General features: G+C 65.6%; 54 protein-coding genes, 1 tRNA gene and 1 riboswitch (1 of these 56 only partly in view). Of the genes, 37 read left to right on the forward strand and 18 right to left on the reverse strand.

Features of this window, described 5'->3' with window-relative positions; genetic code table 11:
- Positions 1-1,355 (forward strand): aldehyde dehydrogenase (NADP(+)) (locus tag AO057_RS08675; protein WP_205630010.1); only part of this gene is annotated, 1,355 nt, incomplete at its 5' end.
- Between the two features lie 363 nt (positions 1,356-1,718).
- Here the strand turns inward: AO057_RS08675 and AO057_RS08680 are convergent.
- Entirely contained in the window at positions 1,719-2,480 is a 762-nt protein-coding gene (locus tag AO057_RS08680) for an IclR family transcriptional regulator (RefSeq protein ID WP_057675251.1), read from the reverse strand.
- A gap of 131 nt (positions 2,481-2,611) precedes the next feature.
- Here AO057_RS08680 and AO057_RS08685 point away from each other — a divergent pair, with 131 nt between their 5' ends.
- The 7 genes from AO057_RS08685 (at position 2,612) to AO057_RS08715 (ending at position 9,467) form a co-directional block, all read left to right on the forward strand.
- The gene (locus AO057_RS08685; protein WP_057675252.1) at positions 2,612-3,439 is read left to right on the forward strand and encodes an SDR family oxidoreductase; all 828 of its coding nucleotides are present in this window, start codon (positions 2,612-2,614) and stop codon (positions 3,437-3,439) included.
- 52 nt (positions 3,440-3,491) lie between these two features.
- A complete protein-coding gene (locus tag AO057_RS08690) occupies positions 3,492-4,823 on the forward strand; it encodes a flavin-containing monooxygenase (RefSeq protein ID WP_057675253.1) in 1,332 nt (443 codons plus the stop codon).
- Between the two features lie 16 nt (positions 4,824-4,839).
- Positions 4,840-5,763 (forward strand): bile acid:sodium symporter family protein, encoded by a 924-nt coding sequence (locus tag AO057_RS08695; protein WP_082605483.1) that lies wholly within the window; start codon positions 4,840-4,842, stop codon positions 5,761-5,763.
- On the forward strand, positions 5,760-6,767 hold the full coding sequence (locus AO057_RS08700) for an SDR family oxidoreductase (RefSeq protein WP_057675254.1): 1,008 nt from the start codon (positions 5,760-5,762) through the stop codon (positions 6,765-6,767). Before AO057_RS08695 ends, AO057_RS08700 begins: the two co-directional genes overlap by 4 nt.
- Positions 6,764-7,666: an EamA family transporter gene (locus AO057_RS08705; protein WP_057675255.1), complete on the forward strand. Its 903-nt coding sequence runs from the start codon at positions 6,764-6,766 to the stop codon at positions 7,664-7,666. Before AO057_RS08700 ends, AO057_RS08705 begins: the two co-directional genes overlap by 4 nt.
- Before the next feature lie 622 nt (positions 7,667-8,288).
- Positions 8,289-8,591, forward strand: coding sequence for a hypothetical protein (locus AO057_RS08710; protein ID WP_156404520.1), 303 nt, complete (start codon positions 8,289-8,291; stop codon positions 8,589-8,591).
- 72 nt (positions 8,592-8,663) lie between these two features.
- A complete protein-coding gene (locus AO057_RS08715) occupies positions 8,664-9,467 on the forward strand; it encodes a GNAT family N-acetyltransferase (protein WP_057675257.1) in 804 nt (267 codons plus the stop codon).
- 4 nt (positions 9,468-9,471) lie between these two features.
- Here the strand turns inward: AO057_RS08715 and AO057_RS08720 are convergent, their stop codons facing one another.
- The 10 genes from AO057_RS08720 to nirB all read right to left on the reverse strand — a co-directional run bounded on the left by AO057_RS08720 (position 9,472) and on the right by nirB (position 20,942).
- Complete coding sequence (locus AO057_RS08720) at positions 9,472-9,918, reverse strand: GatB/YqeY domain-containing protein (protein WP_057675258.1); 447 nt, start codon at positions 9,916-9,918, stop codon at positions 9,472-9,474.
- Between the two features lie 86 nt (positions 9,919-10,004).
- Positions 10,005-10,217 (reverse strand): 30S ribosomal protein S21, encoded by a 213-nt coding sequence (gene rpsU / locus AO057_RS08725; RefSeq protein WP_057675259.1) that lies wholly within the window; start codon positions 10,215-10,217, stop codon positions 10,005-10,007.
- A gap of 265 nt (positions 10,218-10,482) precedes the next feature.
- A complete protein-coding gene (locus AO057_RS08730) occupies positions 10,483-11,706 on the reverse strand; it encodes a BaiN/RdsA family NAD(P)/FAD-dependent oxidoreductase (RefSeq protein ID WP_057675260.1) in 1,224 nt (407 codons plus the stop codon).
- Complete coding sequence (locus AO057_RS08735; protein ID WP_057675261.1) at positions 11,706-12,830, reverse strand: sterol desaturase family protein; 1,125 nt, start codon at positions 12,828-12,830, stop codon at positions 11,706-11,708. Before AO057_RS08735 ends, AO057_RS08730 begins: the two co-directional genes overlap by 1 nt.
- A 99-nt stretch (positions 12,831-12,929) precedes the next feature.
- Positions 12,930-13,637, reverse strand: coding sequence for a methyl-accepting chemotaxis domain-containing protein (locus tag AO057_RS08740; RefSeq protein WP_057675262.1), 708 nt, complete (start codon positions 13,635-13,637; stop codon positions 12,930-12,932).
- Between the two features lie 36 nt (positions 13,638-13,673).
- Positions 13,674-14,462 (reverse strand): uroporphyrinogen-III C-methyltransferase, encoded by a 789-nt coding sequence (gene cobA, locus AO057_RS08745; protein WP_057675263.1) that lies wholly within the window; start codon positions 14,460-14,462, stop codon positions 13,674-13,676.
- Between the two features lie 18 nt (positions 14,463-14,480).
- Positions 14,481-17,285, reverse strand: coding sequence for a nitrate reductase (locus AO057_RS08750; RefSeq protein ID WP_057675264.1), 2,805 nt, complete (start codon positions 17,283-17,285; stop codon positions 14,481-14,483).
- Between the two features lie 19 nt (positions 17,286-17,304).
- The gene (nirD, locus tag AO057_RS08755) at positions 17,305-17,694 is read right to left on the reverse strand and encodes a nitrite reductase small subunit NirD (RefSeq protein WP_057675265.1); all 390 of its coding nucleotides are present in this window, start codon (positions 17,692-17,694) and stop codon (positions 17,305-17,307) included.
- A gap of 12 nt (positions 17,695-17,706) precedes the next feature.
- Positions 17,707-18,486: a type IV pili methyl-accepting chemotaxis transducer N-terminal domain-containing protein gene (locus AO057_RS08760; RefSeq protein ID WP_057675266.1), complete on the reverse strand. Its 780-nt coding sequence runs from the start codon at positions 18,484-18,486 to the stop codon at positions 17,707-17,709.
- A complete protein-coding gene (gene nirB / locus AO057_RS08765; protein ID WP_057675267.1) occupies positions 18,483-20,942 on the reverse strand; it encodes a nitrite reductase large subunit NirB in 2,460 nt (819 codons plus the stop codon). Before nirB ends, AO057_RS08760 begins: the two co-directional genes overlap by 4 nt.
- A gap of 276 nt (positions 20,943-21,218) precedes the next feature.
- On the opposite strand from nirB, the gene AO057_RS08770 reads away from it, so the two are divergent.
- Both AO057_RS08770 and AO057_RS18080 read left to right on the forward strand, forming a co-directional pair.
- A complete protein-coding gene (locus AO057_RS08770) occupies positions 21,219-22,973 on the forward strand; it encodes a bifunctional protein-serine/threonine kinase/phosphatase (protein ID WP_057675268.1) in 1,755 nt (584 codons plus the stop codon).
- 852 nt (positions 22,974-23,825) lie between these two features.
- Positions 23,826-24,236 (forward strand): hypothetical protein, encoded by a 411-nt coding sequence (locus tag AO057_RS18080; protein WP_205630011.1) that lies wholly within the window; start codon positions 23,826-23,828, stop codon positions 24,234-24,236.
- 50 nt (positions 24,237-24,286) lie between these two features.
- Here AO057_RS18080 and AO057_RS08780 read toward each other — a convergent pair whose 3' ends face one another.
- Positions 24,287-24,934, reverse strand: coding sequence for an FMN-dependent NADH-azoreductase (locus tag AO057_RS08780; RefSeq protein ID WP_057675270.1), 648 nt, complete (start codon positions 24,932-24,934; stop codon positions 24,287-24,289).
- A gap of 115 nt (positions 24,935-25,049) precedes the next feature.
- Between AO057_RS08780 and AO057_RS08785 the strand changes: the two genes are divergently transcribed.
- Positions 25,050-25,997 (forward strand): LysR family transcriptional regulator, encoded by a 948-nt coding sequence (locus AO057_RS08785; RefSeq protein ID WP_057675271.1) that lies wholly within the window; start codon positions 25,050-25,052, stop codon positions 25,995-25,997.
- A gap of 14 nt (positions 25,998-26,011) precedes the next feature.
- Here the strand turns inward: AO057_RS08785 and AO057_RS08790 are convergent, their stop codons facing one another.
- The 5 genes from AO057_RS08790 to AO057_RS08810 form a co-directional block, all read right to left on the reverse strand.
- Positions 26,012-27,226, reverse strand: a complete 1,215-nt coding sequence (locus AO057_RS08790) for an MFS transporter (RefSeq protein ID WP_057675272.1) — start codon at positions 27,224-27,226, stop codon at positions 26,012-26,014.
- A gap of 308 nt (positions 27,227-27,534) precedes the next feature.
- A complete protein-coding gene (locus AO057_RS08795; protein WP_057675273.1) occupies positions 27,535-28,371 on the reverse strand; it encodes an ABC transporter ATP-binding protein in 837 nt (278 codons plus the stop codon).
- Between the two features lie 10 nt (positions 28,372-28,381).
- Positions 28,382-29,290, reverse strand: a complete 909-nt coding sequence (ntrB, locus tag AO057_RS08800; protein ID WP_082605484.1) for a nitrate ABC transporter permease — start codon at positions 29,288-29,290, stop codon at positions 28,382-28,384.
- Between the two features lie 68 nt (positions 29,291-29,358).
- Positions 29,359-30,603 carry a CmpA/NrtA family ABC transporter substrate-binding protein gene (locus tag AO057_RS08805; RefSeq protein ID WP_057675274.1) on the reverse strand — a complete coding sequence of 415 codons (1,245 nt, stop codon included), beginning with the start codon at positions 30,601-30,603 and terminating at the stop codon, positions 29,359-29,361.
- 318 nt (positions 30,604-30,921) lie between these two features.
- The gene (locus AO057_RS08810) at positions 30,922-31,566 is read right to left on the reverse strand and encodes an ANTAR domain-containing response regulator (protein WP_057675275.1); all 645 of its coding nucleotides are present in this window, start codon (positions 31,564-31,566) and stop codon (positions 30,922-30,924) included.
- A 65-nt stretch (positions 31,567-31,631) separates the two neighbouring features.
- Positions 31,632-31,740: riboswitch (TPP riboswitch) on the forward strand.
- A gap of 56 nt (positions 31,741-31,796) precedes the next feature.
- Between AO057_RS08810 and AO057_RS08815 the strand changes: the two genes are divergently transcribed.
- The 11 genes from AO057_RS08815 to AO057_RS08860 all read left to right on the forward strand — a co-directional run bounded on the left by AO057_RS08815 (position 31,797) and on the right by AO057_RS08860 (position 41,608).
- Positions 31,797-32,903 (forward strand): LuxE/PaaK family acyltransferase, encoded by a 1,107-nt coding sequence (locus tag AO057_RS08815; protein ID WP_057675276.1) that lies wholly within the window; start codon positions 31,797-31,799, stop codon positions 32,901-32,903.
- A complete protein-coding gene (locus tag AO057_RS08820) occupies positions 32,900-34,351 on the forward strand; it encodes an acyl-CoA reductase (RefSeq protein WP_057675277.1) in 1,452 nt (483 codons plus the stop codon). Before AO057_RS08815 ends, AO057_RS08820 begins: the two co-directional genes overlap by 4 nt.
- A gap of 1 nt (position 34,352) precedes the next feature.
- On the forward strand, positions 34,353-35,111 hold the full coding sequence (locus AO057_RS08825; protein WP_082605485.1) for an ABC transporter ATP-binding protein: 759 nt from the start codon (positions 34,353-34,355) through the stop codon (positions 35,109-35,111).
- Positions 35,108-35,866 carry an ABC transporter permease gene (locus AO057_RS08830; protein WP_057675279.1) on the forward strand — a complete coding sequence of 253 codons (759 nt, stop codon included), beginning with the start codon at positions 35,108-35,110 and terminating at the stop codon, positions 35,864-35,866. Before AO057_RS08825 ends, AO057_RS08830 begins: the two co-directional genes overlap by 4 nt.
- A gap of 10 nt (positions 35,867-35,876) precedes the next feature.
- The gene (locus tag AO057_RS08835; RefSeq protein ID WP_057675280.1) at positions 35,877-36,863 is read left to right on the forward strand and encodes an ABC transporter substrate-binding protein; all 987 of its coding nucleotides are present in this window, start codon (positions 35,877-35,879) and stop codon (positions 36,861-36,863) included.
- Between the two features lie 2 nt (positions 36,864-36,865).
- A complete protein-coding gene (locus tag AO057_RS08840; protein WP_057675281.1) occupies positions 36,866-37,645 on the forward strand; it encodes a 3-oxoacyl-ACP reductase in 780 nt (259 codons plus the stop codon).
- A 62-nt stretch (positions 37,646-37,707) separates the two neighbouring features.
- Positions 37,708-38,757 carry an amidohydrolase family protein gene (locus tag AO057_RS08845; RefSeq protein ID WP_082605486.1) on the forward strand — a complete coding sequence of 350 codons (1,050 nt, stop codon included), beginning with the start codon at positions 37,708-37,710 and terminating at the stop codon, positions 38,755-38,757.
- A 21-nt stretch (positions 38,758-38,778) separates the two neighbouring features.
- Entirely contained in the window at positions 38,779-39,819 is a 1,041-nt protein-coding gene (gene tsaD / locus AO057_RS08850) for a tRNA (adenosine(37)-N6)-threonylcarbamoyltransferase complex transferase subunit TsaD (protein WP_057677232.1), read from the forward strand.
- Positions 39,820-39,884: 65 nt separating this feature from the next.
- Positions 39,885-40,487 (forward strand): hypothetical protein, encoded by a 603-nt coding sequence (locus AO057_RS17785; RefSeq protein ID WP_156404521.1) that lies wholly within the window; start codon positions 39,885-39,887, stop codon positions 40,485-40,487.
- A 151-nt stretch (positions 40,488-40,638) separates the two neighbouring features.
- Complete coding sequence (locus AO057_RS08855) at positions 40,639-40,968, forward strand: DHCW motif cupin fold protein (protein WP_057675283.1); 330 nt, start codon at positions 40,639-40,641, stop codon at positions 40,966-40,968.
- Between the two features lie 217 nt (positions 40,969-41,185).
- Positions 41,186-41,608: a PH domain-containing protein gene (locus tag AO057_RS08860; RefSeq protein WP_057675284.1), complete on the forward strand. Its 423-nt coding sequence runs from the start codon at positions 41,186-41,188 to the stop codon at positions 41,606-41,608.
- Between the two features lie 104 nt (positions 41,609-41,712).
- Here the strand turns inward: AO057_RS08860 and AO057_RS08865 are convergent, their stop codons facing one another.
- Positions 41,713-42,072, reverse strand: coding sequence for an Hsp20/alpha crystallin family protein (locus AO057_RS08865; RefSeq protein WP_057675285.1), 360 nt, complete (start codon positions 42,070-42,072; stop codon positions 41,713-41,715).
- A gap of 215 nt (positions 42,073-42,287) precedes the next feature.
- Here AO057_RS08865 and AO057_RS08870 point away from each other — a divergent pair, with 215 nt between their 5' ends.
- The 15 genes from AO057_RS08870 to nuoH all read left to right on the forward strand — a co-directional run.
- Positions 42,288-43,448 carry a pyridoxal phosphate-dependent aminotransferase gene (locus AO057_RS08870; RefSeq protein ID WP_057675286.1) on the forward strand — a complete coding sequence of 387 codons (1,161 nt, stop codon included), beginning with the start codon at positions 42,288-42,290 and terminating at the stop codon, positions 43,446-43,448.
- A gap of 163 nt (positions 43,449-43,611) precedes the next feature.
- On the forward strand, positions 43,612-43,878 hold the full coding sequence (rpsO, locus tag AO057_RS08875) for a 30S ribosomal protein S15 (RefSeq protein WP_057675287.1): 267 nt from the start codon (positions 43,612-43,614) through the stop codon (positions 43,876-43,878).
- Between the two features lie 217 nt (positions 43,879-44,095).
- Complete coding sequence (pnp, locus tag AO057_RS08880; protein ID WP_057675288.1) at positions 44,096-46,219, forward strand: polyribonucleotide nucleotidyltransferase; 2,124 nt, start codon at positions 44,096-44,098, stop codon at positions 46,217-46,219.
- Between the two features lie 67 nt (positions 46,220-46,286).
- Entirely contained in the window at positions 46,287-47,306 is a 1,020-nt protein-coding gene (locus AO057_RS08885) for an NAD(P)H-quinone oxidoreductase (protein ID WP_057675289.1), read from the forward strand.
- Positions 47,303-48,046, forward strand: a complete 744-nt coding sequence (gene tpiA / locus AO057_RS08890) for a triose-phosphate isomerase (protein ID WP_057675290.1) — start codon at positions 47,303-47,305, stop codon at positions 48,044-48,046. The genes AO057_RS08885 and tpiA overlap by 4 nt, the downstream gene beginning before the upstream one ends.
- A 36-nt stretch (positions 48,047-48,082) precedes the next feature.
- Positions 48,083-48,484 (forward strand): preprotein translocase subunit SecG, encoded by a 402-nt coding sequence (secG, locus tag AO057_RS08895; protein WP_057675291.1) that lies wholly within the window; start codon positions 48,083-48,085, stop codon positions 48,482-48,484.
- A gap of 114 nt (positions 48,485-48,598) precedes the next feature.
- A tRNA-Leu gene (locus AO057_RS08900) sits at positions 48,599-48,683 on the forward strand.
- A 56-nt stretch (positions 48,684-48,739) separates the two neighbouring features.
- Complete coding sequence (locus AO057_RS08905; RefSeq protein WP_057675292.1) at positions 48,740-49,099, forward strand: NADH-quinone oxidoreductase subunit A; 360 nt, start codon at positions 48,740-48,742, stop codon at positions 49,097-49,099.
- Between the two features lie 122 nt (positions 49,100-49,221).
- Positions 49,222-49,701 (forward strand): NuoB/complex I 20 kDa subunit family protein, encoded by a 480-nt coding sequence (locus AO057_RS08910; protein WP_057675293.1) that lies wholly within the window; start codon positions 49,222-49,224, stop codon positions 49,699-49,701.
- A 10-nt stretch (positions 49,702-49,711) separates the two neighbouring features.
- Positions 49,712-50,320, forward strand: coding sequence for an NADH-quinone oxidoreductase subunit C (locus AO057_RS08915; RefSeq protein WP_057675294.1), 609 nt, complete (start codon positions 49,712-49,714; stop codon positions 50,318-50,320).
- Positions 50,321-50,322: 2 nt separating this feature from the next.
- A complete protein-coding gene (locus AO057_RS08920) occupies positions 50,323-51,576 on the forward strand; it encodes an NADH-quinone oxidoreductase subunit D (protein ID WP_057675295.1) in 1,254 nt (417 codons plus the stop codon).
- Positions 51,573-52,061: an NADH-quinone oxidoreductase subunit NuoE gene (gene nuoE, locus AO057_RS08925; protein ID WP_057675296.1), complete on the forward strand. Its 489-nt coding sequence runs from the start codon at positions 51,573-51,575 to the stop codon at positions 52,059-52,061. The genes AO057_RS08920 and nuoE overlap by 4 nt, the downstream gene beginning before the upstream one ends.
- Positions 52,061-53,413 carry an NADH-quinone oxidoreductase subunit NuoF gene (nuoF, locus tag AO057_RS08930; protein ID WP_057675297.1) on the forward strand — a complete coding sequence of 451 codons (1,353 nt, stop codon included), beginning with the start codon at positions 52,061-52,063 and terminating at the stop codon, positions 53,411-53,413. Before nuoE ends, nuoF begins: the two co-directional genes overlap by 1 nt.
- A 101-nt stretch (positions 53,414-53,514) precedes the next feature.
- On the forward strand, positions 53,515-55,629 hold the full coding sequence (nuoG, locus tag AO057_RS08935; RefSeq protein ID WP_057675298.1) for an NADH-quinone oxidoreductase subunit NuoG: 2,115 nt from the start codon (positions 53,515-53,517) through the stop codon (positions 55,627-55,629).
- Positions 55,626-55,795, forward strand: the 5' end (the start) of a protein-coding gene (nuoH, locus tag AO057_RS08940; RefSeq protein WP_057675299.1) for an NADH-quinone oxidoreductase subunit NuoH. It continues 913 nt past the right edge of the window; only the first 170 of its 1,083 coding nucleotides appear in the window; the start codon lies at positions 55,626-55,628; the stop codon falls past the right edge of the window. The genes nuoG and nuoH overlap by 4 nt, the downstream gene beginning before the upstream one ends.

Consider the following 55,795-nt stretch of genomic DNA (forward strand, 5'->3'; position numbering starts at 1 on the left):
CGCAGCGCGCCAGTCTGTTGCGCGCCCTGGCCGCAGATCTGGAAGCCGGTCGTGAAGCCCTCGTGGCCGTGGCCGACCAGGAAACCGCGCTGGGTCCGGTGCGCCTCAATGGCGAGCTTGACCGCACGGCCTTCCAGCTGCGCCGTTTTGCCGATATCGCCGAGCGCGATGTGCCTTTCGATTACCTCGACGATCCCGCCGTGGCCGGTGGACCGCCCGCGGGCCATCCCGCCATGCAGCGCTGGTCCGTGCCCCTGGGCCCTGTGGCCATGTACGCGGCCAGCAACTTTCCCTTCGCCTTCTCGGTGCTCGGCGGCGATACGGCCTCGGCCCTGGCCGCCGGTTGTCCGGTGGTGATCAAGGCCCATCCGGGCCACCCGCAACTCTCGTTGCAGACCCACGCCATGATCCGCCAGGTGCTGACCGCGCAGAACCTGCCGGCCGGCCTCGTGGGTTTGGTGCAGGGCGCGAGCAATGACGTGGGCGTGCAGCTGGTGCGCCACCCGGCCATCGCGGCCGCGGCCTTCACGGGCTCCACGCGCGGCGGCGCTGCATTGGCGGCCGAAGCGGCGGCGCGCCCGCGCCCCATTCCTTTCTTTGGCGAGCTGGGTTCCATCAACCCCGTGCTCGCTCTGCCGGCTGAACTCCAGGCCAACGGTGCAACCTTGGCCACCACGCTGGCCGGCTCCATCGCGCTGGGCTGCGGCCAGTTCTGCACCAACCCGGGTGTGATCGTGCTGCTTGACGCTCTGCAGGCCGATGCCAAAGCGGTCAACGACACTTTTGTGCAGCAGCTGGCCCAGGCCCTGGCCGGCCAGAACCCGCACGCCATGCTCACGCAGGGCATGCGCAAGAACTTCGATGCGGGTGTGGCCCATTGGGGGGAGGTCGGTGCTGCGTTTCCGCTGCGCGAGGTCGCCGCTGCGGGCCAGCCGCCGCGCCCGGTGCTGGCGCAGGTGAGCGCAGAGGCTTTCATGACCAAGCTGGCCCTGCGTGAAGAAGTCTTCGGGCCCAGCAGCCTCGTCGTGCGTGCGGCCAGCGTGGCCCAGGCCCTGCAGGTGCTGCAGGCCGTGGGCGGCTCGCTGACCGTCACGGTCTGGGGCGCGCAGGCCGAGAACGCGGATGTGCAGGCGCTGGTGCGCGGTGCCATGGCCATCGCCGGTCGGGTGCTCTTCGCCGGTGTGCCCACGGGCGTGGCCGTCACGGCGGCCCAGCAGCACGGCGGCCCCTGGCCCAGCAGCACGCGGCCCGAGAGCACCTCGGTCGGTGATGCGGCCTTGCTGCGTTTCCTGCGCCCGGTCAGCCTGCAGGACGCGCCCGCCTGGCTGCTCGCGCGCCAGGGCCGGCCGCTCTAGGGCCTGTTCGCACTATTGATCTGTTCATAAATCGCGACAAATCTTTCCCGGCCAATCACATGGCCGAACCATGCGTGCGCATGCGTCCAGGCCTGGAGGGCCGGGCCAGCGACTCCGTTCGTGTCCCCCGCCCTGCGGGCTCCTCCTTTACCTCACTGCGTCACTCACCCAGCCCTCCAGGCGCGAGCGGTATGGGTGTTACCGCGCACAGCCCGGGCCGACCGGAGGAGGGGATGCTTTGCGTAGCGAAATCAAGGGGGAGCCCGAAGGGCGGAGGACATTCGCGGAGCAGAGTAGCCTCTCCTCCTGCACACCACCTGACCTTGTCATGAATTCGGGAACTCTCAATAGTGTGAACAGGCCCTAACCCCAGGTCCGCGCCAGAGCCAGTGCGGCCTCCTGCAGACGCGGCAACTTCTCGATCGCCTGTGCCAGCGACATGCGGGCCACCGGGGCTTGCAGCGCCACCGCGCAGCGCGCGCCTTGCCCGTCCGGGCCGCGCACCGGCACGGCCACGCAGACCAGGCCCTCGACGAACTCCTCGGCATCCACCGAATAGTCATCCTTGCGGATGCGCTTGAACTCGGCCTCCAGCGCGGCGCGTGTGGTCAAGGTGGTGGCGGTGTGGCGCTCCAGCGGCAGGCCGTCGAGCAGGGCGTTGCGCTGCGCGGCCGGCAGGTGGGCCAGCAGCAGCTTGCCGCTGGCCGAGCAGTGGATGGGCACGCGTGTGCCCGGCCGCAGATTGAGCTGCAGCGGGAAGGCCGATTCGATGCGGTCCAGGTACAGCACTTCGCTGCCCGAGAGCGCCGTGAAGTTGCAGCTCTCGCCCACGTCGGCCACCAGCTGGCGCAGCACCGCGTGGCGCACACCCTGCTGGGTGCTGCCGGCCAAGGCCGCCTCGGACAGGCGCAGCAGGCGTGGTGCCAGCGCATAACGGCGCCCGTCGGGCTCGCGCACCAGCAGTTCACCGGTCTCCAGTTGCGCCAGCATGCGATGCACCGTGGGCTTGGGCCAGCCGCTGGCCGCCACGGCCTCGGCCAGGGTCAGTGCGCGGCCTTCGCGCACCAGCACTTCCAGCAGGTCGAAGAGGCGCAGGCCGGGGGAGGGGGCTGATTTTTCCGTCATGAATCTCTGATTTCGAGACGAATTAACAAAATATTCCGGAATATTCTCGCACTCTCTTACAGTTCAGCACAAGACCTGAACGGCCAGCACCTTGCTGGCCGCATAGGACAGAACACTGTTCCGGAGACCCCATGCCGTCCCTGCCGTTTCGCAATGCCGTGATCACGGGCGCCTGTGGCGGCCTGGGCCAGGCGCTGGCGCGTGAGCTGCTGGCCGTGGGCGCGCAGGTGGCCCTGGTCGGGATGAACCGCGCGGTGCTCGAAGCGCTGGCGGCTTCGGCCCCGGGCCGCTGCGCCATCTACACACCCGACATGGCCGACAGCGTGGCCATGCAGGCTCTGGCGGCCGACTGGATACAGCGCGCCGGCCTGCCGGACCTGGTGATTGCCAACGCCGGCGTGGCCGGCGGTTACGAGACCGCCGAGGCCGGCGACCTGGCCGTCATGCGTCGCATGTTGGAGATCAACCTGCTGGGCCCCGCCACCACCTTCCAGCCTTTTGTGGCGGCCGCGCGTGCGTTGCCGCAGGCGCGTTGCGCCCTGGTCGGTGTGGCCAGCATCGCGGGCTGGCGCGGGATGCCGGGCAATGGCGCCTACTGCGCGAGCAAGGGCGGCCTGATCCGTTACCTGGAAAGCCTGCGCGCCGAATGCCGCGGCAGCCCCCTGAGCGTGCACACGGTGAGCCCCGGTTACCTGCGCACGGCGCTCACGGCCGGCAACCGCTTTGCCATGCCCGGGCTGATGTCGCCCGAGGATGCCGCGCACGCACTGCTTGCGGGTGTGGCGCGCGGACGCGAGCACATCGTGCTGCCCCGGCGCATCGGCTGGCTCTCGCGCCTGTTGTCCTGTCTGCCGGCGCACCTGCACGACCATCTGCTGCGCAGCCAGCCGCGCAAGCCACGCGTTGGCGAGGCCGGTGCCACCGCCATCCCCGGCCTGAATCCGCCGCCCGGTCCCTGAGCCGGCCGCAGCGTCCAGCGATTTCCCAGAACGACCACGAGACACACAGCCCATGCTGCCTGATTCTTCCGCTACCGTTCCCACGCAAGAGATGATCGCGCTCATCGGCGCCGGCCCCTCGGGCCTGGCGGGCGCACGCAATCTGCAAAAGCTCGGTATCCCCTTCCAGGGTTTCGAGGCCTATACCGATGTGGGCGGCCTGTGGAACATCGACAACCCGCGTTCCACCGTCTATGAATCGGCGCACCTGATCTCCAGCAAGCGCACCACCGAGTTCACCGAGTTCCCCATGCCCGAGGGCACGGCCGACTACCCCGGCCACCGCGAGCTCTGCCGTTATTTCAGCGACTTCGCCGACCACTTCGACCTGCGTCGCCACTACCGTTTCGGTGTGCGTGTGTTGAAAGTCGATCCGGTCAGTGACAGTCCCGACACGCTGTGGCGCGTAACCATCGCCACCAGCGACGGCCGGCAGGAGACCGCCGAGTACAAGGGCGTGATCATCGCCAACGGCACGCTGGCCGAGCCGAACATGCCGCGTTTCGAAGGCCGCTTCGACGGCGAGCTGCTGCACACCTCGGCCTACAAACACGCCCGGCAGTTCACGGACAAGCGTGTGCTCATCGTGGGCGCCGGCAACTCGGGTTGCGACATCGCCGTCGATGCCGTGCACTACGCACAGAGTGTGGACATCTCGGTGCGGCGCGGGTATTACTTCGTGCCCAAGTACGTCTTCGGCAAGCCGGCCGACACCCTGGGCGGCAAACGCCCGCTGCCGGCCTGGCTCAAGCAGAAGGTCGACAGCACCGTCCTCAAGTGGTTCACGGGCGACCCCACGCGTTTCGGTTTCCCCAAGCCCGAGTACAAGATGTACGAGTCGCACCCCGTGGTGAACTCGCTGATCCTGCACCACCTGGGCCATGGCGACATCCACGTCAAGCCCGACATCGCGCGCTTCGAAGGCCGCACCGTGCATTTCAAGGACGGCACGCAGCAGGACTACGACATGGTGCTGGCCGCCACCGGCTACACCCTGCATTACCCCTTCATCGCGCGCGAACACCTGAACTGGCAGGGCATGGCGCCGCAGCTCTACCTCAACATATTCGCGCCGCGTTTCCAGCGCCTGGCCGTGCTGGGCATGATCGAGGCCAGCGGCATCGGCTGGCAGGGCCGGTATGAGCAGGCCGAACTGGTGGCGCGCTATTTCAAGGCGCTGGACGAACAGAAGCCGCAGGCCCGTGCCCTGCAGGCCGCCATGGCCGGGCCCGCGCCAGACATGTCGGGCGGCTACAAATATCTGAAGCTCGAACGTATGGCCTACTACGTCCACAAGGACACCTACCGCGCCGCCGTGCGCCGTGCCGCGGCCGCTTTGGTCTGATAACAGGGAGACCCACATGCTGCCGGTCGACGAAATACGCCTGAACTTCAACCCCGCCTCGCTCATGGTGCTCAACGCCGTGCTGGGTTTCCTGATGTTCGGCATTGCGCTGGACACCCGTGTAGAGGACTTCAAGCGCGTGGCCAAGATGCCCTGGGCCATGGCGGTGGGCATTGCCGCGCAGTTCATCGTGCTGCCCGCCGTCACCTATGTGCTCACCCTGCTGCTGGGCGTGGGCCCCAGCATCGCCCTGGGCATGATCCTGGTGGCCTGCTGCCCGCCGGGCAATGTGAGCAACATCCTCACGCACCGCGCGCGTGGCAACGTGGCCCTGTCGGTCTCCATGACGGCCATCTCCAACGCCATCGCCATCGTGGTCATGCCGCTGAACTTCGCCTTCTGGGGCAGCCTGCACCCGGATGCCTCGGCCCTGCTCAAGACCATCGCGCTGGACCCGCTGGAGATGGTGGGGCACATCGTGGCCATCATCGGCCTGCCCTTCGTGCTGGGCCTGCTGTGCGCGCACCAGCTGCCCAACTTCACGCAGCGCGTCAAGAAACCCGCACGCATCGTGAGCTTCCTGGCGCTGATCGCTTTCATCATCGGCGCCATTGCCGGCAACTGGCGCTTTTTCCTCGACTACGTGGGCCTGGTGCTGCTGGCCGTGGCCCTGCACGATGCCCTGGCCTTCGGCACGGGTTACGTCTGCGCGCGTGTGACGGGCCTGCAGGACTACGACCGCCGCGCCGTGAGCATCGAGGTCGGCATCCGCAACGCCGGTCTGGGCCTGGTGCTGATCTTCAGCTTCTTCGGCGGCCTGGGCGGCATGGCCGTGGTGGCCGGGGTCTGGGGCTTCTGGGACATCATCGCCGGCCTGGCCCTGGCCAGCTGGTGGGGGCGCCGTGCGCCGGTGCCGGCCCCCGAGGAGCTGCGCGCATGAGCATGAATGCCACGCCGCGCGCGCGGCGCATCCTGGTCACGGGCGCGGACGGTTTCCTGGGCCGCGGTGTGATTGCCGCCCTGACACGACGCGACGAAACCGACGTGGTGTTGGCCGTGGACGTGCGCGAGGTGCCCATGCAGCGGCGCGAGGCCGGTGTGATCTACCGCCAGCAGGACGTGCGCGACCCGGCCCTGCGGGCCACGCTGCGCGAGCACGCCATCGACACCGTGGTGCATCTGGCCTCCATCGTCACGCCGGGGCGCGACTCGAATCGCGCCTTCGAATACGACGTGGACGTGAACGGCACGCGCAATGTGCTGCAGGCCTGCGTGGACGAGGGCGTGCGCCACGTGCTGGTGTCTTCCAGCGGCGCGGCCTACGGCTACCACGCCGACAACGCGCCCTGGCTGACGGAAATGCATGCGCTGCGCGGCAATGAGAGTTTTGCCTACGCCCACCACAAGCGCCTGGTGGAGGAGATGCTGGCCGTATGGCGGCAGAAACATCCGCAGCTGGCGCAAACCGTCTTTCGCATCGGCACCATCCTGGGCGAGCGGGTCGACAACCAGATCACCGCGCTCTTCGAGAAACCCCGCCTGCTGGCCGTGCGCGGCAGCGACAGCCCCTTCGTTTTCATCTGGGACGAAGACGTGACGGGCGCGATGCTGCATGCCCTGGAAGGCGCCGAACCCGGCTGCTACAACCTGGCCGGTGACGGCGCGCTCACCATCCACCAGATCGCCCTGCGCCTGGGCAAGCGCACGCGCGATCTGCCGGCCTGGCTGCTGACCGCCGCGCTGGCCATCGGTTCGCGGCTGGGCCTGACCCGTTACGGCCCCGAGCAGCTGGACTTCCTGCGCTACCGGCCCGTGCTGCTCAACACTGCGCTCAAGCAGCGCTTCGGCTACCTGCCCCGCAAGACCAGCGCCCAGGCGCTGGACGCCTTCATCGCCGCGCGGGAGCGCCAGGGGCGCCCGGTGACGCGGAGCGAGGCCGCGTGACGCAGCGTGCCCTCTCCACCGGGGACCTGCTGCGTGTCCTGGGCGTGGTCCTCATCTGGGGCCTGAACTTCGTCGTGATGAAGATGGGCCTGCAGTCGCTCAGCCCCATGCTGCTGGGCGCGCTGCGTTTCACGGCGGCCTCGCTGCCGTTCCTGCTTTTCGTGCCGCGGCCCGACTTGCCCTGGACCTACGTCGTCGCCTACGGCCTGGCGCAGGGCGTGGGCCAGTTCGGCTTCCTGTTCCTGGGCCTCAAGCTGGGCATGACGGCGGGCATGGCCTCGGTGGTCATGCAGACCCAGGCCTTCTTCACGCTGCTCATGGCCGTGACGCTGCTGGGCGAGCGCGCAAGACTGGTCCAGTGGCTGGGCCTGTGCATCTCCTTCGCCGGCCTGCTGATGATCGCCGGCGCCCACGGTGAAGGTGCGCAGCAGATGACGCTGGCGGGTTTCGTGCTCACCCTGGGTGCGGCCTTCATGTGGGCCGTCTCCAACCTGGTGGCGCGCAAGGCGGCGCAGGCCGGGCACTACGAGCCCTTTCCCTTCATCGTCTGGAGCAGCCTGGTGCCCATCCTTCCCTTCTTCGCGCTTGCCTGGTGGGTGGACGGCCCGCAGCAGATGAGCGCGCAGCTGCTGGCCTTCGACGGCAAGGCCCTGTTCGCCGTGCTCTACCTGGCCCTGCTGGCCACGCTGCTGGCCTACAGCCTCTGGACGCGTTTGCTGCAACGCCACCCGGCGGGTCGTGTCACGCCCTTCTCGTTGCTGGTGCCCGTGGTGGGCCTGGTGGCTGCCATGACCTTGTTGGGCGAACAGCCCAGCTCTTTGCAGTGGGCCGGTACCGTGGCCGTGCTCTGCGGCATGCTGGTCAACCAGAGCGGGAGCTGGTGGGCGGGGCGGCGCTGAGGCTGTGGCTGTATCCCCCGTTTGGGGGATAGGCTTATGGAGGGACGAAACCTAGAATCCGGTCGGTAGGTATTCGTTTTCATCGCAAGTGCTGCGGTCTAAATTACTTAGGCATTCAATATGAAATTCCCAAGCGAACGAGAAGTACTCCATTGCGTTGCGAAGATGTATGAGTCCTCGTATCCGGGTTCTCGGCCTGGTGAGAACGATCCATATCTCCCCGTAGATGTGACCGCTGTAGCGCAGAAGCTCGCTTGCAAGCCGGAGTTGCTGTTTGGCTATCTCTACTACTATTTGGATCATAAGCATCGGTACGAGACAGCTCCTCACACGTGGACGCACCTCTTCGCTCTGAAGGTTGGTGAGCGACGCCATTGCGTCAACTATCCGTACCTTGTAGGCATTCTGGCGGCGCATGACGTAGAACACACGCGTAGCCAGTGGGCAATCTGGTTGTCAATAGCTGCCCTTGTTCTGTCGCTTGCAGCAATCGTCGTGCAGGTCGCCTCTTCTGGAAAGTCCTAAAAATTCCTCCAATCGACGTGGTGCGACCTACGGCCTTTGAACGCGACTGAGCTCAAACACTAAATCTTATTGATCACTTTCCGGGAGGTACCTTTTCATGACAAGCCCAGACACACCGAAGGATGGAGATTTCGCGTCTTACCTGGAGGAAAAATCTCGGATTCGCTCGACAGTCTTGCCTGCGCAGGGTGGAGAGCTGAACATTCAAACCGATGTCCCCGCCGCAGCACCTCCGCGCCAGACGATCCAGCAAGTTCTGGTTGACGGCGAAGAGCCCAGTGACGAGTTTCTCGAAGAGTGGAACGCACTCGAAAATGCGCCAGAGCTTTCGGACGAGGAACTCGAAAAGCAGGCTATGAGTGCCCCGGGTGACGACGGCGACACGCGGACCCCCGAGTGATCGTGCGATAGAACTCGAACCCAAAAAATCTCAACATTCCGTTCCAGAAGCGGTCATGGTTTTCGCCCCATCATGATTTCATCCCCGGACGACCTCGCCGACGCCAATCTGCTGCAAGCGCTACGCGAGCATGCGCGTTGGCAGGAGCCCTGCACCTGCGTGGAAGAGGGGGGTGTGCTGCTGATGGCCGGGGCGAATGCCTTTCCGGGTGCTTTCCGCAACTGCGTGGTGCGGGTCGATGCAAGCGTGCCCGCCGCCGAGGTGCTGCAACGGGCACAAGCTTTCTTTTCTGAACATGGGCGTGGCTACACGCTGCTGGCGCGGGCCAGCCGTGACGCAGACCTGATCGCTGCTTTGCACGCCGCGGGTATGACGCCGCTGGCCGACAGCCCCTGCATGCTGATCGAGTCGCCGGTGGCGGAGCCCGCGGTGCCGGCCGGTATTCGCATCGAACGCATGACGGCGCTGCGCCATGTGCAGGACGCCGTGGCCATCAACGCCGAGGCCTACGAGGCGCTCAAGCTGCCGGCGGCGGAAACAAGGGTGTTCTTCGGGCGGCCGCAGGAGGTGCTGTCGCCCAGGATGGTGGGTTTTGTCGCTTACCGCGACGGTGTGCCGCTGTCCACGGCGCTCACGCTGCTCAGCGGCGAGGGCGCCGGGGTGTACTGGGTGGGTACGGCGGCCGCGGCGCGGCGTTCGGGCCTGGGCGAGTTGTGCACGCGGCTGGCGACCAATGCCGGGTTCGCTGCCGGTGCGCGGGTGGTGACGCTGCAGGCAAGCCCCTTTGGCGAGCCGATCTACCAGCGGCTCGGGTACCGGACCTACGACCGGCAGCTGCGTTTCCGCTTTCCGGCGCCGGTGAGCGCCGGGAAGTAAAAGCTCAACCGGCCAGCGCGGCCTTCACGGCGGCGGAGACCTGGCCCATCTCGGCCTTGCCGGCCAGGCGGGTCTTGACCACGCCCATCACCTTGCCCATGTCGCCCGGGCCTTTGGCACCGAGTTCGGCCACGATGGCCTTCACTTCGGCCAGCACTTCATCAGCCGAGAGACGCTGGGGCAGATAGGCTTCCAGCACCTTGATCTCGGTGCTTTCCTTGTCGGCCAGATCCTGGCGCGCGGCCTGCACATAGGCGGCGACCGAGTCCTTGCGCTGTTTGATGAGCTTGTCGATGATGCTGACGACGTTGGCGTCATCGAGCGTGACGCGCTCGTCCACTTCCTTCTGTTTCATGGCGGCCAGCAGCAGGCGGATGGTGCCCAGGCGCTCGCTGTCCTTGGCACGCATGGCGGCCTTCATGTCTTCAGTGATCTGGTCTTTGAGGGACATATCTATCTCCGGAAAAAACAAAACCCGCGCCTGGCGTCCCGAGCGCGGGTTGTCTGATTGCAGTGAGGTCGGGGACCCCAGGACGATCAGTACAGCTTCTTGGGCAGCTGCATCGAGCGGATGCGCTTGTAGTTGCGCTTGACGGCGGCAGCCTTCTTGCGCTTGCGCTCGGACGTCGGCTTTTCGTAGAACTCGCGGGCGCGCAGGTCGGTCAGCAGGCCCAGTTTCTCGATGGTGCGCTTGAAGCGGCGCAGAGCCACGTCAAACGGCTCGTTTTCTTTAACACGGATGGTCGTCATTACGTCATGGTTTCCGAAATGTGCGGACAGAGGGTGGGCAGGAGATCGGGCCTGCACGCCGTGAATCGCGAAATGCCCCGCCTGTAACTAGTATTTGGCCGGCGGGGCTATGCCAGCAAAGTCAAGCATTATAGCGGGTTAAGCCGCCCCGGCAACCGGCGCCTGAGGCGCCGGGCCAGGGGCTCCAACCAGGGCCGCCAGCGGCGGCCCGCCCCCGGATGGGGGCCAGCGACCCACACGTAGTGGGGGAGCGCGGGGGAGAAGCCTAGTTTGGCCCCTGGGCTTGGGCGACGGCCATGCCTACGGCATGGCCGCTCGCCCAAGCCCATTGGAAGTTGTAACCGCCCAGCCACCCCGTCACGTCCACCACCTCCCCGATGAAATACAGCCCCGGCTGCTTCTGGGCTTCCATGGTCTGGCTGGACAGCTCCCGGGTGTCCACCCCGCCGGCCGTGACCTCGGCCTTGGCGTAGCCCTCGGTGCCGGTGGGGGTCAACTCCCAGCGGCTGAGCTTCTCGGCCAGGGCGGCCAGGGCCTTGTCGGCGGCCTCGTTGATCGGGCGCGCCCAGGCCGGGTCCTGGCTGGCCCAGGCTTCGGCCAGGCGGCTGGGCAACAGGGTGGCCAGTTCATTCACGATGAGCTTGCGCGAGCGCAGCTTGGCGTCCTGCAACAGGGGCAGCAAGTCGCGGTCCGGCGCCAGGTTGATGCGGATGGGGGTCTGCGGCTTCCAGTAGCTGGAGATCTGCAGCACCCCCGGGCCCGAGAGGCCGCGGTGGGTGAACAGCAGGTCTTCGAGAAAGGCCGTTCTTTCCTTTTTCGTGCCGGTCTCGATCTGCACGGGCAGGGCTAGGCCAGCCAGACCGGCATAGGGCGCCCAGGCCGCGCCGTCAAAAGTCAGCGGCACCAGGGCCGGGCGGGTTTCGATGATCTTCAAGCCGAACTGCTTCGCGATGCGGTAGCCGAAATCCGTGGCGCCGATCTTGGGGATGGACAGGCCGCCGGTGGCGATGACCAGGGACTTGCAAGTGACGGTGCCCTGGTCGGTGTCGAGCTCGTAGCCTGCGGCCCCGTGGCGCACGGCTTGCACCCCGCAGGGCTGCCAGCGTGTCACGCCCCCTTTGTCACACTCGCGCAGCAGCAGCTGGATGACGTCGTCGGCCGTGCGGTCGCAGAAGAGCTGGCCCTTGTGTTTCTCGTGGAAGGCGATGCCGTCGCGCTGGAGCAGGGCGATGAAGTCGGCCGGCGTGTAGCGGCTCAGCGCCGAGCGACAGAAGTTCGGGTTCTCGCTGATGAAGTGCTTGTGCGGCTGGCGCACGTCGATGTCGCGGTTGGTGAAGTTGCAGCGCCCACCGCCCGAGATGCGGATCTTCTCCGCCACCTTGGGCGCGTGGTCGATCAGCAGCACCCTGGCGCCGCGCTGGCCGGCCACACCGGCACAAAAAAGGCCGGCGGCGCCGGCCCCGATGACGACGACGTCAAAACGCTGCATCAGCCTTTCCAGGTGAAAGGGAACTTCAGTTGCTTGAAGAAACCGTTGGGCACGTAGTCGCCCAGCACGCCGTAGCGCTCGGGCCAGAGCTTGGTGCTCTTGACGGCCGTGCCGAAGAGGTAGTCCAGGAAGGCGAAGTGCGCCGCGTAGTTGCGGTCCAGCGCTTCCTTGTCCTGGCTGTGGTGCCAGTGGTGGAAGTTGGGCGTGACGATGATGTAACGCAGCGGGCCCAGGCGCACGCTGACGTTGGCGTGGTTGAACACGGCCTGGAAACCGACGATCACGATGTAGGTGTCGATGACTTCCTTGGAGAAACCCAGCACGAAGATGGGCGCCAGCACCAGGGTGCGGGTGATCAGCAGTTCCAGGATGTGCTGGCGCGAGCCGGCCAGCCAGTCCATGCTCTTGGCGCTGTGGTGCACGGCGTGCAGGCGCCACAGCAGCGGCACCTCATGGTAGGCGCGGTGGGTCCAGTACTGCACGAAGTCCGACACCAGCAGGATCAGCAGCACCGCGGCCACAAAGGGCAGGTCACGCACCCAGGCCTGGATGCCGTCGGCCGCGGCCCAGCCGAACAGCCGGTGCACCAGCAGGTTGGTGGCCAGCAGGATGAAACCCACCACCATGTGGTTCACGATGAAGTGGTGCAGGTCGGTCTGCCATTCGGGGCGGAAGACGGGCTGATCCTTGCGCAGGGCGAAGAGCTTCTCGACGAAGATGAAGATCAGCGAGGAGCCCAGCAGGTCCAGGATGAACCAGTCCAGGCCGATGTAAGGGGTGTTGTCGGCGAAGTCGTTCACCGGCACCTTGTGGCCGCCCAGCAGCGCGGTCAGCGCCACCAGCAGGAACGCAAAGGCCGAGAGCCAGCGCGAACGGTTGAAGAGCACGTTGACCAGCGACAGGCCGCCAGCCACCACCATGGCGATGAACATGATGGTGCGCACCGTCTCCACGTTGTAGCTGCGGCGCAGCTCCGGCGTGGTCAGGTACTCGGGGAAGAGAAAGGCCAGCACGCCCAGGAAACAGAGGAAGGCCAGCGCCAGGGCGATGACGCCGGTCACCAGGCCGGAGCCGGGTTTCAGTTCGCCGGCGCCCTCGGCGAGTTCATTGAGCTCTTTCAGCATGCTTGCCCCCTTTGGTGTGTGGCCGTGGTGCTCACCACGGCTTTGGGCAGCAGTGTAGCGCCGGCTCGGGGCTGGGCGAGTCGCCTGGGCGCAGCGCCTTCAGGCGGCGAGCTTGTTGCGGTCGGCCAGCACCGCGGCCTTGCGTGTCAGGCCGTCGATCTCGCCGGTGATGTCCGACAGCACGTTGGCGACGACGGCAAATTCACGGCCATGCTGTCCGGCGCGCGCGGCCATGATCTGGGCGTTGAAGCTCACCACCTTGGCTTCCTTGGCCACGCTCTGGATGTCCCCCACGATGCCCGCCAGCTCCTTCATCATGGCCTCGGACTTGGCCTTGGTGATGTCGTCGAAGGTTGTGGTGACGGTGTTGAGCGCCTCCAGGATGCGGTCGGTGTGGCCCACCAGCTCGATCAGCGACTCGGCCACACCGGGCGCCTTGCGTTCGATCTGCTCCAGCGTGCGGCGCATGAGCTGCATGAAGGTATCGATGACGGGGCCCACACCGCGCGCGCCCTCGTAGGTGGCCTGGATCTTCTGCGCACTGGCCGGCTCCAGCTGGCGGGGCGTGGCCAGCAGGTGCTGCTGGCTTTCCGTGAAGATCTGCAGGCTGCGTTGCGCGGCTTCGAGCTTCTGGGCATCGCCGCGCGCGGCCAGCAGGGTCTGCAGGATCATGCGCTGCGAGAGCATGCGCTGGCGCGCCGCCAGGTTGACCAGCGAGATGCCGGTGATGTGGGCCGGCAGGGCCTGCGTGCTGGTGGGTGCGCGCGGGGTGAGGGGTGTGACAGCGGTAGTGGGCTTGTGGTTCATGTCGGGGGCCTGCAGGGCGGGACCCGATGGCCCCGTTCAAGTACCCCAAGCAAGCCTTGGGCCAGTCTGCTGCAGCTGCAAGACGCCCTGCAGCACGTCACCCACGACGATGACGCAGGGGCTGCCGAGTTCTTCACGCACCAGCGTGGCGTGCAACTGGTCCAGTGTGGTGAGCGCATGACGCTGCGTGGGCAAGGAGGCGTGCTGCACCAGCGCCACGGGTGTGTGGCCGGGCAGGCCGCACAGCAGGCCCTGTTCGATCTGCAACGCACCGCTCACGCCCATGTAGATCACCAGCGTGAGGCGGGCGGCGTGCGCGGTGGCGGCGATGGCCGCCCAGTCCGGGCCGCTGCCGCCGGGTTTGGCGTGGCCGGTGAGGAAGATCACGCCCTGCGCATGCTCGCGGTGGGTCAGCGGCACGCCCAGGCTGGTGACGGCGGCCAGGCCCGAGGTGATGCCGTTGACCACGTCCACGCGGATGCCGGCTTCCTGAAGGTGTTCCACTTCTTCGCCGCCGCGGCCGAAGATGAAGGGGTCGCCGCCCTTGAGGCGCACCACGTGCTCGCCTTCCTGCACGGCGGTGATCATGAGTTTCTCGATGAAGGATTGCGGTGTGGAGGTGCAGCCCCCGCGTTTGCCCACGTGCACGATGCGCGCGGTGGGCGCGGCATGCGCCACGATCGCTTCGTTGACCAGGTCGTCGACCAGCAGCACGGTGGCGCGCTGGATGGCTTTCAGCGCCTTGAGCGTGAGGAGCTCGGGGTCGCCGGGGCCGGCACCTACGAGCGTGCAGGAACCGGTGAGGGGCAGGGTGTTCGTGTGCATGTCCTGGCCTTGCAAGTTTCAGGCCGCCTGCTTGAGCGGCACGACGCGGCGCACCAGGCGCTGCAGCTCGGGCACGCAGGAGCCGCAGTTGGTACCGCATTTCAGGGTCTGCTGTAGGGAGGCCAGGCGCTCGCTCTCGCTGCCGCTGCATAACGCCAGCGTGGACTCGATGGCGCTTTCGCCGACGTTGAAGCAGGTGCAGACCTGGCGGCTGCGCGCGGGCACGGCCACCGGGGCCTGGGCACCGGGCAGCAGCAGCAGGCGGCCGTAGCTCTGGGCCGGCAGTTCCTGCTGCAGCAGGGAACGTATCCAGGCCTCGGCGCGCGTGTCGCCGGCCAGCAGCACGGCCTGCAGCGTGGTCTGCTCGCCCTCGCGCTGCAGACGCGCGGCGCGGTGCTGGCCGCGCTTGCGGTCGGCGTAGCGCAGCGTGCCGGCCTCGTTCAGGCCCAGCAGGGCTTCGATCTCGGCCAGCAGATCGTCGGGCACGGCTTCGTGCGCAGCAGCGCGGAGCAGCACACCAGTGCGCTGCGCGCCACCGCTGCCGTCCAGCGGCGCGGCATTGCCAAAAGGCACGCAGCTGGCAAAAGGAAAACGCACCATCAGGCGGCGCAGCGCCTCGCGTGTGCTCAGCGCGCGCTCGGCCGGCAACCAGGCCATGGCCAGCAGGGTCCAGGGCAGTTCGGCCTTGAGGATCTTGACGGCCGCGTGCTTGAGTTCGGGTTGTTTGGAGCTGGGGCAGAAGGCCGAGGTGGTCAGCGCGTTGACGCCGGCCAGGGGCTGGCCGGCGCTGCTCATGCCGCTGAGGTATTCCGCACCCCAGTGCATGGCCATGAAAGCCTGGCCGCTGGCCAGTTCCTCGCTGGCCTGCAGCGGCACCAGGATGGAGCCGCGTTTGCTGGTGACGTGCACCAGTTCGCCCTCGACCAAGCCGCGGCGGCTCATGTCGCCGGGGCTCATCTGCACGCAGGGCTCGGCCACGTGGCCGAAGAGACGGCCCAGGGTGCCGGTGCGGCTCATGCCGTGCCACTGGTCGCGCAGGCGGCCGGTGGTGAGCGCAAAGGGAAAGCGTGACTCGCGCGGCTCGGCCACGGGTTTGTAGAGCGTGTTGGCAAAACGCGCACGGCCGTCCTCGGTGGGGAAGATGCCGTCTTCGTAGAGGCGGGACTTGCCCGTTGTGGCGCCTTCAGGCAGGGGCCATTGCTGGGGTTTTTCTTCGAGCTGACCGTAGCTCATGCCCGTGATGTCCAGGTCACGGCCACGGGTGGACTCACGGTGTTCGTTCCAGACCGCTTCGGGGCTGTCGTAAGCGAACAGCCCGGTGCGCGGGCCGATGCCCAGCGCTTCGAGCCGGCGCGCGAAGTCCACGGCGATCTGCCAGTCGTGTCGCGCTGCGCCGGGTGCAGGCACGGCGGGGCGCACGCGCGTGATGCGGCGTTCGCTGTTGGTGACGGTGCCGTCCTTCTCGCCCCAGGTGCTGGCGGGCAGCAGCAGGTCGGCGTAGTCGCAGGTGGTCGGGGTGGCAAAGGCTTCCTGCACCACCACGAACTCGGCGCGCTCCAGCGCGCGGCGCACGGTGGCCAGGTCGGGCATGCTTTGCGCGGGGTTGGTGCACGCTATCCACAGTGCCTTGATCTCGCCATCGGCGGCGGCCTGGAACATCTCGACCGCGGTTTTGCCCGGCTTCTCGGGCACGGCGGGGATGCCCCAGAGCGCGGCCACTTCGGCACGGTGCTGCGGGTTGGTCAGGTCACGGTGCGCACTCAGCAGATTGGCCAGGCCACCGACCTCGCGCCCGCCCATGGCATTGGGCTGGCCCGTCAGCGAGAAGGGGCCGGCACCGGGTTTGCCGATCTGGCCCGTGGCCAGGTGCAGGTTGATCAGGGCCGCGTTCTTGGCCGTGCCGCTGCTGGATTGGTTGAGGCCCTGGCAATAGAGGCTGAGCGTGGCCTGGGAGGTGGCGAACAGGCGCGCCGCTTCGTACAGCGTGTCCTTGGCGATGCCGCAGGTCTGCGTCACCATGTCGGGCGTGTAGTCGCGCACCGTGGCCTTGAGCTCATCGAAGCCGCGCGTGCGGGTGCTGATGTAGTTGCTGTCGGTCCAGCCTTCCCACAGCATCAGGTGCAGCATGCCGTTGAAGAGGGCCACGTCGGTGCCGGGCTGGATCTGCACGAACAGATCGGCCGTGCCGGCGGTGTCGGTGCGGCGCGGGTCCACCACCACGATCTTCAGGCCAGGGCGATTCTTTTTCGCTTCCTCGATGCGGCGGAACAGGATGGGGTGGGCCCAGGCCGCGTTGGAGCCGGCGATGAAGAGGCAGTCGGCGTGGTCCACGTCCTCGTAGCAGGCCGGCGGCGCATCGGCCCCCAGGGTCTGCTTGTAGCCGGCCACGGCGCTGCTCATGCACAGGCGCGAGTTGGTGTCGATGTTGTTGGTGCCGATCAGCCCCTTGGCCAGCTTGTTGAAGACGTAGTAGTCCTCGGTCAGCAGCTGCCCGCTCACATAGAAACCCACGGCGTCGGGGCCGTGCGTGCGGATGGTGTCGGCAAAACGCGTGGCGGCCAGGTCCAGCGCGGCGTCCCAGCCCAGGGGCTGAGGTGCCGCGCCGCGCTGCAGGCGCTGCATGGGTTGCAGCAGCCGCGTCTGCGCGATCACCTCGGGCGTGGCGGTCAGATGCAGGGTGGAACCCTTGGAGCACAGGCGGCCGAAGTTGGCTGGGTGCGTGGGGTCGCCCTTGACCCCGACGATCTGCTCGCCCCTGGATTCGATGATGACGCCGCAGCCCACCCCACAGTATGGGCAAGTCGAGCGGGTCTCCTTGTGCATGCCGGGTCCTCGTTCGTGGTTAGGCGCAGGAAGCGGTCTTGCGTGTGCAGGGCCCGGCCACCGGCGGCTGGATGTCCAGCGCCAGGGTGCTGAGTTCCTGGCCGTCCAGGTGCACCACGCCGTCTTCCACCTTCACGGCGAAACGCGGCGTGCTGCCTTCATCGGGCGCGCGGGCGCAGCCCGTGTCCAGGCCGATGGTCCAGTTGTGTAGCGGGCAGGCCACGTTGGTGCCGAAGACGATGCCTTGCGAGAGCGGGCCGCCCTTGTGCGGGCAGCGGTCGAGCAGGGCAAAGACCTGGTCCTGGTCGTTGCGGAACACGGCCACGGCCATGCCCTGCTGGCGGTTCACACGGCGCGAGCCCAGCACGGGGATGTCATCGACGCGGCAGATGGGTTTCCATTCACTCATTTCTGTACTCCTTCAGGCTTTCAGGCCGGCGTAGAGGCCGGTGATGCGGTCCATGACACTCAGCAGGTTCTCGCTGGTCACGAACATGTCGGACAGGGCCTTCGGGCCGGCGCTGTTGATCTCTTTCAGGGCCAGGTCGAAGAACAGCCACTGGTTGTCGGCCAGGGCCAGCTGGTCCTTGATGGGGTTGGTGGCTTCGGGCGCGTTGCGCAGCAGCTCCATGGCCGAGAGAAATTCGGTGCGCGCCTTGGTGATTTCGGCCTGGGCCTGCGCGGGTTCCACCTTCAGGGCCGCGGCATAGAAGTACTTGGCCATGCGCTGCGAGAGCATGCGCTGGCGGCCTGCGACGTTGACGAGTTTGCCCACGGGCTTGCTGGTGACGGCCTCGTACTGCACCGTTCCCTGGTGGGCCAGGGCCAGTACGCGCGCGTCGGTGTTGAGCAGGCCGCCGGCACCGTCGCGTGTGGGGTGGCTGCCCACCAGCGCGCCCTTGTACTCGCTCCACGCGCCTTCGAGATCCGCATAGGTCTTGCGCAGTTCGGCGTTGGGCGCGTAGGCCTTGAGCTCGACCAGCTGGCGGTCGAACAGGGCCATGGAGCGGTCCAGGATCTGCTGGGCCGAGTTGCTTTCTGTCTTGTGCACCATGGCCAGCCAGGCCTTGGCCATGCGCTGCGAGAGCATGCGCTGGCGACCGGCCTTGTTGATGGCGTCGTTCACGTCCAGCACCTGGGCCTGTGCGCCCAGACCCAGGCCGGCGGCGCCGCTGAGGACGAGCAGGTCGCGGCGTTTCATGCCGTGACTCCTTCGACCTTGATCGGGATGAACTGGCGCGTGTCGACGCGGGCCTTCTCGCCCTCGAACCAGGGATCGGGCTCGCCGTCCAGCGCGAACTGCAGGCGCTCCCACAGGGCCTTGCGGCCTTCGTGGTCATCGAGGATCTTCTTCTTCACGTAGTCCAGGCCCACGCGGTTCACGTAGTGCACGGTGCGCTCCAGGTACCAGCCCTCTTCGCGGTAGAGCTGCATGAAGGCGCCGGTGTACTCCAGCACCTCTTCCGCCGTCTTGAGCTTGGTGAAGAAATGCGCCACCTCGGTCTTGATGCCGCCGTTGCCGGCGATGTGCATTTCCCAGCCCGAATCGACGCCGATGATGCCCACGTCCTTGATGCCGGCCTCGGCGCAGTTGCGCGGGCAGCCGCTGACGGCGAACTTGACCTTGTGCGGGGCGTACATGCGCCACATGGCGCGCTCCAGGTCCTTGCCCATCTGCGTGCTGTCCTGCGTGCCCATGCGGCACCATTCGCTGCCCACGCAGGTCTTCACCGTGCGCAGGGCCTTGGCGTAGGCGTGGCCGCTGGGCATGCCGATGTCGTTCCACACCGCCTGCAGGTCTTCCTTCTTGACGCCCAGCAGGTCGATGCGCTGGCCGCCCGTGACCTTGACGGTGGGGATCTTGTACTTGTCCACCGCGTTGGCGATGCGGCGCAGTTCATCCGCTGTGGTCTCGCCGCCCCACATGCGCGGGATCACGCTGTAGGTGCCGTCCTTCTGGATGTTGGCGTGGCTGCGTTCGTTGATGTAACGGCTCTGCGGATCGTCCTTGGCCTCCTTGGGCCAGCTGGAGATCAGGTAGTAATTGACGGCCGGGCGGCAGCTGGCGCAGCCGTTGGGGGTCTTCCAGTTCAGGGTCTTGAAGACATCACCGATGGTCAGCAGCTTGCTCGCCACGATGGCCTCGCGCACTGCCTGGTGGCCGTGTTCGGTGCAGCCGCACATGGCCTTGGTCTTGGGCGTGGCCGAGTAGTCGCCGCCGGCGGTGAACATCAGGATCTGTTCCACCAGGCCCGTGCAGGAGCCGCAGGAGGCGCTGGCCTTGGTGTGCTTGCGCACCTCGTCCAGCGTGAACAGGCCTTTTTCCTTGATGGCCTTGCAGATCGTGCCCTTGGTCACGCCGTTGCAGCCGCAGACCTCGTCACTGTCGGCCATGGCGGCGGCCTTGCTGTGGCCTTCGTGGCCAGCGTCACCGATATTCGATTCGCCGAACATCAGGCGGTCGCGGATGTCGCCCACGCTGCGGCCGTCGCGCAGCAGTTTGAAGTACCAGCTGCCGTCCACCGTGTCGCCGTAGAGGCAGGCGCCCACCAGCTTGTCGTCCCGGATGACCAGCTTCTTGTAGACGCCGCCGGCCGGGTCGCTCATCACGATCTCTTCGGTGTTCTCGCCGCCCATGAAGTCGCCGGCGCTGAACAGGTCGATGCCCGTGACCTTGAGCTTGGTGGAGGTGAGCGAGCCGGTGTAACGGCCGATGCCGAACTGCGCCAGGTGGTTGGCCAGCACCTTGCCCTGCTCGAACAGGGGCGCGACCAGGCCGTAGGCAATGCCGCGGTGCGCGGCGCATTCACCCACGGCGTAGATGCGCGCGTCGGTGGTGGTCTGCAGTGTGTCGCTGACCACGATGCCGCGGTTCACGTGCAGCTTCATGCTCTCGGCCAGCGCCGTGTTGGGGCGGATGCCCACGGCCATCACCACCAGGTCGGCCGGCACTTCCGTGCCATCCTTGAACTTCACGCTCTTGACGCGGCCGTCTTCGCCGCCCACCAGCTCCTGCGTCTGCGCGCCGATCAGAAACTGCATGCCGCGGTCTTCCAGCGACTTCTGCAGCATCTTGCCGGCCACATCGTCGAGCTGGCGTTCCATCAGCCAGGGCATCACGTGCACCACGCTGACCGTCATGCCGCGTTTCATCAGGCCGTTGGCTGCTTCCAGGCCCAGCAGGCCGCCGCCGATGACCACGGCGTGCTTGTATTTGGCGGCGGCCGCGATCATGGCCTCGGTGTCGGCGATGTCGCGGTAGGCCAGCACGCCTTTGAGGTCCTTGCCCGGCACGGGCAGGATGAAGGGGTTGGAGCCGGTGGCCAGGATCAGGCGGTCGTATTCGGCGCTGATCGTCTCGCTCTTGGCATTTTTCGCGTGCACCACGCGCTTGACGCGGTCCACCTCGGTCACGGTCCAGCCGGCGTGCAGGGTGATGCCGTTGTCCTGGTACCAGGCCCAGTCGTTGAGGACGATGTCTTCCAGCTTCTGTTCGCCGGCCAGCACCGGCGAGAGCAGGATGCGGTTGTAGTTGGGGTGGGGTTCGGCGCCGAAGACCGTGATCTCGTACAGCTCGGGCGCAATCTTCAGCAGCTCTTCGAGCGAGCGCACGCCGGCCATGCCGTTGCCGATCATCACCAGTTTGAGTTTTTTCATCACAAGCTCCGTCGATCCAAGTCAAGCAAGAAACAAAAAAGGCGTCCACACGGTGCCTGCTTGGTGCAGCGCACGTGGGGACGCCTTCGTCCTGAGATCATCCGCTGCGCCGTTGCACCGGATGAGTGAATGGGGGCCAGCTTTGGCCGGGTACGCCTGAAGCGATGCAAGGGTCGTGCCAGTTTTGTGCGGGGCAACAAAAGAAAGGAGACTGCCTGGCCGGCAGGCGCCTTCAAAATGCACCAACACCGGCATCAATCTTGCGGAACGGTCAGCATGAGCTTTGAAATGGACATCGGCTACACCTCGCTTGCAGGTGCCAAGGCCGTCAACGAGGACTTCGCCGGCGCCATGCTGCCCGAGGACGGGCGCGAGGACATGGGGGTGATCGCCGCCATTGCCGACGGCGTGAGCGCCGGCGGCCTGGGCCAGGAGGCGGCCCAGACCACGGTGGCCACATTGGTGCGTGATTACTACAGCACGCCCCAAACCTGGGATACCACCGTGGCGCTGGACCGCCTGATCGCCGCGCAGAACACCTGGCTGGCCGCCACCAACCGCCGGCGTGCGCCCGCCACCGGCATGACCACGCTCACCGCCCTGGTGCTGCGCGGGCACTCCTACACCCTGGCCCATGTGGGCGACACGCGGGCCTACCTGCTGCGCGAGGGGCAGGTGACCCAGCTCACGGTGGACCACGTCATGCCCCACCCCGATTTCCGCCACCAGCTCATGCGCGTGGTGGGCGCGGAAGACCGCCTGGTGGTGGACTACATCCAGGGCGACCTGCAGGTGGGCGACGTCTTCATCCTGCTGAGCGACGGCGTGCACGGCTCGCTGCGTCTGCGCCTGCTCGCGGAAATGGCCGAACTGGCCAACGCGCAGCTCATCAGCGAAAGCCTGGTGCAGGCCGCCATCAAGGCCGGCAGCAACGACAACGCCACCGCCCTGGTGGTGCGTGTGCTGGGCCTGCTGGACGCCACGCTGCAGGACGTGAGCCGCAGCGCCCAGGCCCTGCCGGTGCCGGTGCGCCTGAAACCGGGCGAACTGATCGACGGCCTGCGTGTGGAAGAGGTGGCCGCCGACAACGGCATCAACCTGATCTACAAAGTGCGGGACACCCACACCCAGACCGACTACGCCCTCAAGACCCTGCATCCCTCGCGCGCCCACGACCCCGAGGAATGCGCCATGCTGGCCCACGAGGCCTGGCTGGCGCAATGCATGCAGACCTCACGCGCGGCCGAGCACCTGGTGCGCCTGCACGAGAAGCCGCCCGCCGGCAAGGGGCAGACGGCTTTCTACCTGCTCTACGACTGGCATGCCGGCGAGACCCTGCAGCAGATGCTGGCCCGCCAGCAGCGCTTCAGCCCGGCCCAGGCCGTGGCCCTGGCCACCCAGGTGCTCAAGGCCCTGGGCCGCCTGCACCGCCAGAGCGTGGTGCACCGCGACATCAAACCCGCCAACCTGCACCAGGGCGAAGACGGCGTGCTGCGCCTGCTGGACCTGGGCGTGGCCCTGAGCGGGCGCGAGCCCGAGGCCATGCGCCGTCTGCACGCGGGCACGCCCAGCTATATCAACCCCGAGCAATGGGGCTTTACCGTGCGCGCCGGCGGCATCGACACCAATGTGCCGCCCGAGGACCCCGACGCCATGAGCGACCTCTTCGCCCTGGGTGTCACCTTCTACCAACTGCTGGCCGAGGGCAAGCTGCCCTACGGCGAGGTGCTGCCCTACCAGAGCGGCCGTTATTACCGCGACCCGACGCCACCGAGCCGCCACAACCCCGAGGTGCCCATCTGGCTGGACCACGTGGTGCTCAAGGCCGTGGCCCGCGACAAGCGCCAACGCTTCGAGACGGCGGAGGAGTTTCTGCTGGCGCTGGAGCGCGGGGCTTCTCGGCCGTTGACGGCGCCGCCGGCCTCGCCGCTGTTGCAGCGGGACCCGACCTTTGTGTGGAAACTGTTGTTCGGGGTTAGTGCTCTGTTTAATGTGCTGTTGATCTACTGGTTGCTGTTTTTGCCGAAGTAGGGGCGGCGAGACTGTGGCACTTACCTTTCTGTGGGAAGGCTGATATAAATCAGGCGCTTACAACAAATAAGGGGAGAACGACTTGATGGACTTGAACCTTGTTCATATGGCAGTTTTGCTGTTTGTATCGAGTCAGATGGCATGAAGGTCTTCCTCTGGATATTCCGATTCTTCAGAGCGTGGATGCTGGTTTGCTTCGCCTTGACCTTCTTTGTTGTTCCGCTTTACTTGGTTGCCATCTATCCAGATGTTCCGCAACCGTACCTCAATTTCAAGCGCTACATTGGGTACGGCGTTGTCAGTGGCGAGCCCTCGGCACTTGGCTTTTTCTATCGCCTGACCAGCTGTGGTCTTATGGTCTCTCTTGGTTTGTTAATCGTTTGGGGGTGGTCGCGGGACGGCGACTCATCAAAGAGGAATGGAAGAGGTCGTGGGAATTCCGTCTAATTCATCTCAACCGAGAGTGGGATGCCAGCGGTTCTCGCTCATTTCAAACGTCAGCTTTCATTAGTGCCACCTCACCTCGACTAATGGACAAGAGAACAAGTAATCTCAAAAAACAGCGGCTTCAGGAGAGGCGAGTAGTCCCTGTCTTCCTTTTCGTCGCCGTTGCTGTTCTCTTCTATTGGCTGGCTTTCAGGGTCTTCACCGCCACCGACTGCGAGTTCTTTGGTTCAAAGCTCGCGCTGGTGCTTGTTCCTGCATGTGCTGCCTTCGGAAACCAAGGTGCCGCTGTATTCCCCTTTCTCATTGCCTCTGCGTCACTCGTCATTGGGGTCCTGTCGCTGAGGCAATATAGCAATCCAACTCGCCGTTCCACGCGACACCCTCCGAACTAGTACGTTAAACAGCATGTCGGGTTTCACTCTTGCAACGGTGGGCAGATTCTTGGTCGAGTACGGACTGCTCGGCATTTTGATCACCATGCCACCCGCACTGCTTCTGGCTCTGGGCTTGAGGATGAAGAGCCGTTGGACGCTTTTCCCTAGCGGAGGCCTGTTTCTGTCTCTTGGGTGTGCCATTTTTGGGCTGACCCTCGAAGGCATCAGCACCGGAGAGGTACTGGCGCTGTCGCGATCAACCCTGACCGTGGCACAGGCTGGCCACCCTGTTTTCTTCTGGGTGTCGACCGCGGCTTTTTTGCTTGGCTCTTTGGCTATCGTTGGCCTAGGCCTTTTTCTTTTGGGGCGAGCGTGTTTTCCATTGAACAACCCAGCCCACGCTGATCCAGCAAAGGCTGTCAGCAGCCCACTGCGCCCATAAAAAAGCCGGCCCTCCTTAACGGAGGGCCGGCTTTTTAACGCTGACGTTCATCAGGCCGCGATGGCTGCCTGGTCCTGGTTGGCGGCCTTGCGGGTGGCGGCCTTGAGTTGCAGGGTGGCGCTGTCCAGGGCTGCGGCCTTCTTGGCATCGCCCATGGCCACGCCTTCGGCGCGCACGAAGCGCACGTCGGTGATGCCGAAGAAGCCGAACACCGTCTGCAGATAGCTTTCCTGGTGTTCCATGGCGCGGCCACCTTCGCTGGTGGAGTACACGCCGCCGCGGGTGGAGGCCACGATCACCGTCTTGCCGCCGGCCAGGCCCACGGGGCCGGTCTCGGTGTACTTGAAGGTGCGGCCCACCTGGGCGACGCGGTCGATCCAGGCCTTGAGCTGGCTGGGGATGCTGAAGTTGTACAGCGGTGCGCCCACCACGATGACATCGGCGGCCAGGAACTGGCTCACCAGCGCTTCGGACACGGCGTTTTCACGGCGTTGTGCGTCCGTCAGGGTGGCGGTGGCCGGCAGGCGGAAACCCAGGGATTCGGCGCTCAGGTGGCTGGGGGCCTCGGCGGCCAGGTCCAGGTAGTCCACCGTGGTGCCCGGGTGCTGGGCTTGCCATTCGGCCACGATGGTGCGGGTCAGCTGGCGCGAAACGGAGTTGTCGCTCAGGATGCTGGAGTCGATGTGCAGAACTTTCATGGGGGTCCTCATCAAGTGGGTTATCGATGTTGTTATTCTGAGGATGAGACCAATGAATGACTAGATGGCTAAATCGCGTTATATTGTCCTGAAAATAGGACAATAGAGGGCCCAGATGCAGGATCTCAACGACATGCTGTATTTCGCCGAGGTGGCCGAACGCGGCGGTTTTGCCGCGGCCAGCCGGCACCTGGGCATCCCCAAATCCAAGCTCTCGCGCCGGGTGGCCGAACTCGAAGGGCGCCTGGGCGTGCGCCTGCTGCACAGGACCACGCGCAAGCTTTCGCTGACCGACGTGGGCGAGCACTACCTGCGCCACTGCCTGGCCATGCGCGATGCGGCCGAAGCGGCCACCGAGGCGGTGGAGCAGGTGCAGACCGAGCCGGGCGGCACGGTGCGCGTGGCCTGCCCGGTGACACTGGCGCAGACCACGGTGGGCCCCATCCTGCCGGCCTTCCTGGCGCGCTACCCGCAGGTGCGCGTGGACATGCGCGTCAGCAACCGCGTGGTGGATCTGGTCGAAGAGGGTTTTGACGTGGCGCTGCGTGTGCGCGTGAGCCTGGAGGACAGCCGCAGCCTGGTGGTCAAGCATCTGGGCTTGACGCGCACCGTGCTGGCGGCCAGCCCGGCCTTGCTCAAGCGTCTGGGGCAGCCGACCACGCCCGAGGATCTGCAGAGCATGGACACAGTCGCCATGTCCGGTATCGACGGCAAGGCGAGCATGGTCCTGCAGGGGCCGGGCGGACAGACTTACACGCTGATCCACACCCCGCGCCTGCTGGCCGACGATCTGCTCACGCTCAAGTTTGCCGTGCTGCAAGGTGTGGGCATGAGTTTCCTGCCCGATTACATGTGCCGCGCCGAACTGGACGACGGCCGCCTCGTGCATGTGCTGTCGGGCTGGGCGCCACCGCCCGGCGTCTTCCACGCGGTGTACCCCTCGCGGCGCGGCATGGTGCCGGCGGTGCGGCGTTTCCTGGATTTTCTCGGCGAGTACGTGCTGGCCGAAGGGGTGCCGTCGGCGTCACAGGCCGAGGCCGTGCTGGACCACGCCAGGGACTGAGTCCCAGGCTGCGGTCACGCGCTGCGCGCGCGGCCTCCCCTCTCAGCCCAGGTGCGGGTCCAGCGGAGCTGCATCACGCGTGTCATGCCCAGCACCAGGAGCGAGAGCATGGCGAAGAGGGCGAACCCCCAGAAATAGGTGCCGGTGTATTGCTTGGACAGGCCCATGGCGTTGGGCACCAGGCCGCCGCCCAGGGCGCCGATCTCGCCGATCATGGAGCCGGCCACGGCGGTGCTCAGCGGCCAGCGCAGGGGAACCAGCTGGAACAGCGCGCCGTTGCCCGCGCCCAGGGCGGCGAAGCACAACATCATGAGCAGGGTGGTGAGCACCAGCGAGCCGCCGGCCAGCCCGCACAGCAGCAGGGAGATGGTGACGATGACGAGCACGGCGGTCAGCGTGTTGATGCCGCCCCAGTGGTCGGAGATCCAGCCGCCGAAGATGCGCAGCGCCGCGCCCATGAAGGCGGCCAGCATGGTCAACTGGCCGGCCTGCACCTTGCTCACGCCGAACTGGTCGTAGTAATAACTCGGCAGGAAAGTGGTCAGGCCGATGAAACCGCCGAAGGTGATGGCGTAGATGATGCTGAAGGCCCAGCCGTCTTTCTCGAAGAGGCAGGCGATGTGGTCGCGGAAGCTGGCGTGTTTGTCCACGTCGTCGGGCTCGCGCGCGATGAAGACCATCACCAGCACCGGCAGCAGCAGGCCGATGGCGGCCAGGCCGTAGACGGCCTTCCAGCCGTAGGCCTGGGCCAGCTGCGGCGCCAGCAGGGCCGAGATGGAGGTGCCCACGTTGCCCGCGCCCACCAGGCCCATGGCCAGGCCCTTGTAGCGCGCGGGGAAGGAGCCCGAGCCCAGCGAGAGCGCCACGCCGAAGCTCGCACCCGCAATGCCCAGCAGCACGCCCATGGCCAGCAGGTCGTTGAAGGACTCGACGAAGAAGTAGCCGTAGAGCAGGGCGATGGCGATGCCGCCCATTTCCACCAGGGTGGCGTTCTTGCGGCCGATGTACTGCGCCAGGATGCCCAGCGGAAAACGCATGAGCGCGCCGGCAAAGATCGGGATGGAGAGCATCAGCCCGATCTGCGCGGGGCTGAGCTGCAGCGATTCCTTGATGAAAGGCGCCATGGCGCCGTTGGTCACCCAGACGCCGCAGCAGTAGGTGAAGTACACGAAGGAGGCCAGCAGCGTGGGGCTGTGGCCGGCCTGGAGGAAATTGCGAAAGCTGTTCATCGTGCTTGTCCGTGGGCCAACAAAAAAGGCGTCGACACGTGCATGGCAGCAGGGCTGCGCACATGTGGACGCCTTCGTCTGGAACGATCCGGTGCGCCTTTGCACCGAATGCGGGATTTCAGGCCGGCATTGGCCTGTTCATCTCAATGCAAGCAATATCTGCGCCCGGACTTGGGGCGGTCATGCCGATAGCCGCAGTGCCCGGTTTTCAGCGCGGGGACACCGCGGAACCGGCTTCGCCGGGCCGCTGGTGTCGCCCCCTTGAGGGTGGGGGCCGCGCTCAGGCGCGGCACGGGGGTGTACTTAATTCAAGCTGCTTTTTCCACGTGCGCCTGGCGCGTGTAGAGGAAGTCGATCACGGCCTTGCGGCAGTTGATGTAACGCGGGTCTTCGGCCAGCTCCACACGTTTGCGCGGACGCGGCAGGTCCACCGCCAGCACTTCGCCAATGGTGGCGGCCGGGCCGTTGGTCATCATCACGATCTTGTCGCTCAGCAGCACGGCCTCGTCCACGTCGTGCGTGACCATCACCACGGTGCTTTTGGTGCGCGCCACGATCTCCAGCAGCTCGTCCTGCAGCTTGGCGCGGGTGAGTGCGTCCAGGGCGCCGAAGGGTTCGTCCATCAGCAGCACCTGGGGTTCCATGGACAGGGCGCGGGCGATGCCCACGCGCTGTTTCATGCCGCCCGAGATTTCGCCGGGGCGCTTTTGTGCCGCGGGCGTCAGGCCCACCAGGGCCAGGGCGGCCTCGGTGCGGGCCTTGAGCTGGGCCTTGTTCTCGGCGGCTGCGCCCGTGCTCTTGCTGCCGGCGCCGAAGACGCGTTCCACGGCGAGGTAGACGTTCTCGTAGCAGGTCAGCCAGGGCAGCAGCGAATGGTTCTGGAACACCACCGCGCGCTCGGGGCCGGGGCCGGCGATCTCGCGGTTGGCGCACAGCAATGTGCCGTTGGTGGGCGTGGTCAGGCCGGCGATCAGGTTGAGCAGGGTGGACTTGCCGCAGCCCGAGTGGCCGATCAGCGCCACGAACTCGCCCTTGGCGACCGTGAGGTTGATGTCGCGCAGCGCAGGGAAGGAGCCCTTGGCGGTCTTGAAGGTCTGCTCGACGCCCTGGACCTCGATGTACTTGGTGCTCAGTGATTCGTTCATGACGGACTCCTCAGTTTTTCACTTCTTCGAAGGTGAAGGCGGTGGCCAGCTTGATCAGCGCAAATTCGAGCACCAGGCCGACGATGCCGATCACGAAGATGGCGATGATGATGTTCTTGACGTTGAGGTTGTTCCACTCGTCCCAGACCCAGAAGCCGATGCCCACGCCGCCGGTCAGCATCTCGGCCGCGACGATCACCAGCCAGGCCGTACCCACGGCCAGGCGCACGCCGGTCAGCATGTAGGGCAACACGGCTGGGAAGAGGATCTTGGTGACGATCTTCCATTCCGAGAGCTGCAGCACGCGCGCCACGTTCATGTAGTCCTGCGGCACGCGCTGCACGCCCACCGCGGTGTTGATGATCATGGGCCAGATGGAGCAGATGAAGATGGTCCAGATGGCCGCCGGGTTGGCGCCCTTGAAGACCAGCAGGCCGATGGGCAGCCAGGCCAGCGGCGAGACCGGGCGCAGCAGGCTGATCAGCGGGTTGAACATGCGGCTCAGGAAGGTGAAGCGCCCGATCATGAAACCGGCCGGGATGCCCACCGCCGCCGCCAGGCCGAAGCCCAGCGCCACACGTTCGAGCGACATCAGCACGTTCCAGCCCACGCCCTGGTCGTTCGGGCCCTTGCGGTAGAACGGGTCGCTGAAGATGATGAGCGCCTGCTTGAAGGTGTCGGCCGGGCTGGGGATGCTGCTGTTGCTGGTGATGGTCACCAGCGCCCAGATGCCCACCAGCAGGGCCAGGCCCAGCACCGGCGGGATCACGCGCAGCCACAGGCCGCGCCAGTCGTAGCCCGGCGTCTTGACGGCCTCCACGGCGGGGGCTGCCGGGGTCGTTGCCTTTTTCCCGCCGGTGGGCGGGAGGGGAACGGGGGTCGCCCGTTCCAGGGGGGTATGAAACACGGCGCTGACCATGATGGGTTCCTCTTTCCTATTCAGTTGAGGACAGAGCAAGCCTGCGGCCTGGTCTGTCCCGCAAGGTTTCAGGCTTTGATCTTGAAACTGTCGGCGTACTTCTTCGGGTCCTTGCCGTCCCAGACCACACCGTCGATCATCTTGCTGGTGCGCATCACGTCCTTGGGCACGGAGGCCTTGGCGGCGGTGGCGGCCTGCTTGTAGATGTCGATCTGGTTGATCTGCTTGGCCACGGCCAGGTAGTCCGGGTGCTCTTTCAGCAGACCCCAGCGCTTGTGCTGGGTCAGGAACCACATGCCGTCGGAGAGGTAGGGGAAGCTCGCCTTGCCGTCGTTGTAGAACTTCATGTGGTTGGGGTCGTCCCAGGTCTTGCCCATGCCGTTCTGGTAACGGCCCAGGATGCGCTGGTTGATCGCGTCCACGCTGGTGTTGACGTAGCTCTTGTCGGCCACGGTCTCGGCCATCTTCATCTTGTTGGACAGGCTCGCGTCGATCCACTGGCCGGCCTCGATGATGGCGGCCGTCACGGCGCGCGCGGTGTTCGGGTACTTCTTGACGAACTCGCCGGTGGTGCCCAGCGCCTTCTCGGGGTGGTCCTTCCAGATGTCCTGCGTGGTGACCGCGGTGACGCCGATGCCGTCGATGATGGCGCGGTGGCCCCAGGGCTCGCCCACGCAGTAGCCGTCCATATTGCCCACGCGCATGTTCGCCACCATCTGGGGCGGCGGCACGGTGATGACCTTGGCGTCCTTCATGGGGTTGATGCCGGCCGAGGCCAGCCAGTAGTACAGCCACATGGCGTGGGTGCCGGTGGGGAAGGTCTGGGCAAAGGTGTATTCGCGCTTGTCCGTGGCCATCAGCTTGGCCAGGCTGGCGGCGTCCACCGCGCCCTTGTCGGCCAGCTTCTTGGACAGGGTGATGGCCTGGCCGTTGTTGTTCAGGCTCATCAGGATGGCCATGTCCTTCTTGGGACCGGAGACACCCAGGTGCACGCCGTAGATCAGGCCGTAGAGCACGTGGGCCATGTCCAGTTCGCCGTTGACCAGCTTGTCGCGCACACCGGCCCAGCTGGCTTCCTTGCTGGGGATGATCTTCACGCCGTACTTCTGGTCGATGCCCAGCACCGAGGCCATGACCACGCTGGCGCAGTCGGTCAGCGGGATGAAGCCGATCTTCACTTCCTTCTTCTCGGGTGCATCCGAGCCGGCGGCGTAGACGGCAGCGCGCAGGGCGGGGTCGATGCCGACGGCGCCGACGGCGGCGGTCTGCAGCACGGCGCGGCGGCTGAGTTTGGCGTTCAGAAGATCAGGCATGAAAGCTCCTTGTGGCGATGAAGAAAACAAGAAAGGCGTCCTCACCGAGCCGGCGCGTCTGGATGACGCGGCCATGCTCCGTGGGGACGCCTTTGTCCGTACCGGTGGCCACATCCGCCGTTGGACGGGCTGCCGGTTGACCGTGAGTGGTCTTGTTAACTGCTACGCAAAGGGCGTGCCAGCTTCGGGGTTTTGGGGGTGCTACTGATTTAGTAGCTTTAAACCCATGTCTATCAATGGGTTACCGAGGTCCGTGCGCTGAAGGGGGTGATGCGCCGGAATGGTGCAGTGCACCAAAAGGAGATGCTGTGCGCTGCTCTAAAGCAGATCGGCCACGTCGAGCATGCGCTGCGCGACCTCGGCCAGTTTCATGCCCTTGTCCATGGCGGTCTTGCGCAGCTTCTCGTAGGCCAGCTGTTCGCTCAGGCCCTGGCGCTGCATGAGCAGGCCCTTGGCGCGGTCGATGGTCTTGCGGTCCTTGAGCTCGGCGCTGAGTTCGTCGAGCTCGTTGCGTGTGACGGCCAGTTCCTGGCGCAGGGCCTGCTCGTGCTGGAAGCGCGCCAGGGCCACGTCCAGGATGGGGCGGATGCGCTCGGCCGACAGGCCGGCCACGATGTAGGCCGTCACGCCCGCGGCCACGGCGGCGCGCACGTGCGAGGTGTCCTGGTCGTTGGTGAACATGACGATGGGGCGCGGTGCCTCGCGCGTGGCCATCACCACGTGCTCCAGCGCGTCGCGCGCGTCGCTCTCGGCGTCAACGATCACCAAATCGGGTTGCAGCTGCGCGAGGCGTTCGTTGAGGAAGACGTCGGCCGGCAGCGAGGCGACCAGGTTGAAGCCGCTCTCGAGCAGGCCGATGCGCAGGCTGCGCGAACGGTCGGCCTGCTGCAGGGCGTCTTCGTCCCCGGGGTCGCCCACCCCCAGGTCCGAGGTCACCACCACGATGCGCAAGGCTTCATTCATATAGGGATCAACTTGCAAGAAATGCGCCAAAACAAGGCGGCAGGTTTGCCGCTTGGCATAGAATTATCCCTGCTCCGGGGTGTCGTCCGCGCAAGTGGAGGGCTGAGATGGTCGAACCGAACCCGTGAACTTGACTCGGATCATGCCGACGTAAGAAGAGCTGTTAGCCAGGCCCCCGCCTCGCCACACCTTTCGGAGCACGCGCCGCCGGCGCATCAGGAAAGGTTTTCGTGGCAGAAGCAGTACACCCATCGTCGCAACCAGCTTCGGGCATCGTTCCCGATCTGCTGGCGTTCATCGCGCGCCCGGATGAGGGGGAAAACAGCTTCAACGCCCTGGCCCTGCGCCTCTTTGCCCACCAGTTCCAGCACAACACCGCCTTCCAGAAGTTCTGCCAGCAGCGCGGCCGCACGCCGCGTACCGTGAAAAGCTGGTGCGACATTCCGGCCGTGCCCATCAACGGCTTCAAGGACCTGACGCTGAGCTGTCTGCCGCCCGAGGCCTGTGAGCGCGTTTTCATGACCAGCGGCACCACGCGCGGCGACGTCAAGGGCCGGCACTACCACCCGCAGCTGCAGGTCTACGACCTGTCGATGACCTTGAACTTCCGCCAGCGTTTCATGGGCGGGTCTGATCGTGTGCGTATGGGCCTCCTTTTTCCGAGCGAACAGCTGATGCCCAATTCCTCGCTGGCGCATTACCTGGCGCTGGCCCTGCACAACTTCGGTACACCCGAGAGCCGCTATTACCTGGACACCGAAGGCCTGCAGGTGGACGCGCTCTGCGCCACGCTGGCGCAGGTGCAGGCCAGCGGCGAACCTTTTGCGCTGCTGGGCGCGAGCTACAGCTTCGTGCACCTGATGGATGCGCTGCAGGCGCGCGGCCTGCAATTCAAATTGCCGGCCGGCAGCCGCTTGCTCGACACCGGTGGTTTCAAGGGCCAGTCGCGCGAGATGGACATGGACGCGTTCTACGACGCGCTCGCATCGACTTTCGGCGTGCCGCGCAGCGCCTGCATCAATATGTACGGCATGACGGAACTCAGTACGCAGTTCTACGATGCGGGCAATGCCGTGCTGCCGGCCGTCAAATCCGGTCCGCACTGGATCCGCACGCGCGTGCTGGACCCGCTCACCGGGCAGGAGATGCCCCGGGGTGAGCGAGGCATCCTGGCGCATACGGACCTGGGCAACTTCAATTCCGTCACCACCATCCTCACCGAGGACGTGGGCGTGGCAGTGGAGGGTGGTTTCCTGCTGCTGGGCCGCGCCCAGGGCGCGCAGGCCAAGGGCTGCTCGCTGGCGGTGGATGAATTCCTGCGGGCGGCACAGTCATGAAAGTCACCGCCGGTTATCTGCCGGGCCTGAACTCCAGCGAGGTGCAGTGGCACACGCTGGGCTTTGGCGCCGGTGCACAGCAGGTCGATGTGCTGGTGCCGCAGCTCACGCCAGCCCAGCTGCACACGCTGGCCGCGCATGTGCGCAGCCAGGGGCGCACGCAACTCAAGCCCATGCCGGTCACGCAGATCATTGCCGCCATCGACCGCGCCATCGAGCGCCTGCTCAACCCCGCCGATCCTTACCGACTGGAACTGGAGCTGCTGCTGCCACGCATCAGCGGCTTCGACGCCGAGATGGTGCGCCTGGGCCTCAACGCCTACCTCAAGACCTTCCGCGCGCCGCAACTGCAGCGTTTCGTGGCCGAGGACTTCAGCAACCCCAAGCTGCTCGACGAGTTCCAGCCACGGGCCAAGGGCGGCATGGCGCGCGCACTCGGCCCCGAACTGCTGGTGCACGTCTGGGCCGGCAACGTGCCGGGCCTGCCGCTGTGGAGCCTGGTCTGCGGCCTGCTGGTCAAGGCGCCGGCCATCGGCAAGGTGGCCAGCGCCGAGCCGCTGTTCGCTTCCTTGTTCGCGCGCCTGCTGGCCGAGGTGGAACCGCGCCTGGCCGAGGTGCTGGCCATCGTCTGGTTCAAGGGCGGCGACACGGCCAGCGAGCGCGCGCTGTTTGCCGAAGCCGACACGGTGCTGGCCTATGGCGGCAATGACACGTTGACAGCGCTCAGGCAGCAGGTACCGGTGAGCACGCGTTTCCTGCCGCACGGCCACAAGCTCAGCGTGGGCCTGGTCTCGGCGGCCGCGCTGGACGTGGCCCATGCCCCGGCCACGGCACGCGCCGCGGCGCTGGACGTGGTGCGCTACGAGCAGCAGGGTTGTTATTCGCCGCACACCTATTACGTGGCGCGCGGTGGCCGCGTGACGCCGCGCGAGTTCGCGCAGCAGCTGGCCGGTGAGCTGGCCGCACTCCAGCATAAATTTGCGCGCCGCACGCTCACGCTGGAAGAATCCGCCAGCGTGGCCGGCTGGCGCCAGGGCCAGGAGCTGCAAGGTTTTGCCGGGGCCGGCGTGGAACTGCTGGGCGACGCCGGTGCCCCCTGGTGCGTGGCCTATGCTGAGCAGGCCAGCGCCTTGCTGCCCTGCGCGCTGAACCGCACGGTGCAGGTGCAGGCGGTGGACCGCCTGGCGGACACGCTGCCCCTGCTGGCCGCGCAGCGCGAGGTGCTACAGACCGTGGGCCTGGCCGCTGCGCCGCAGGAACTGCATGCGCTGGCCGAACGGCTGGGCGCGGCCGGTGCCACGCGCATCTGCGCCCTGGGCCAGATGACCGCGCCCGAAGCCGGCTGGCACCACGACGGGCGTTTCAGCCTGCTGGACCTGGTGCGCATGGTCGAGCTCGAACAATCGGCCGAGGATGCGGCTGAGGCCTACGCGCCGTACAGGGATTGATATGAGCGCTGCCCCCTTCCTCGACATGCAGCAGGTGAGTTACACCTTCCCCGGCTGGCCGCCGGTGGTGCAGCGTGTGGACTGGGACATCGCGCCCGGCGAGTTCCACTGCCTGGTGGGGCGCAGCGGCTGCGGCAAGACCACCCTGCTCAAGCTGGCCGCGGGCCTGCTGCAACCCGATGCGGGCACGGTGAGCCTGCAGGGCCAGGCGCTGCACGCGCCCGGCCCCGGCACAGGTTTTGTGTTCCAGCAGCCCACGCTGCTGGACTGGCTCACTGTGCTGGACAACGTGCTGCTGCCCCTGACCCTGCAGCGCACGCCGACAGACGTCGACCGCGCACGCGCCGAACAGCTGCTGGCGCAGATGGGCCTGAGTGCTTACCTGCGACACCATCCGCGCCAGTTGTCCGGCGGACAGCAGAGCCGCGTGGCGATAGCTCGCGCGCTGCTGCTCGATCCGCCCATCCTGCTGATGGACGAGCCTTTCGCCGCGCTCGATGCCATCACGCGCGAGGAACTGCAGGACGAGTTGCAAGCCATGTGCCGTGCGCGCGGCACCTCGGTGTTTTTTGTCACGCACGACATCGCCGAGGCGGTCTACCTGGCCGACCGCGTGGCGGTGATGGACGCCGGCCGCATCCGCCATGACATCCGTGTGGACCTGCCGCGCCCGCGCGGACGGGACCTGCGCTACAGCGCGGCCTTCAACGCGATCTGCGCCGAACTGCGGCATGCCATGGACGGGGAGGGGGCTGAATGATCCGCTACCCGCGTCTTTTGGCTTTCGCCTTGCTGGTCATCCTGCTGCTGGCCTGGGAGTGGGCCGTGTCGGCCTTCAGGTTTTCGCCGCTGGTGCTGCCCGCGCCCAGCGTGATCGGCGCAGCGTTGCTGCGCGGCCTGCAGACGGGTTATCTCTGGCCGCACGTGGCCCAGACCCTGCTGGAACTGGGCCTGGGGCTGGCGCTGGGTGTGGCCATGGGTTTTATCGGGGGCGTGTTGCTCGGTGAATCGGCCGTCTTGCGCCGCGTGCTCATGCCCTATGTGGTGACCAGCCAGGTGGTGCCGAAGCTGGCGCTGGTGCCGCTGTTCATCGTCTGGTTCGGTTTCGGCACCGTGCCCACGGTGGTCATCACCGCGCTGATCTGCTTCTTCCCCCTGCTGGAAAACACCTTGACCGGCATCGCCCAGGTTGACGCCGCGCGGCTCGAACTGTTCCGCATGCTGGGGGCAACCCGCTGGCAGACCCTGTGGCGGCTCAAGGTGCCCGCCGGGCTGCCCGCCATCCTGGCCGGCCTGCGTGTGGCCGTGGTACTGGCCCTGGTGGGGGCGGTGGTGGGTGAGTTCATAGGCGCCAGCAAGGGCCTGGGCGCGCTGATCATCGCCGCCCAGGGCTCGATGGACACGCCGCTGATGTTTGCCGTGCTGCTGCTGATCACGCTGATCGGCCTGCTGCTGTACGAGGCCACGCTCTGGATCGAGCGTCGGTTGCTGCGACCCTATTCATCCAACCTTTGAGGACGACACCATGAAACGACATTTCCTGCGCACCTTCGCTGCGCTCGCACTCGGTGCCCTGTGCACCGGCGCCTGGGCCCAGGCCAAGCTGGACAAGGTGACGATCGCCGGCTGGGGCGGCCCCATCTCCGAGATCACCAATCTGCTGGTCGAGCCCGACAAGGGCTTCTTCCGCGCGCAGGGCATCGCCATGGTCTTCATGCCCGGCACCGGTGGTGGCGATGCCGTGCGCAACCTGCTCAGCGGCCAGGCCGACGTGGCCTTCACCGACCCGGGTTCGCTCTACGCCGCGCTGGACAAGGGCGAGAAGCTGCGCGTGATCTACGACATCTACCCGCAGAACATCTTCAACGTGGTGGCGCTCAAGAGCCGCGGTATCAGCAAGCCTGCGGATCTGAAAGGCAAGAAGATCGGCGTCTACAGCCTGTCCAGCGGCACGCTGACCAATCTGCAGCTTCTGCTGAACCAGGCCGGCCTGAGCGAGAAGGACGTGACCATTGTCGTCACGGGCCTGCTGAACTTCGCGCCGCTGATGCAGGGGCAGGTGGACGCCACCGCCGCTACCGACACCGGCCTGCTGGTGGCCCGCGCCAGAGGCGTGGGTGAGGTGAACGTGATGGAAGTGCGCAACTCGCTCAACGTCTCCAGCGACATCTTCGTGGTGCGCGAGGAAACGTACCAGCAGAAGAAGGACGTGCTCAAGCGTTTCCTGGCCGCTTACCGCGACAGCATGCAGTGGATGATCAACAACCCGCAGGAAGCCGCCGCGCTGGCGGTCAAGCGCGCCATCAACGGCCAGAACGAAACCGTGAACCTGGAAGTGATCAAGCTGCGCAATCTCTCCAGCGTCTCGCCACTGACGCAGAAGAACGGGCTGGGTGCCATCGATGTCGACATGCTGCAAAAGGGCGCCGACGCCTGGAAGAAGATCGGCCTGGTCCAGCGCGACCTCAAGATGAAGGACGTGGTGTCCGCCGACCTGCTGCCCGGTAAATAAGCATGAATTTCCAGGGCCAGGTCATCCTCGTCACCGGCGCCAGCCGCGGCATCGGCGCGGCCATCACGCAGGCTTTTGCGGCCGAGGGTGGCTTCGTGGTGGTGAACTACCTGCGCAACGAGGCCGCCGCCGACGCGGTGGTGGCGCAGTGCAAGGCGGCGGGTGCTGCAACAGGTGGAGATGCCTGGGCCATTCGCGCCGACGTGAATGACGCCGCTCAGGTGCAGGCCCTGGTGGCCCAGGTGCAGGCCGAACTGGGCCGCATCGACGTGCTGGTCAACAACGCCTTCGCGCCCTACCGCTTCGACCCCGAACAGCGCAAGCGTTTCTGGGAAACCGGGTGGGACGACTACCAGACCCAGTTCGACGGTGCCGTGCGCGCGACGTACAACGTCTGCCAGGCCGTGCTGCCCGGCATGCGCCAGCGCGCGCAGGGCTGCATCGTCAACCTGGCCAGTGATCTGGTCGAGCGGCCCGTGGTGCCGTATCACGACTACGCAACGGCCAAGTCCGCGCTGGTGGGCTTCAGCCGCAACCTCGCGGCCGAACTGGGGCCGCTGGGCATCCGCGTGAACTGCGTGGCGCCGGGCCTGGTCTACCCGACCGATGCCAGCCGCGCGACCAAAGAGGATGTGAAAGAAGCCATCGTGGCGCAGACACCCTTGCGGCGCATCGCCCGGCCTGAAGACGTGGCCGGCCCGGTGCTTTTCCTTGCTTCGGACTGGAGCCGTTTCATGACCGGGCAGGTGCTGGTGGTGGACGGCGGGCTGGTGATGAAGTAGCTTGTCCTGAGGACCGCATAATCGGCAGGGTTCCCTGACGTTCAACCTAGGAAAGCAAGCAGATGCTGAACAGAGTATTAGGGGCCCTGGTGTTGTGCTGGGCCGGTATGGCGCAGGCGCAGCCTGCGGCGATCCCCCTGGTCGACACGCACATGCATTTCGAATCGGTTCCCCAGATGAACTTCCATGCATCGCTTGCAATCGCGATCAAGGAGATGAACCGCCGCAACATCCGCATGTCGCTGCTCATGTCGCCACCACGAGCCAGCTTCTACGCGAGCATCAACCACGACATCGAGGACCTGCTGTTTGCGGCCCAGGCGCATCCAGACCGTTTTGCCGTGCTCGGCGGCGGCGGATCGCTGACCATCATGATCAACGAAACCCGCCCCGAGGCGGTGGACGAAGCGATGCGGCAGAAGTTTCGCCAGCGGGCCGAGCGCATCATCGCGCTGGGCGGCGTGGGTTTCGGGGAGATGTTCATCCAGCACCTGTCCCTGCCGGCCATGGGGCCCGGCCACGCCTATTCCAGCGTACCGGCCGACCACCCGCTGCTCCTGCTGCTGGCCGACATTGCCGCCGAACACGACGTGCCGATCGACATGCACTTCGACATGGTGCCGCAGGACATGCCGCTCCCGCCCATCCTCAAGAGCCCACCCAACCCGGCCCAGCTCCAGGCCAACCGCGCGGCGTTCGAGCGGCTGCTGGCACACAACCGCAAGGCCAGGATCGTCTGGTCGCACGTGGGCTTCGAGCCCATCAACACCCGCAACCCGCAGGTGGTCACGGAAATGCTCCAGGCCCACCCCAATCTGTACATGAGCTTCCGCCTCAACCGCGGCGGCCCGCGCAACACCATGGCGCTGGAGCCCTCGGGCCAGCTCAGGGGGGGCTGGCTGGCGCTGGTCCAGGCCTTTCCCGACCGTTTCATGCTGGGCAGCGATGCCTTCTACGCCCCGACCGGCATTTCCCGCGGTTCCAGCGCGGAAGGCATGGACAACCTGCGCGGTCTGATCGAGCAGCTTCCCCCCGAACTGGCACTCCAGGTGGCGAGCGAGAACGCGCGGCGCCTCTACAAGCTCAAGCCCGGCCAGCCGGCTGCGAACTGAACCATGCACGATCCGGCCAAGATGCTGATCCTGGGCATCGAATCCTCCTGCGACGAAACCGGCGTGGCCCTGGTGCAAAGCCATGGCGGCCCGGTGCCGCAGCTGCTCTCGCACGCGCTTTACAGCCAGATCGAGATGCACCAGGCCTATGGCGGCGTGGTGCCGGAACTCGCCAGCCGCGACCACATCCGCCGTGTGCTGCCTTTGACCACGCAGGTCATGCAGGAGGCGGGCAAGACACTCCAGGACATCGACGTGGTGGCCTACACACGCGGCCCCGGCCTGGCCGGTGCACTGCTGGTGGGCGCCGGAGTGGCCTGCGCCTTGGGAGCGGCCCTGGGCAAGCCGGTGCTGGGCGTGCACCACCTCGAAGGCCATCTGCTCTCGCCCTTCCTGAGCGCCGATCCGCCCGAGTTCCCCTTTGTCGCCCTGCTGGTCTCGGGCGGGCACACGCAGCTGATGCGGGTGGACGGGGTGGGGCGCTACGAGATTCTGGGCGAAACGATCGACGACGCGGCCGGTGAAGCCTTCGACAAATCGGCCAAGCTCATGGGCCTGCCGTACCCTGGCGGCCCGGGGCTGGCCAAACTGGCAGAGCAGGGCGACGGCGCGGCCTTCAAGCTGCCGCGGCCGCTCTTGCACAGCGGCAACCTGGATTTTTCCTTTGCGGGTCTGAAGACGGCCGTGCTGACGCAGGCGCAACGCCTGGGCGGCGAACTCGAGGCACGCAAGGCCGATCTGGCAGCCTCGACGCAGGCCGCCATCGTCGAAGTGCTGGTGAAGAAATCACTGGCTGCGCTGAAAGAAACGGGGCTGAAGCGCCTGGTGGTGGCCGGTGGCGTGGGCGCCAACCGCCTGTTGCGCGAACAGCTCAATGCCCAATGCGCCAAGCTCAAGGTGCGCGTTCACTACCCCGAGCTGCACCTGTGCACCGACAACGGCGCCATGATCGCCATGGCCGCCGCCATGCGCCTGCAGGCCGGCATGCAGGAGGCCACGCGGGCCTACACCTTCGAGGTCAAGCCGCGCTGGCCGCTGGATGCGATCAGTCAGTCGGTCTGAGCTGACGCGCACGCGGCTGCCGGCTTTGCTGGCGTGTTCATGGAAATTCCGGTGGGGCAAAACGCTTGAAACCCGATATATTTCAAGCACTTGAATCAAGAAGCGGGAGGCGCCATGAACTTTGTTATGCCGACAAATTTGCAGCCTATATCAAGTTATGCCTCTCAGATGCCATGTCCGATAGCGATTTCATAGCCTATGCAGCCGCTTTAGTTGCGCTCCTCGCCGCGCTATATGCGCGGCACACGCGAGATGCCGCTCGGAGGGCCAATGACATTGCAGTTCAGAACGGCCTCAGGCCATTCCGCCTTGAGGTCTATCGTTCAATGCAGGACTTCGCTCACTACTGTTCAACGTATCGAACGCTTTGGCATCTTGGCGCAGTAAAGGGAACGCGGGACTTGGTCGGGCGAATTGAAAGTTTCAAGTGGGAAATTGAGCACCAAGGGCCTTTGGCGATGCCGTCAGTTGAAGCCAAGGTCGCGGAGTTTCAAAACAAAGCCTGGCAAATGCAGCGACTATTGGACCGCTTGCCTGCTGGTCAAAACAATCCAGAAGATCGAGTCTACCAATCTGGCGAAGAAAACATGGATGGCCTCGTTGAATGGTTTGCAAATGAAAGAAAAGCACTCAATGCCACTTTCCAGCCTTACCTCAGCGAGGTATAACCCTGCGGTCCACCGGACGCTGCGCGATAAAGCCGCGCAGCGCCGGTGACCTCCACGTTAGGCATCACATGAGAGCTCATTTGCGCAACCGCGGACGAACCTCGGATCCACGAACCACCGCTATGCCAAGAGCAACTTTGAGGCACCAATCATGAAGATGGAAGGTATACCCTTTGGCACCACCGACTGGGATTCGATGCCTCGCACCGAGCACAAAGGAATTACCGGGGTCGCCTACTGGCGCACGGCCAACTTCGGAAGTATTCGAGTGCGCATGGTTGAATACTCACAAGGCTACGACGCCGACCACTGGTGCTCCAAGGGTCACATCCTGCTGTGCCTGGACGGCCAGCTCGAAACCGAGCTTGAAGACGGTCGCATATTCATTCTGAAGCCGGGCATGAGCTACCAGGTTGCCGACGGAGCAGAACCGCACCGTTCTCGCACCAAAGTCGGCGCCACACTGTTCATCGTCGACTGAAAACCGCGCATGCAAGCCACCGTGCGCAGTGATGTTTAGCCCCTCGGTCAACCTGACCCGCTACGGTAGCCGCCGCTTGGCCGCTTCAGGCCCCAGTGGCATCATGCCTTCCGCGGCCAAGCGCTGTCTGCCTACGCGGGCAGGTTACCTCGAACGTTCGCAGCGCTGAAAGCCCCGGGGTACTAGACTCCGCCCTTGTACAGAACCCAGGAACCCCATGACGAGTTATGTTGAAGACGCCTTGGTCAAGGACGAGAGAATCGTCCATCTCGGGCATATCAGCCTCTGGGCCCTCTGGCATCTGATCGCGCTGGGGGTCGTTCTGCTGCCAGCCTTCGGCCTGGGTCTCATCTTCCTGGTGTTGGCCTATGTGAAGTACAGGACCACCGAACTGGCCATCACCAACAAGCGGGTGATTGTGAAGTCCGGCTTCATCCGGCGCAGCACGATCGAGATCAACATCAACAAGGTCGAGAGCCTGCAGGTTGATCAAGAGGTGCTCGGGCGTCTGTTCAATTTCGGTACCTTGATCATTTCAGGGGCCGGCACGCCGCAAGCACCTGTCGCCGGCATTTCAAGGCCCATGGAGTTCCGGAAGGCCTTCATTGAAGCGCAAGACCAGTCGAAGTCAGTCGTCTGACGCGCCAATCGAGATCGGGTCGCCTGCGGCTTCGGCCCATCGTCAATGTTGAAGCCAAGAAAAAGGCCGCGAGATTCGCGGCCTTTTTTCTTGGAAGGTGAGGCTCAGTTGATTGCCAGCTTGACGGTCTTGTCGGCCGGCTGGACCTTGACCAGCTTGAGCGTAAGCACACCGTTTTCCAGCTTGGCTTCGCTGGCAGAGACGTCGATGTCCTGCGGCAACTCGTAGGCGGCCTTGTACTGGCGCTTGGCTTCGGGCAGGGTTTCGATGCGGATCACATTGCCTTCGATGCCGATGGACAGCTGCTCGCGGCTGACGCCAGGCACGTCGAAGCTCAGCTCATAAGCCTTGTCTTCGGCGGCGCTGGCCGGTTGCTCGGCGGGCGCGGACTCGTTGAAGAAGCGGTCGAAAGCGCGCAGCGAGGGGGCGAAGGCGGAACGGCGGATGACGGGAACAAACAGCATGGTTGAACTCCTGTGGTGTAAACGGTGGACTCGGTGTGCGGAGGCACTGCCGGCCGCAGGGCATAACTGGGAACGGGCCAAGACGTTTTCAAGGCCTGCAGCGTGCGGCAAATTTTTGGCGGCCAGGTCTTGAAAACATGGGCGCTGTCTCTATGTCGGGCCGCTGCGCCCGTGCCGGGCAGGCGGCACAATCGACCCCTTGCGATGGAGAAAACATGCGCCAGGTAATCCGAAACCTCGAAGAATCCAAAATCCGCGAAGTGGCCAATGCCGGCCTGGGGCGCAGCGACGTGCTGGCCTTCTGGTTCGGCGAGGGCGACGAGGTCACGCCCGACTTCATCCGCCAGGCGGCCATTGACTCCCTGCAGAAGGGCGAGACCTTCTACAGCCACAACCTGGGACTGCCCGAGCTGCGCACGGCCATCGCCCTGCACCTGAGCCGCCTGCACGGGACCGTGGCGCCGGACCGCATTGCCGTGACCTCGGGTGGTGTCAACGCGCTGATGATCGCCATGCAGGCCCTGCTGGAAGCGGGCGACGAGGTGGCCATCGTGACGCCGGTCTGGCCCAACCTGACGGCGCAGCCGCTGATCCTGGGTGCGCGGCTCAAGCCCATCCCCCTCAAGCCCGTGGCCGGTGCCTGGACGCTGGACCTGGAAGCGCTGCTGGCCGCGGTGACCCCGGTCACCAAGGTGCTTATCCTCAATGCACCGAGCAACCCGACCGGCTGGACCCTGACGCGCGAGGAGCAGCAGCGCATCCTGGAGCATTGCCGCAAGACCGGCACCTGGATCCTGGCCGACGAGGTGTACTCGCAGCTGTATTACGAAGCCGATACGCCCAATGGTTGCGCTCCGAGCTTCCTGGACATTGCCTCCTCCGAAGACCGGCTGGTCGTGGTGCACAGCTTTTCCAAGAGCTTCCTGATGACGGGCTGGCGCCTGGGCTGGCTGGTGCTGCCCTCTGCCATCACGCACGATGTGGGCAAGCTGATCGAGTTCAACACCTCCTGCGCCAGCGTCTTCACCCAGCGCGCGGCCCAGGTGGCGCTGGAGCGTGCGGATGAGATCACGCCGCGGGTCGTGGCCCACCTGAAAACCTGCCGCGACACCCTGGTGCCCCTGCTGCAGGCCCTGCCGGGTGTGGAGCTGGCCAAACCCGCGGCCGGCATGTACGCCTTTTTCCGGCTGGCCGGATACGACGATTCCCTGGCCACGGCCAAGCGCCTGGTGCGCGAGGCCGGCCTGGGTCTGGCGCCGGGCGAGGCCTTTGCCCCCGAGGCCCAGGGCTGGCTGCGCTGGTGTTTTGCGTCCAAGGACCCGCAGCGCCTGGTGCTGGGGGTGGAGCGGCTTCAGAAATGGCTGGGAAGTAAGTAGGCGCTCCGCGAAACAGGTTTGGGCTATAATTCCATGGTTCTGCGGCCTGCCAAGGCTTGTAGAGCGCACGTCAGTAGCAGTTCCAGCCGCTGACGCAAGTTGTAAACCCTGGGACGTCCCGACCGAAAGCGGCCGGTTTCGTCCCGCATGACAGGAAATAGAAATGATCGCTACCAGCATCAAGGCCGAAGTTGTCAAGGCCAATGCCCGTTCCGCTACCGACACCGGCAGCCCGGAAGTCCAGGTCGCCCTGCTGACCGCCCGCATCAACGAGCTGACCCCCCACTTCAAGACCCACGCCAAGGACCACCACGGCCGTCGCGGTCTGCTGCGCATGGTGAGCCGTCGCCGCAAGCTGCTGGACTACCTGAAGTCCAAGGACTTCGACCGTTACAGCGCGCTGATCACCAAGCTGGGTCTGCGCAAGTAATCGCCCCGAACAGATGAACAGGAGCGCCTGAGTTGGATTTCTAGCTCAGGCGCTTTGTACTTCGGAGCAGACAGGAACAGAGCGAAGCTGTGTCATTCCAGAGGAAATTGAGCGAATTTCCCTCTGATTTCTCTGGAATGGCATCGTGTTCTGTGATGTGGCTTCGAGCCCTAGGGGAGGCGGCTCAGACCTCCCTTGATCCATAAAGGAGAAACACATGACCATGTTCAACAAAGTCACCAAGACCTTCCAGTGGGGCCAGCACACGGTCACCATGGAAACCGGCGAAATCGCCCGCCAGGCCACCGGCGCCGTGCTGGTCAACATCGACGACACCGTGGTGCTGGCCACCGTGGTGGCGACCAAGAGCGCCAAGCCCGGCCAGGACTTCTTCCCCCTGACGGTGGACTACACCGAGAAGTCCTACGCCGCCGGCAAGATCCCGGGCAGCTTCTTCAAGCGTGAAGGCCGTCCCAGCGAGCTGGAGACCCTGACCTGCCGCCTGATCGACCGTCCGATCCGTCCGCTGTTCCCCGAAGGCTTCTACAACGAAGTCCAGGTGATCGTGCACGTGGTGAGCCTGAACCCCGAAGTGCAGGCCGACATCGCCGCCATGATCGCCACCAGCGCCGCGCTGAGCATCAGCGGCATCCCCTTCAACGGCCCCATCGGCGCCGCGCGCGTGGGTTACATCAACGGTGAATACGTCCTGAACCCGGGCCAGACCCAGCTCAAGGACAGCCAGATGGACCTGGTGGTTGCCGGTACCGAATCCGCCGTGCTGATGGTGGAATCCGAAGCGCAACAGCTGTCGGAAGAGATCATGCTGGGCGCCGTGGTGTTCGGCCACGAGCAGGGCAATATCGCCATCAACGCCATCCACGACCTGGTGCGTGACGCCGGCAAGCCGGCCTGGGACTGGAAGGCTCCTGCCAAGGATGAGGCCCTGATCGCCAAGGTCAATGCGCTGGCCGAAGAGAAGCTGCGCGCCGCCTACCAGATCCGCAACAAGCAGGCCCGTACCCACGCCTGCCGCGAGACCTACGCCGTCGTGATGGCCGACCTGAAAGAGGCCGGCGTCGAGTTCGACAGCGTCAAGGTCGAAGGCATGCTGTTCGACATCGAAGCGCGCATCGTGCGCAGCCAGATCCTGGCCGGCGAGCCGCGCATCGACGGTCGCGACACGCGCACCGTGCGCCCCATCGAGATCCGCAACGGCGTGCTGCCCCGTACCCACGGTTCGGCCCTGTTCACGCGTGGTGAAACCCAGGCCCTGGTGGTTGCCACGCTGGGCACCGAGCGCGACGCACAGCGCATCGACGCGCTGGCTGGCGAGTTCGAAGACCGCTTCATGCTGCACTACAACATGCCTCCCTTCGCCACTGGCGAAGCTGGCCGTTTCGGCACCCCGAAGCGCCGTGAAATCGGCCACGGCCGTCTGGCCAAGCGTGCCCTGGTGGCCTGCCTGCCGACCAAGGAAGAGTTCCCCTACACCATGCGTGTGGTGTCCGAGATCACCGAGTCCAATGGTTCCTCGTCGATGGCTTCGGTCTGCGGCGGCTGCCTGTCGCTGATGGACGCCGGCGTGCCGATGAAGGCCCACGTGGCCGGCATCGCCATGGGCCTGATCAAGGACGGCAACCGTTTCGCCGTGCTGACCGACATCCTGGGTGACGAAGATCACCTGGGTGACATGGACTTCAAGGTGGCCGGTACCACCAACGGCATCAACGCCCTGCAGATGGACATCAAGATCCAGGGCATCACCAAGGAAATCATGCAGGTTGCCCTGGCCCAGGCCAAGGAAGCCCGCATGCACATCCTGGGCAAGATGCAGGAAGCCATGGGCGAGGCCAAGACCGAGGTGAGCAACTTCGCGCCCAAGCTCTTCACCATGAAGATCAACCCCGAGAAGATCCGTGACGTGATCGGCAAGGGCGGCTCCGTGATCCGCGCGCTGACCGACGAGACCGGCTGCCAGATCAACATCGAGGAAGACGGCACCATCACCATCGCCGCGACCGACGCCACCAAGGCCGAGGAAGCCAAGCGCCGCATCGCCGAGATCACCGCCGAAGTCGAAATCGGCAAGGTCTACGAAGGCCCGATCACCAAGATCCTGGACTTCGGTGCCCTGGTCAACCTGCTGCCCGGCAAGGACGGCCTGCTGCACATCAGCCAGATCGCCCACGAGCGCGTCGAGAAGGTCACGGACTACCTGTCCGAAGGCCAGATCGTCAAGGTCAAGGTGCTGGAGACCGACGAGAAGGGTCGCATCAAGCTGTCCATGAAGGCGCTGCTGGACCGTCCGGCCCAGAACAACGGCGGCGAACAGGCCTGATCCGACTTTGTCACCCTGACGATGGCGTCCTGCGGCAAGTCCGCAGGCGCTGTCGGAGCGAAAGACCATGAAAGCCATCGAAATCACTTCCTACGGTGCGCCCGAGGTGCTGCGTCTGGGCCAGCGCCCCGACCCGGTGCCGGGCGCGGGTGAGCTGCTGATCCGCGTGGCGGCCAGCGGCATCAACCGGCCCGACGTGTTCCAGCGCACCGGCAACTACCCGGTGCCGCCGGGCGCCTCCGACATCCCCGGTCTCGAAGTGGCCGGCACGGTCGTGGGCGGCAATGCCGCGGAACTGGCTCAAGCAGGGCTCAAGCTCGGCGACAAGGTGTGCGCGTTGGTCGCCGGCGGCGGTTATGCCGAGCTGTGCACCGCGCCGATTGCGCAGTGCCTGCCGTATCCGAAAGGCCTGAGCGATGTCGAGGCGGCTTCGCTGCCCGAGACCTTCTTCACCGTCTGGAGCAATGTGTTCGACCGCGGCCGCCTGCAGGCCGGCGAGACGCTGCTGATCCAGGGCGGCTCCAGCGGCATCGGCGTCACCGCCATCCAGCTGGCCAAGGCCATGGGCGCCAAGGTCATCGTGACGGTGGGCAGCGACGAGAAGTGCGCCGCCTGCCTCAAGTTGGGCGCCGACCATGCCATCAACTACAAGACGCAGGACTTCAAGGAAGAGGTCAAGCGCCTGACCGACGGCAAGGGTGTGGACGTGATCCTCGACATGGTGGGCGGCGAGTACGTCGCGCGCGAGGTCGAGAGCCTGGCCGAGGACGGCCGCATCGTCATCATCGCCGTGCAGGGCGGCACCAAGAGCAACTTCAACGCCGGCCTGGTACTGCGCCGCCGCCTGACCATCACCGGTTCCACACTGCGCCCGCGCCCCATCGCCTTCAAGCAGGCGATCGCGCAGGCCTGTCTGAAACACGCCTGGCCCCTGATCGAGGCCGGCAAGGTCAAGCCGGTGATCCACAGCACCTACGCGGCCGTGGACGCCAAGGACCCCACAGGTAGCGGTGCGGCACGTGCGCATGCGCTGATGGAATCGAACCAGCACATCGGCAAGATCGTGCTGACCTGGAGCCACGCATGAGCAAGAAACTGATTGCCGGCAACTGGAAGATGAATGGCAGCCTGGCGACCAACCAGGCGCTGCTGCAGGGCATACGCGGTGGCCTGAAGGCACCGGCCTGCGACATCGCGGTCTGCGTGCCGGCGGCCTACCTGGCGCAGTGCCAGGGCCTGCTGGCTGGCAGCCCGGTGGATCTGGGTGCGCAGGATGTCTCGCAGCACGAGGCGGGTGCCTACACCGGCGAGACTTCGGTGGCCATGCTCAAGGAATTCGGCGTGCGTTACGCCATCGTCGGCCACTCGGAGCGCCGCCAGTACCATGGCGAGACCGATGCCGTGGTGGCCGCCAAGGCCCAGCAGGCGCTGGCCGGCGGCGTGACCCCCATCGTCTGCGTGGGCGAGACCCTGGCCGAGCGTGAAGCGGGCCGGACGGAAGAGGTCGTGAAGCGCCAGCTGGCTGCGGTGATCCATCTCAACGGCCACTGCATCAGCGAGATCGTCGTGGCCTACGAGCCTGTCTGGGCCATCGGCACCGGCAAGACCGCCAGTCCCGAGCAGGCGCAGCAGGTGCATGCCGTGCTGCGCGCGCAGCTCAAGGCGGCCACGCCGCAGGCCGAGCGCATCAAGCTGCTGTATGGCGGCAGCATGAACGCGGCCAACGCCGCTCAGCTGCTGTCCCAGCCTGACATCGACGGCGGCCTGATCGGCGGCGCTTCGCTCAAGGCCCCGGATTTCCTCACCATCATCGCTGCAGCTGGCTGATACAGCTGCTCGATTGCTACGAATTTAGGAGTAAACATGAGTTTCATCGTCACCATCATCCTCACGGTGCAGATCGTCACGGCCGTGGCCATGATCGGCCTGATCCTGATCCAGCACGGCAAGGGCGCCGACATGGGCGCCGCCTTCGGCAGCGGCTCCTCGGGCAGCCTGTTCGGCGCCAGCGGCAGTGCCAACTTCCTCTCGCGCACCACGGCCGTGCTGGCCACGGTGTTTTTCGTCTGCACGCTGCTGCTGGCCTATTTCAGCAACGCCCGCCCCGCCAGCACGGGCAGCGTGCTCGAAGGCAGCGCCGTGACCGCGCCGGCACCCGCCGCGCCCGAGACCTCGGCACAGATTCCGGGCACCTCGGCACCGGTCGATACCGCTCCCGCTTCGGCCCCCGCCGCGCCTGGCCCGGCGCAGATTCCGGCGCGATGACCTGAGTCAATAAATCCGGAATTTCTCCCCGGGGCGAGGGGGGAATTCGGAGTAAACTCCAAGGCTTGCCGGGTTAGCTATCAGACCCTCATGCAAGCCTGGCAACAGAGACAAGCCGTCGTGGTGAAATTGGTAGACACGCTATCTTGAGGGGGTAGTGGCGAAAGCTGTGCGAGTTCGAGTCTCGCCGACGGCACCAGATAAATGACTGCCCGGGCATCGTCCGGGCGGACCAACGGTGATCAGCATTTCAAGATGAGCCTCGATCAGTACCTCCCCGTCCTTCTGTTCATCTTGGTCGGCATTGCCGTCGGGGTCATCCCCCAGGTCATCGGCTATGTGCTGGGCCCCAACCGCCCCGATGCGGCCAAAAATTCCCCCTACGAGTGTGGTTTCGAAGCGTTCGAAGACGCGCGCATGAAGTTTGACGTGCGCTACTACCTCGTGGCCATCCTCTTCATCCTGTTCGACCTGGAAATCGCCTTCCTCTTCCCCTGGGCCGTGGCGCTCAAGGAAGTGGGTGCGGTGGGTTTCTGGGCGGCCATGGTGTTCATCGCCATCCTCGTCGTGGGTTTTGCCTACGAGTGGAAAAAAGGCGCCCTGGACTGGGAATGAATATGGCCCCCACGCTTGCCACTTCGTGTGCTGCGCTGCCCCCCGAGGGGGCCCAGTCGCCTTGGGGCGGCCCGGCGGCGACCGCGCATCTGCGACTGCGTACTTAGACTAGGAACGTTGCCATGATTGAAGGCGTGATGAAAGAAGGCTTCGTCACCACCAGTTACGACACGGTGGTGAACTGGGCCAAGACCGGCTCGCTCTGGCCCATGACCTTCGGTCTGGCCTGCTGCGCGGTCGAGATGATGCATGCGGCAGCCGCCCGTTACGACATCGGCCGCTTCGGCGCCGAGGTGTTCCGTGCCAGCCCGCGCCAGTCCGACCTGATGATCGTCGCCGGCACGCTGTGCAACAAGATGGCGCCGGCCCTGCGCAAGGTCTACGACCAGATGAGCGAGCCGCGCTGGGTCATCTCCATGGGCTCCTGCGCCAACGGTGGCGGTTATTACCACTACAGCTACTCGGTGGTTCGCGGCTGCGACCGCATCGTGCCGGTCGACGTCTACGTGCCGGGCTGCCCACCCACGGCCGAGGCGCTGATCTACGGCATCATCCAGCTGCAGCAGAAGATCCGCCGCACGCAGACCATCGCCCGCGTCTGAGGAACCATTGATGACTGCATTTGCCGTTAATCCCGAAGCCATCAAGAACACCGTGACTGCCGCTTTGGGCGGCAAGGCACGCCGTGTCGACGTCAAGCTGGGCGAAGTCACCGTCGAGGTCGCGCCCCAGGACTACCTGGCCGCGGCCCGCATCCTGCGCGATGCGCCCGGCTGCCGTTTCGAACAGCTGATCGACCTCTGCGGTGTCGACTACTCCGCCTGGGGTGAGGGTGCCTGGGACGGTGCACGTTACTGCGTCGTCTCGCACCTGCTCTCCGTCAGCCTGAACCAGCGCGTGCGCCTCAAGGTCTTTGCTGCCGACGACGACTTCCCGGTGGTGGACACGCTCACCGACGTCTGGCGTGCCGCCAACTGGTACGAGCGCGAGGCCTTCGACCTGTACGGCATCGTGTTCGAAGGGCACGACGACCTGCGCCGCATCCTGACCGACTACGGTTTCATCGGCCACCCCTTCCGCAAGGACTTCCCGCTCAGCGGTCACGTCGAGATGCGCTATGACGCCGAACTCAAGCGCGTGATCTACCAGCCGGTGAGCATCGAGCCGCGCGAGATCACGCCGCGCATCATCCGTGAAGACAACTACGGAGGCCTGAAGTAATCATGGCCGAGATCAAGAACTACACGCTGAATTTTGGCCCCCAGCACCCGGCCGCGCACGGCGTGCTGCGCCTGGTGCTCGAGCTCGACGGCGAGGTCGTGCAACGCGCCGACCCGCACATCGGCCTGCTGCACCGCGCCACCGAGAAGCTGGCCGAGAGCAAGACCTACATCCAGTCGCTGCCCTACATGGACCGTCTCGATTACGTGTCCATGATGTGCAACGAGCAGGCCTACTGCCTGGCCATCGAGAAGATGCTGGGCATCGAAGTGCCCCTGCGCGCCCAGTACATCCGCACCATGTTCGGCGAGATCACGCGCCTGCTCAACCACCTGATGTGGCTGGGCTCGCACGGCAACGACTGTGGCAGCTCCACCATCCTGATCTACACCTTTCGCGAGCGCGAAGACCTGTTCGACATGTACGAGGCCGTCTCCGGCGCGCGCATGCACGCGGCCTACTTCCGTCCGGGCGGTGTCTACCGCGACCTGCCCGACAGCATGGCGCAGCACAAGGTCAACAAGATCCGCAACGCCCGCGCCGTCGCCGAGATCAATGCCAACCGCCAGGGTTCGCTGCTGGACTTCATCGACGACTTCTGTGCCCGCTTCCCCAAGTGCGTGGACGAGTACGAGACCCTGCTGACCGACAACCGCATCTGGAAACAGCGTACGGTTGGCATCGGCGTCGTCACGCCCGAGCGTGCCCTGAACCTGGGCATGACCGGCCCCATGCTGCGGGGCTCGGGCATCGCCTGGGACCTGCGCAAGACCCAGCCCTACGACGCCTACGACCGTGTCGACTTCGACATCCCGGTGGGCAAGACCGGCGACAGCTACGACCGCTACCTCGTGCGCGTGCAGGAGATGCGCGAGTCCAACCGCATCATCCAGCAGTGCTCGGCCTGGCTGCGCGCCAACCCCGGCCCGGTCATCACGGACAACCACAAGGTGGCTCCGCCCGCTCGCGAGGCCATGAAGTCCAACATGGAAGAGCTGATCCACCACTTCAAGCTCTTCACCGAAGGTTTCCGCGTGCCCGCTGGCGAGGCCTATGCCGCCGTCGAGCACCCCAAGGGCGAGTTCGGCATCTACATGGTGAGCGACGGCGCCAACAAACCCTACCGTCTCAAGATTCGTGCCCCGGGCTTCGCCCATCTGGCCACGCTCGATGAACTCACGCGCGGACACATGCTGGCCGACGCCGTGGCCATCATCGGCACGCTCGATATCGTGTTTGGAGAGATTGACCGATGATCTCGGAAGCCACCAAAGCGCGCTTCGCCAAGGAAGTCGCCAAATACCCGGCCGAGCAGAAGCAGTCTGCCGTCATGGCCTGCCTGGCCATCGTGCAGCAGGAGCTCGGTCATGTGAGCACCGACAGCGAGGCCGAAATCGCCAGCTATCTCGGCATGCCGGCCATGGCCGTGCACGAAGTCACGACCTTCTACAACATGTACAACCAGCGCCCGCTGGGCAAGTACAAGCTCAACGTCTGCACCAACCTGCCCTGCCAGCTGCGTGATGGCCAGAAGGCGCTGCACCACCTGGAGCGCAAGCTGGGTATCAGCATGGGCGAGACCACGGCCGACGGCCTGTTCACGCTGCAGCAGAGCGAATGCCAGGGCGCCTGCGCCGACGCGCCGGTGCTGCTGGTCAACGACCGCACCATGTGCAGTTACATGAGCAATGACAAGCTGGACCAGCTGATCGACGGCCTGAAAGCTGGAGGGGCCAAGTGATGTCGGTTGAAAAACTTCTTTCGCAGTTCGCCGCCACCGGCGCCGAGACCTGCTTCCACAACCGTCACATCGAACCCCAGATCTACGCCGGCCTCAACGGCGGCAACTGGCACCTCAAGGACTACGAGGCGCGCGGTGGTTACCAGGCCCTGCGCAAGATCCTGGGGAAGGACGGCGGTGAAGGCCTCACACAAGACCAGGTGATCGCCACCGTCAAGGAATCCGCCCTGCGCGGCCGCGGCGGCGCCGGTTTCCCTACCGGCCTGAAGTGGAGCTTCATGCCGCGCCAGTTCCCGGGCCAGAAGTACCTGGTGTGCAACTCCGACGAGGGCGAGCCCGGGACCTGCAAGGACCGCGACATCCTCATGTACAACCCGCACATCGTGATCGAGGGCATGGCCATTGCGGCCTATGCCATGGGCATCACGGTGGGCTACAACTACATCCACGGCGAGATCTTCCAGGTCTATGACCGCTTCGAAGCCGCGCTGGAAGAGGCGCGCGCCGCCGGCCTGCTGGGCAACAACATAGCTGGCAGCAACTTCAGCTTCCAGCTGCATGCGGCCCACGGTTTCGGCGCCTACATCTGCGGTGAAGAGACCGCGCTGCTCGAATCGCTCGAAGGCAAGAAGGGCCAGCCGCGTTTCAAGCCGCCGTTCCCGGCCAGTTTCGGCCTGTATGGCAAGCCCACCACCATCAACAACACCGAGACCTTCGCGGCCGTGCCCTGGATCATCCGCAACGGCGGCCAGGCCTACCTCGAATGCGGCAAGCCCAACAACGGCGGCACCAAGATCTATTCGATCAGCGGCGACGTCGAGCGCCCGGGCAACTACGAGATCCCCATGGGCACGCCCTTCGCCAAGCTGCTGGAGCTCGCCGGCGGCGTGCGCGGCGGCAAGAAGCTCAAGGCCGTGATCCCCGGCGGTTCCTCGGCCCCGGTGCTGCCGGCCGACATCATGATGCAGTGCACGATGGACTACGACTCCATTGCCAAGGCCGGCTCCATGCTGGGTTCGGGCGCCGTCATCGTGATGGACGAGACCCGCTGCATGGTCAAGGCCCTGCAACGCCTGTCCTACTTTTACATGCACGAATCCTGCGGCCAGTGCACGCCCTGCCGCGAAGGCACGGGCTGGCTCTCGCGTGTGGTCGACCGCATCGAAAACGGCCAGGGCCGCCCGGAAGACCTGGACCTGCTGGACAACGTGGCCGAGAACATCCAGGGCCGCACCATCTGCGCGCTGGGCGACGCGGCGGCCATGCCGGTGCGCGCCATGATCAAGCACTTCCGTCCCGAATTCGAACATCACGTGGCCCACAAGACCTGTCTGGTCCCGGCCTACGTCTGAGCGACATAGCGAGAAGTACATGACCCCCAAGCTCACTAATCGTTCGCTGCCCCCCAAGGGGGCGCCCGCCTTTATTGGGGCGGCCCGGCTAAAGGCTCAACATGGTTGAAATCGAACTCGACGGCAAGAAGGTAGAGATCCAGGAAGGCAGCATGGTCATGCATGCAGCCGAGAAGTCCGGCGTCTACATCCCGCATTTCTGCTATCACAAGAAGCTCAGCATTGCGGCCAACTGCCGCATGTGCCTGGTGGACGTGGAGAAGGCGCCCAAGCCCATGCCGGCCTGCGCCACCCCCGTCACCCAGGGCATGATCGTGCGCACCAAGACCGACAAGGCCCTCAAGGCCCAGAAGTCGGTCATGGAGTTCCTGCTGATCAACCATCCGCTGGATTGCCCCATCTGCGACCAGGGCGGCGAGTGCCAGCTGCAGGACCTGGCCGTGGGTTACGGCGCCTCCGCCTCGCGCTACGAGGAAGAGAAGCGCGTGGTCCTGCACAAGGACGTTGGCCCGCTGATCTCCATGGAAGAGATGAGCCGTTGCATCCACTGCACGCGCTGCGTGCGTTTCGGCCAGGAAGTCGCTGGCGTGATGGAGCTCGGCATGAGCCACCGCGGCGAGCATTCCGAGATCGAGACCTTTGTCGGTCACTCGGTGGACTCCGAGCTGTCGGGCAACATGATCGACATCTGCCCGGTGGGCGCGCTCACCAGCAAGCCTTTCCGCTACCAGGCCCGCACCTGGGAACTGGGTCGCCGCAAGTCGGTCAGCCCGCATGACTCCACCGGCGCCAACCTGATCGTGCAGGTCAAGAACAACCGGGTCCTGCGTGTGGTCCCCCTGGAGAACGAAGACGTCAACGAGTGCTGGATCGCCGACCGCGACCGCTACTCCTACGAAGCCCTCGATGGCGCCGACCGCCTGAGCAGCCCCATGATCAAGCAGGGCGGCCAGTGGAAGGAAGTCGACTGGCAGACCGCGCTGGAGTACGTGGCCAACGGCCTGAAGACCATCAAGGGCGACCACGGTGCCAACAGCATCGGCGCCCTGGTCAGCCCGCACAGCACGCTCGAAGAACTCTACCTGGCCGCCGGCCTGCTGCGTGGCCTGGGCAGCGACAACATCGATTACCGCCTGCGCAACGCTGAATTCGGCAAGGCCGAAGGTGTGCGTTGGCTGGGCCTGCCCATTGCCGCACTCACGCAGTTGCAGCGCGTGCTGGTCGTGGGCAGCAACCTGCGCAAGGACCATCCGCTGTTCGCCCAGCGCATCCGCCAGGCCGTGCGCCATGGTGCGCAGGTGAGCACCATCACCTCGAAGAACCTGTACCAGAGCGCCGACGCCTGGGCCATGAAGGTGGCTCAAGCGCAGGTGACGCCGGCTGCGCAGTGGGCCCAGGCCCTGGCCAATGTGGCTGCGGCTATCGCGGCAGAGAAGGGCGTCACCGCCCCGGCCGCCGGCCAGGCCACGCCTGAAGCCAAGGCCATCGCCTCATCGCTGCTCGGCGGTGAGCGCAAGGCCGTGCTGCTGGGCAATGCCGCCGCACACGCTGCCAATGCCTCCAGCCTGCTGGCCCTGGCCAACTGGATCGGTGCCCAGACCGGCGCCAGCGTCGGTTACCTGAGCGAAGCCGCCAACACCGTGGGCGCGCAGTGGGTGGGTGCCCAGCCGCAGGCGGCAGGCCAGAACGCCGCGCAGATGCTGATGGGCGGCAAGCTCAAGGCCGCCGTGCTGCTGGCCGTCGAGCCCGAATACGACACGGCCGCCGGCCAGGCCGCTGCGGCCGCGCTGGATGCCGCCGAGATGGTCGTCACGCTCAGCCCCTTCAAGACCAACCTGGCCTTCAGCGACGTGCTGCTGCCCATCGCACCTTTCAGCGAGACCTCGGGCAGCTTCGTCAACGCCGAAGGCCGCCTGCAGAGCTTTCACGCCGTGGTCAAGCCCCAGGGCGAGACGCGTCCGGCCTGGAAGGTGCTGCGCGTGCTGGGCAATCTGCTGGGTCTGCAGGGCTTCGAGTTCGAATCCTCGCAGGACGTGCTGGCCGCGGCCACGGCCAAGGCTGCGAACCTGTCCAACGCCACGCAGGCAACCATCAACGTGGCCGCTACGGCAGCCGAGCCGGTGGTGGCCTCCATCTACCAACTCGACGGCCTGGTCCGTCGCGCGCCGTCGCTGCAGCTGACGGCCGACGCCCGTGAACAAGGGGTAGCCGCATGATCGATGCGTTTTACAACGGCGGCCTGAACCTGATCGCCGCCAGCTGGTGGGCCACGATGGCCTGGCCGGTCCTGTGGATCCTGATCAAGATCGTCTGTGTGCTCGCGCCGCTGATGGGCGCGGTCGCCTACCTGACGCTGTGGGAGCGCAAGCTGCTGGGTTTCAT

This window comes from Curvibacter sp. PAE-UM (genome assembly GCF_001432305.1).
In the GTDB taxonomy this organism is placed as follows: Bacteria; Pseudomonadota; Gammaproteobacteria; order Burkholderiales; family Burkholderiaceae_C; genus Hylemonella.

What these genes read in the sequence shown, in the direction of transcription:
- tsaD (WP_057677232.1), top strand. Translation starts at nt 38,779, where the DNA reads ATGCTGATCCTGGGCATCGAATCCTCCTGCGACGAAACCGGCGTGGCC.
- AO057_RS08820 (WP_057675277.1), top strand. Translation starts at nt 32,900, where the DNA reads ATGAAAGTCACCGCCGGTTATCTGCCGGGCCTGAACTCCAGCGAGGTG.
- nuoG (WP_057675298.1), top strand. Translation starts at nt 53,515, where the DNA reads ATGGTTGAAATCGAACTCGACGGCAAGAAGGTAGAGATCCAGGAAGGC.
- AO057_RS08750 (WP_057675264.1), bottom strand. Translation starts at nt 17,285, where the DNA reads ATGCACAAGGAGACCCGCTCGACTTGCCCATACTGTGGGGTGGGCTGC.
- AO057_RS08795 (WP_057675273.1), bottom strand. Translation starts at nt 28,371, where the DNA reads ATGAACGAATCACTGAGCACCAAGTACATCGAGGTCCAGGGCGTCGAG.
- AO057_RS08695 (WP_082605483.1), top strand. Translation starts at nt 4,840, where the DNA reads ATGCTGCCGGTCGACGAAATACGCCTGAACTTCAACCCCGCCTCGCTC.
- AO057_RS08840 (WP_057675281.1), top strand. Translation starts at nt 36,866, where the DNA reads ATGAATTTCCAGGGCCAGGTCATCCTCGTCACCGGCGCCAGCCGCGGC.
- AO057_RS08915 (WP_057675294.1), top strand. Translation starts at nt 49,712, where the DNA reads ATGACTGCATTTGCCGTTAATCCCGAAGCCATCAAGAACACCGTGACT.
- nuoE (WP_057675296.1), top strand. Translation starts at nt 51,573, where the DNA reads ATGATCTCGGAAGCCACCAAAGCGCGCTTCGCCAAGGAAGTCGCCAAA.
- AO057_RS08830 (WP_057675279.1), top strand. Translation starts at nt 35,108, where the DNA reads ATGATCCGCTACCCGCGTCTTTTGGCTTTCGCCTTGCTGGTCATCCTG.
- nirD (WP_057675265.1), bottom strand. Translation starts at nt 17,694, where the DNA reads ATGAGTGAATGGAAACCCATCTGCCGCGTCGATGACATCCCCGTGCTG.
- AO057_RS08740 (WP_057675262.1), bottom strand. Translation starts at nt 13,637, where the DNA reads ATGAACCACAAGCCCACTACCGCTGTCACACCCCTCACCCCGCGCGCA.
- nirB (WP_057675267.1), bottom strand. Translation starts at nt 20,942, where the DNA reads ATGAAAAAACTCAAACTGGTGATGATCGGCAACGGCATGGCCGGCGTG.
- AO057_RS08920 (WP_057675295.1), top strand. Translation starts at nt 50,323, where the DNA reads ATGGCCGAGATCAAGAACTACACGCTGAATTTTGGCCCCCAGCACCCG.
- cobA (WP_057675263.1), bottom strand. Translation starts at nt 14,462, where the DNA reads ATGCACACGAACACCCTGCCCCTCACCGGTTCCTGCACGCTCGTAGGT.
- AO057_RS08690 (WP_057675253.1), top strand. Translation starts at nt 3,492, where the DNA reads ATGCTGCCTGATTCTTCCGCTACCGTTCCCACGCAAGAGATGATCGCG.
- nuoF (WP_057675297.1), top strand. Translation starts at nt 52,061, where the DNA reads ATGTCGGTTGAAAAACTTCTTTCGCAGTTCGCCGCCACCGGCGCCGAG.
- AO057_RS08835 (WP_057675280.1), top strand. Translation starts at nt 35,877, where the DNA reads ATGAAACGACATTTCCTGCGCACCTTCGCTGCGCTCGCACTCGGTGCC.
- AO057_RS08810 (WP_057675275.1), bottom strand. Translation starts at nt 31,566, where the DNA reads ATGAATGAAGCCTTGCGCATCGTGGTGGTGACCTCGGACCTGGGGGTG.
- AO057_RS08720 (WP_057675258.1), bottom strand. Translation starts at nt 9,918, where the DNA reads ATGTCCCTCAAAGACCAGATCACTGAAGACATGAAGGCCGCCATGCGT.
- AO057_RS08700 (WP_057675254.1), top strand. Translation starts at nt 5,760, where the DNA reads ATGAGCATGAATGCCACGCCGCGCGCGCGGCGCATCCTGGTCACGGGC.
- AO057_RS08870 (WP_057675286.1), top strand. Translation starts at nt 42,288, where the DNA reads ATGCGCCAGGTAATCCGAAACCTCGAAGAATCCAAAATCCGCGAAGTG.
- AO057_RS08855 (WP_057675283.1), top strand. Translation starts at nt 40,639, where the DNA reads ATGAAGATGGAAGGTATACCCTTTGGCACCACCGACTGGGATTCGATG.
- AO057_RS08865 (WP_057675285.1), bottom strand. Translation starts at nt 42,072, where the DNA reads ATGCTGTTTGTTCCCGTCATCCGCCGTTCCGCCTTCGCCCCCTCGCTG.
- AO057_RS08760 (WP_057675266.1), bottom strand. Translation starts at nt 18,486, where the DNA reads ATGAAACGCCGCGACCTGCTCGTCCTCAGCGGCGCCGCCGGCCTGGGT.
- AO057_RS08790 (WP_057675272.1), bottom strand. Translation starts at nt 27,226, where the DNA reads ATGAACAGCTTTCGCAATTTCCTCCAGGCCGGCCACAGCCCCACGCTG.
- AO057_RS08825 (WP_082605485.1), top strand. Translation starts at nt 34,353, where the DNA reads ATGAGCGCTGCCCCCTTCCTCGACATGCAGCAGGTGAGTTACACCTTC.
- AO057_RS08685 (WP_057675252.1), top strand. Translation starts at nt 2,612, where the DNA reads ATGCCGTCCCTGCCGTTTCGCAATGCCGTGATCACGGGCGCCTGTGGC.
- AO057_RS08680 (WP_057675251.1), bottom strand. Translation starts at nt 2,480, where the DNA reads ATGACGGAAAAATCAGCCCCCTCCCCCGGCCTGCGCCTCTTCGACCTG.
- AO057_RS08785 (WP_057675271.1), top strand. Translation starts at nt 25,050, where the DNA reads ATGCAGGATCTCAACGACATGCTGTATTTCGCCGAGGTGGCCGAACGC.
- AO057_RS08805 (WP_057675274.1), bottom strand. Translation starts at nt 30,603, where the DNA reads ATGCCTGATCTTCTGAACGCCAAACTCAGCCGCCGCGCCGTGCTGCAG.
- AO057_RS08770 (WP_057675268.1), top strand. Translation starts at nt 21,219, where the DNA reads ATGAGCTTTGAAATGGACATCGGCTACACCTCGCTTGCAGGTGCCAAG.
- tpiA (WP_057675290.1), top strand. Translation starts at nt 47,303, where the DNA reads ATGAGCAAGAAACTGATTGCCGGCAACTGGAAGATGAATGGCAGCCTG.
- AO057_RS08735 (WP_057675261.1), bottom strand. Translation starts at nt 12,830, where the DNA reads ATGCTGAAAGAGCTCAATGAACTCGCCGAGGGCGCCGGCGAACTGAAA.
- AO057_RS08715 (WP_057675257.1), top strand. Translation starts at nt 8,664, where the DNA reads ATGATTTCATCCCCGGACGACCTCGCCGACGCCAATCTGCTGCAAGCG.
- AO057_RS18080 (WP_205630011.1), top strand. Translation starts at nt 23,826, where the DNA reads ATGTCGGGTTTCACTCTTGCAACGGTGGGCAGATTCTTGGTCGAGTAC.
- secG (WP_057675291.1), top strand. Translation starts at nt 48,083, where the DNA reads ATGAGTTTCATCGTCACCATCATCCTCACGGTGCAGATCGTCACGGCC.
- AO057_RS08860 (WP_057675284.1), top strand. Translation starts at nt 41,186, where the DNA reads ATGACGAGTTATGTTGAAGACGCCTTGGTCAAGGACGAGAGAATCGTC.
- AO057_RS08730 (WP_057675260.1), bottom strand. Translation starts at nt 11,706, where the DNA reads ATGCAGCGTTTTGACGTCGTCGTCATCGGGGCCGGCGCCGCCGGCCTT.
- AO057_RS08780 (WP_057675270.1), bottom strand. Translation starts at nt 24,934, where the DNA reads ATGAAAGTTCTGCACATCGACTCCAGCATCCTGAGCGACAACTCCGTT.
- AO057_RS08885 (WP_057675289.1), top strand. Translation starts at nt 46,287, where the DNA reads ATGAAAGCCATCGAAATCACTTCCTACGGTGCGCCCGAGGTGCTGCGT.
- AO057_RS08910 (WP_057675293.1), top strand. Translation starts at nt 49,222, where the DNA reads ATGATTGAAGGCGTGATGAAAGAAGGCTTCGTCACCACCAGTTACGAC.
- rpsO (WP_057675287.1), top strand. Translation starts at nt 43,612, where the DNA reads ATGATCGCTACCAGCATCAAGGCCGAAGTTGTCAAGGCCAATGCCCGT.
- pnp (WP_057675288.1), top strand. Translation starts at nt 44,096, where the DNA reads ATGACCATGTTCAACAAAGTCACCAAGACCTTCCAGTGGGGCCAGCAC.
- AO057_RS08845 (WP_082605486.1), top strand. Translation starts at nt 37,708, where the DNA reads ATGCTGAACAGAGTATTAGGGGCCCTGGTGTTGTGCTGGGCCGGTATG.
- AO057_RS08710 (WP_156404520.1), top strand. Translation starts at nt 8,289, where the DNA reads ATGACAAGCCCAGACACACCGAAGGATGGAGATTTCGCGTCTTACCTG.
- ntrB (WP_082605484.1), bottom strand. Translation starts at nt 29,290, where the DNA reads ATGGTCAGCGCCGTGTTTCATACCCCCCTGGAACGGGCGACCCCCGTT.
- AO057_RS08905 (WP_057675292.1), top strand. Translation starts at nt 48,740, where the DNA reads ATGAGCCTCGATCAGTACCTCCCCGTCCTTCTGTTCATCTTGGTCGGC.
- rpsU (WP_057675259.1), bottom strand. Translation starts at nt 10,217, where the DNA reads ATGACGACCATCCGTGTTAAAGAAAACGAGCCGTTTGACGTGGCTCTG.